Source organism: Bradyrhizobium sp. BR 1432, assembly GCF_051547705.1.
GTDB classification, from domain to species: Bacteria; Pseudomonadota; Alphaproteobacteria; order Rhizobiales; family Xanthobacteraceae; genus Bradyrhizobium; species Bradyrhizobium zhanjiangense.
The window spans coordinates 1-55,367 of record NZ_JBPUGF010000005.1 but is presented as its reverse complement, the minus strand read 5'-3'; the positions used below and the strand labels follow the sequence as shown (position 1 = coordinate 55,367).

General features: G+C 58.1%; 58 protein-coding genes and 16 pseudogenes (1 of these 74 running past the window's edge). 54 read left to right on the top strand and 20 right to left on the bottom strand.

Features of this window, described 5'->3' with window-relative positions:
- From ACSKB8_RS45045 to ACSKB8_RS44950, 20 genes and pseudogenes are all read left to right on the top strand, one after another.
- Nucleotides 1–820, top strand: the 3' portion of a protein-coding gene (locus ACSKB8_RS45045) for a cobalamin-independent methionine synthase II family protein (RefSeq protein ID WP_438111887.1). It extends 338 nt beyond the left edge of the window; 820 of the gene's 1,158 nt are visible here — the last part of the coding sequence; its start codon lies beyond the left edge, outside the window; the stop codon is at nt 818–820.
- Between the two features lie 24 nt (nt 821–844).
- A complete protein-coding gene (locus ACSKB8_RS45040) occupies nt 845–1,507 on the top strand; it encodes a metallophosphoesterase (protein ID WP_438111854.1) in 663 nt (220 codons plus the stop codon).
- 303 nt (nt 1,508–1,810) lie between these two features.
- Nucleotides 1,811–2,005, top strand: a complete 195-nt coding sequence (locus ACSKB8_RS45035) for a twin-arginine translocation signal domain-containing protein (protein ID WP_438111886.1) — start codon at nt 1,811–1,813, stop codon at nt 2,003–2,005.
- Nucleotides 1,918–2,115: an ABC transporter substrate-binding protein gene (locus tag ACSKB8_RS45030; RefSeq protein ID WP_438111885.1), complete on the top strand. Its 198-nt coding sequence runs from the start codon at nt 1,918–1,920 to the stop codon at nt 2,113–2,115. The genes ACSKB8_RS45035 and ACSKB8_RS45030 overlap by 88 nt, the downstream gene beginning before the upstream one ends.
- Before the next feature lie 32 nt (nt 2,116–2,147).
- Nucleotides 2,148–2,402: a transporter substrate-binding protein gene (locus tag ACSKB8_RS45025; RefSeq protein ID WP_438111884.1), complete on the top strand. Its 255-nt coding sequence runs from the start codon at nt 2,148–2,150 to the stop codon at nt 2,400–2,402.
- Nucleotides 2,380–2,622, top strand: coding sequence for an ABC transporter substrate-binding protein (locus ACSKB8_RS45020; protein ID WP_438111853.1), 243 nt, complete (start codon nt 2,380–2,382; stop codon nt 2,620–2,622). The genes ACSKB8_RS45025 and ACSKB8_RS45020 overlap by 23 nt, the downstream gene beginning before the upstream one ends.
- 13 nt (nt 2,623–2,635) lie before the next feature.
- A pseudogene (locus tag ACSKB8_RS45015) lies at nt 2,636–2,857 on the top strand (ABC transporter substrate-binding protein); the annotation flags it as partial.
- A gap of 56 nt (nt 2,858–2,913) precedes the next feature.
- The gene (locus ACSKB8_RS45010) at nt 2,914–3,051 is read left to right on the top strand and encodes a hypothetical protein (RefSeq protein ID WP_438111852.1); all 138 of its coding nucleotides are present in this window, start codon (nt 2,914–2,916) and stop codon (nt 3,049–3,051) included.
- 121 nt (nt 3,052–3,172) lie between these two features.
- Complete coding sequence (locus tag ACSKB8_RS45005) at nt 3,173–4,450, top strand: urea ABC transporter substrate-binding protein (RefSeq protein WP_438111851.1); 1,278 nt, start codon at nt 3,173–3,175, stop codon at nt 4,448–4,450.
- Between the two features lie 40 nt (nt 4,451–4,490).
- A pseudogene (locus ACSKB8_RS45000) lies at nt 4,491–4,628 on the top strand (ABC transporter permease subunit); the annotation flags it as partial.
- A gap of 25 nt (nt 4,629–4,653) precedes the next feature.
- Nucleotides 4,654–5,298 carry a branched-chain amino acid ABC transporter permease gene (locus ACSKB8_RS44995; RefSeq protein WP_438111850.1) on the top strand — a complete coding sequence of 215 codons (645 nt, stop codon included), beginning with the start codon at nt 4,654–4,656 and terminating at the stop codon, nt 5,296–5,298.
- Between the two features lie 60 nt (nt 5,299–5,358).
- On the top strand, nt 5,359–6,375 hold the full coding sequence (locus ACSKB8_RS44990; protein ID WP_438111849.1) for a branched-chain amino acid ABC transporter permease: 1,017 nt from the start codon (nt 5,359–5,361) through the stop codon (nt 6,373–6,375).
- Complete coding sequence (locus tag ACSKB8_RS44985; RefSeq protein ID WP_438111848.1) at nt 6,372–6,965, top strand: ATP-binding cassette domain-containing protein; 594 nt, start codon at nt 6,372–6,374, stop codon at nt 6,963–6,965. The genes ACSKB8_RS44990 and ACSKB8_RS44985 overlap by 4 nt, the downstream gene beginning before the upstream one ends.
- Complete coding sequence (locus tag ACSKB8_RS44980) at nt 6,898–7,119, top strand: hypothetical protein (protein ID WP_438111847.1); 222 nt, start codon at nt 6,898–6,900, stop codon at nt 7,117–7,119. Before ACSKB8_RS44985 ends, ACSKB8_RS44980 begins: the two co-directional genes overlap by 68 nt.
- A complete protein-coding gene (locus ACSKB8_RS44975; protein WP_438111846.1) occupies nt 7,106–7,516 on the top strand; it encodes an ATP-binding cassette domain-containing protein in 411 nt (136 codons plus the stop codon). The genes ACSKB8_RS44980 and ACSKB8_RS44975 overlap by 14 nt, the downstream gene beginning before the upstream one ends.
- Nucleotides 7,503–7,796: an ATP-binding cassette domain-containing protein gene (locus ACSKB8_RS44970; protein ID WP_438111845.1), complete on the top strand. Its 294-nt coding sequence runs from the start codon at nt 7,503–7,505 to the stop codon at nt 7,794–7,796. Before ACSKB8_RS44975 ends, ACSKB8_RS44970 begins: the two co-directional genes overlap by 14 nt.
- Nucleotides 7,797–7,927: 131 nt before the next feature.
- Nucleotides 7,928–8,636 (top strand): annotated as a pseudogene (locus ACSKB8_RS44965) (chloramphenicol acetyltransferase).
- Between the two features lie 52 nt (nt 8,637–8,688).
- Nucleotides 8,689–9,836 (top strand): annotated as a pseudogene (locus ACSKB8_RS44960) (hypothetical protein); the annotation flags it as partial.
- Between the two features lie 130 nt (nt 9,837–9,966).
- Nucleotides 9,967–10,749 carry a hypothetical protein gene (locus ACSKB8_RS44955; protein ID WP_438111844.1) on the top strand — a complete coding sequence of 261 codons (783 nt, stop codon included), beginning with the start codon at nt 9,967–9,969 and terminating at the stop codon, nt 10,747–10,749.
- A gap of 188 nt (nt 10,750–10,937) precedes the next feature.
- Nucleotides 10,938–11,066: pseudogene (locus tag ACSKB8_RS44950) on the top strand (HEAT repeat domain-containing protein); the annotation flags it as partial.
- Here the strand turns inward: ACSKB8_RS44950 and ACSKB8_RS44945 are convergent.
- The gene (locus ACSKB8_RS44945) at nt 11,067–11,822 is read right to left on the bottom strand and encodes a Crp/Fnr family transcriptional regulator (RefSeq protein ID WP_438111883.1); all 756 of its coding nucleotides are present in this window, start codon (nt 11,820–11,822) and stop codon (nt 11,067–11,069) included. It lies immediately after the preceding pseudogene.
- 423 nt (nt 11,823–12,245) lie between these two features.
- Here ACSKB8_RS44945 and ACSKB8_RS44940 point away from each other — a divergent pair.
- Nucleotides 12,246–12,401 (top strand): annotated as a pseudogene (locus ACSKB8_RS44940) (ABC transporter substrate-binding protein); the annotation flags it as partial.
- 141 nt (nt 12,402–12,542) lie between these two features.
- Here ACSKB8_RS44940 and ACSKB8_RS44935 read toward each other — a convergent pair.
- A pseudogene (locus ACSKB8_RS44935) lies at nt 12,543–13,017 on the bottom strand (Lrp/AsnC family transcriptional regulator); the annotation flags it as partial.
- Nucleotides 13,018–13,416: 399 nt separating this feature from the next.
- Between ACSKB8_RS44935 and ACSKB8_RS44930 the strand changes: the two are divergent.
- From ACSKB8_RS44930 to groL, 4 genes and pseudogenes are all read left to right on the top strand, one after another.
- Nucleotides 13,417–13,665 carry a helix-turn-helix domain-containing protein gene (locus tag ACSKB8_RS44930; protein ID WP_438111843.1) on the top strand — a complete coding sequence of 83 codons (249 nt, stop codon included), beginning with the start codon at nt 13,417–13,419 and terminating at the stop codon, nt 13,663–13,665.
- Between the two features lie 132 nt (nt 13,666–13,797).
- Nucleotides 13,798–13,993: pseudogene (locus tag ACSKB8_RS44925) on the top strand (transposase); the annotation flags it as partial.
- Between the two features lie 252 nt (nt 13,994–14,245).
- A complete protein-coding gene (locus ACSKB8_RS44920; RefSeq protein WP_438111882.1) occupies nt 14,246–14,554 on the top strand; it encodes a co-chaperone GroES in 309 nt (102 codons plus the stop codon).
- Nucleotides 14,555–14,637: 83 nt separating this feature from the next.
- Entirely contained in the window at nt 14,638–16,269 is a 1,632-nt protein-coding gene (gene groL, locus ACSKB8_RS44915; RefSeq protein WP_438111842.1) for a chaperonin GroEL, read from the top strand.
- Nucleotides 16,270–16,597: 328 nt separating this feature from the next.
- Here the strand turns inward: groL and ACSKB8_RS44910 are convergent, their stop codons facing one another.
- On the bottom strand, nt 16,598–16,957 hold the full coding sequence (locus ACSKB8_RS44910; protein ID WP_438111841.1) for a diguanylate cyclase: 360 nt from the start codon (nt 16,955–16,957) through the stop codon (nt 16,598–16,600).
- The gene (locus ACSKB8_RS44905) at nt 16,939–17,190 is read right to left on the bottom strand and encodes a GGDEF domain-containing protein (protein ID WP_438111840.1); all 252 of its coding nucleotides are present in this window, start codon (nt 17,188–17,190) and stop codon (nt 16,939–16,941) included. The genes ACSKB8_RS44910 and ACSKB8_RS44905 overlap by 19 nt, the downstream gene beginning before the upstream one ends.
- Nucleotides 17,191–17,668: 478 nt before the next feature.
- On the opposite strand from ACSKB8_RS44905, the gene ACSKB8_RS44900 reads away from it, so the two are divergent.
- The 13 genes and pseudogenes from ACSKB8_RS44900 to ACSKB8_RS44840 all read left to right on the top strand — a co-directional run bounded on the left by ACSKB8_RS44900 (nt 17,669) and on the right by ACSKB8_RS44840 (nt 29,784).
- Entirely contained in the window at nt 17,669–18,679 is a 1,011-nt protein-coding gene (locus ACSKB8_RS44900; protein ID WP_438111839.1) for a glycosyltransferase, read from the top strand.
- Nucleotides 18,680–18,789: 110 nt separating this feature from the next.
- Nucleotides 18,790–19,792, top strand: a pseudogene (locus ACSKB8_RS44895) (GDP-mannose 4,6-dehydratase).
- Nucleotides 19,793–19,806: 14 nt separating this feature from the next.
- Nucleotides 19,807–20,505, top strand: a complete 699-nt coding sequence (locus tag ACSKB8_RS44890; protein WP_438111838.1) for a sugar phosphate nucleotidyltransferase — start codon at nt 19,807–19,809, stop codon at nt 20,503–20,505.
- Between the two features lie 21 nt (nt 20,506–20,526).
- A complete protein-coding gene (locus ACSKB8_RS44885) occupies nt 20,527–21,465 on the top strand; it encodes an NAD-dependent epimerase/dehydratase family protein (RefSeq protein ID WP_438111837.1) in 939 nt (312 codons plus the stop codon).
- The gene (locus ACSKB8_RS44880) at nt 21,462–22,283 is read left to right on the top strand and encodes a glycosyltransferase family 2 protein (protein WP_438111836.1); all 822 of its coding nucleotides are present in this window, start codon (nt 21,462–21,464) and stop codon (nt 22,281–22,283) included. The genes ACSKB8_RS44885 and ACSKB8_RS44880 overlap by 4 nt, the downstream gene beginning before the upstream one ends.
- Nucleotides 22,284–22,663: 380 nt before the next feature.
- Nucleotides 22,664–23,251, top strand: a complete 588-nt coding sequence (locus ACSKB8_RS44875; RefSeq protein WP_438111835.1) for an ABC transporter permease — start codon at nt 22,664–22,666, stop codon at nt 23,249–23,251.
- A 1-nt stretch (nt 23,252) separates the two neighbouring features.
- Nucleotides 23,253–24,032, top strand: coding sequence for an ABC transporter ATP-binding protein (locus tag ACSKB8_RS44870; protein ID WP_438111834.1), 780 nt, complete (start codon nt 23,253–23,255; stop codon nt 24,030–24,032).
- Nucleotides 24,033–24,046: 14 nt separating this feature from the next.
- Nucleotides 24,047–24,445 carry a hypothetical protein gene (locus tag ACSKB8_RS44865; protein ID WP_438111833.1) on the top strand — a complete coding sequence of 133 codons (399 nt, stop codon included), beginning with the start codon at nt 24,047–24,049 and terminating at the stop codon, nt 24,443–24,445.
- A 24-nt stretch (nt 24,446–24,469) separates the two neighbouring features.
- Nucleotides 24,470–24,874 (top strand): annotated as a pseudogene (locus ACSKB8_RS44860) (class I SAM-dependent methyltransferase); the annotation flags it as partial.
- A 97-nt stretch (nt 24,875–24,971) separates the two neighbouring features.
- Nucleotides 24,972–25,466, top strand: coding sequence for a hypothetical protein (locus ACSKB8_RS44855; protein WP_438111832.1), 495 nt, complete (start codon nt 24,972–24,974; stop codon nt 25,464–25,466).
- A 100-nt stretch (nt 25,467–25,566) separates the two neighbouring features.
- Nucleotides 25,567–26,937 carry a glycosyltransferase family 2 protein gene (locus ACSKB8_RS44850; protein ID WP_438111831.1) on the top strand — a complete coding sequence of 457 codons (1,371 nt, stop codon included), beginning with the start codon at nt 25,567–25,569 and terminating at the stop codon, nt 26,935–26,937.
- A gap of 248 nt (nt 26,938–27,185) precedes the next feature.
- A pseudogene (locus ACSKB8_RS44845) lies at nt 27,186–28,002 on the top strand (glycosyltransferase).
- A gap of 756 nt (nt 28,003–28,758) precedes the next feature.
- Entirely contained in the window at nt 28,759–29,784 is a 1,026-nt protein-coding gene (locus ACSKB8_RS44840) for an O-antigen ligase family protein (protein ID WP_438111830.1), read from the top strand.
- 172 nt (nt 29,785–29,956) lie between these two features.
- Here ACSKB8_RS44840 and ACSKB8_RS44835 read toward each other — a convergent pair whose 3' ends face one another.
- The 5 genes from ACSKB8_RS44835 to ACSKB8_RS44815 all read right to left on the bottom strand — a co-directional run bounded on the left by ACSKB8_RS44835 (nt 29,957) and on the right by ACSKB8_RS44815 (nt 32,469).
- Nucleotides 29,957–30,115 carry a hypothetical protein gene (locus ACSKB8_RS44835; protein ID WP_438111829.1) on the bottom strand — a complete coding sequence of 53 codons (159 nt, stop codon included), beginning with the start codon at nt 30,113–30,115 and terminating at the stop codon, nt 29,957–29,959.
- Nucleotides 30,116–30,502: 387 nt separating this feature from the next.
- Nucleotides 30,503–30,961, bottom strand: coding sequence for a hypothetical protein (locus ACSKB8_RS44830; protein WP_438111828.1), 459 nt, complete (start codon nt 30,959–30,961; stop codon nt 30,503–30,505).
- Nucleotides 30,962–31,008: 47 nt separating this feature from the next.
- Complete coding sequence (locus tag ACSKB8_RS44825) at nt 31,009–31,290, bottom strand: hypothetical protein (RefSeq protein ID WP_438111827.1); 282 nt, start codon at nt 31,288–31,290, stop codon at nt 31,009–31,011.
- 248 nt (nt 31,291–31,538) lie between these two features.
- Nucleotides 31,539–31,676: a hypothetical protein gene (locus tag ACSKB8_RS44820; RefSeq protein ID WP_438111826.1), complete on the bottom strand. Its 138-nt coding sequence runs from the start codon at nt 31,674–31,676 to the stop codon at nt 31,539–31,541.
- A 589-nt stretch (nt 31,677–32,265) separates the two neighbouring features.
- Nucleotides 32,266–32,469 (bottom strand): LuxR C-terminal-related transcriptional regulator, encoded by a 204-nt coding sequence (locus tag ACSKB8_RS44815; RefSeq protein WP_438111825.1) that lies wholly within the window; start codon nt 32,467–32,469, stop codon nt 32,266–32,268.
- A gap of 767 nt (nt 32,470–33,236) precedes the next feature.
- On the opposite strand from ACSKB8_RS44815, the gene ACSKB8_RS44810 reads away from it, so the two are divergent.
- The 4 genes and pseudogenes from ACSKB8_RS44810 to ACSKB8_RS44795 all read left to right on the top strand — a co-directional run bounded on the left by ACSKB8_RS44810 (nt 33,237) and on the right by ACSKB8_RS44795 (nt 36,768).
- The gene (locus ACSKB8_RS44810) at nt 33,237–33,986 is read left to right on the top strand and encodes a Crp/Fnr family transcriptional regulator (protein ID WP_438111824.1); all 750 of its coding nucleotides are present in this window, start codon (nt 33,237–33,239) and stop codon (nt 33,984–33,986) included.
- Between the two features lie 416 nt (nt 33,987–34,402).
- A pseudogene (gene pabB, locus ACSKB8_RS44805) lies at nt 34,403–35,194 on the top strand (aminodeoxychorismate synthase component I); the annotation flags it as partial.
- A 205-nt stretch (nt 35,195–35,399) separates the two neighbouring features.
- Entirely contained in the window at nt 35,400–35,582 is a 183-nt protein-coding gene (locus ACSKB8_RS44800) for a hypothetical protein (protein WP_438111823.1), read from the top strand.
- A gap of 565 nt (nt 35,583–36,147) precedes the next feature.
- Complete coding sequence (locus ACSKB8_RS44795) at nt 36,148–36,768, top strand: LabA-like NYN domain-containing protein (RefSeq protein ID WP_438111822.1); 621 nt, start codon at nt 36,148–36,150, stop codon at nt 36,766–36,768.
- Nucleotides 36,769–36,858: 90 nt separating this feature from the next.
- Here ACSKB8_RS44795 and ACSKB8_RS44790 read toward each other — a convergent pair whose 3' ends face one another.
- The 4 genes from ACSKB8_RS44790 to ACSKB8_RS44775 all read right to left on the bottom strand — a co-directional run bounded on the left by ACSKB8_RS44790 (nt 36,859) and on the right by ACSKB8_RS44775 (nt 39,661).
- On the bottom strand, nt 36,859–37,038 hold the full coding sequence (locus tag ACSKB8_RS44790; protein WP_438111821.1) for a hypothetical protein: 180 nt from the start codon (nt 37,036–37,038) through the stop codon (nt 36,859–36,861).
- 420 nt (nt 37,039–37,458) lie between these two features.
- Complete coding sequence (locus ACSKB8_RS44785; protein ID WP_438111881.1) at nt 37,459–37,935, bottom strand: Lrp/AsnC family transcriptional regulator; 477 nt, start codon at nt 37,933–37,935, stop codon at nt 37,459–37,461.
- A gap of 697 nt (nt 37,936–38,632) precedes the next feature.
- Nucleotides 38,633–39,004 (bottom strand): transposase, encoded by a 372-nt coding sequence (locus ACSKB8_RS44780; RefSeq protein ID WP_438111820.1) that lies wholly within the window; start codon nt 39,002–39,004, stop codon nt 38,633–38,635.
- A 153-nt stretch (nt 39,005–39,157) separates the two neighbouring features.
- A complete protein-coding gene (locus ACSKB8_RS44775; RefSeq protein WP_438111819.1) occupies nt 39,158–39,661 on the bottom strand; it encodes a hypothetical protein in 504 nt (167 codons plus the stop codon).
- Between the two features lie 589 nt (nt 39,662–40,250).
- Between ACSKB8_RS44775 and ACSKB8_RS44770 the strand changes: the two genes are divergently transcribed.
- The gene (locus tag ACSKB8_RS44770) at nt 40,251–42,641 is read left to right on the top strand and encodes a bifunctional diguanylate cyclase/phosphodiesterase (protein ID WP_438111818.1); all 2,391 of its coding nucleotides are present in this window, start codon (nt 40,251–40,253) and stop codon (nt 42,639–42,641) included.
- Nucleotides 42,529–42,882 (top strand): EAL domain-containing protein, encoded by a 354-nt coding sequence (locus ACSKB8_RS44765; protein ID WP_438111817.1) that lies wholly within the window; start codon nt 42,529–42,531, stop codon nt 42,880–42,882. Before ACSKB8_RS44770 ends, ACSKB8_RS44765 begins: the two co-directional genes overlap by 113 nt.
- 60 nt (nt 42,883–42,942) lie before the next feature.
- Here ACSKB8_RS44765 and ACSKB8_RS44760 read toward each other — a convergent pair whose 3' ends face one another.
- The 7 genes from ACSKB8_RS44760 to ACSKB8_RS44730 form a co-directional block, all read right to left on the bottom strand.
- Entirely contained in the window at nt 42,943–43,884 is a 942-nt protein-coding gene (locus ACSKB8_RS44760; protein ID WP_438111816.1) for a DMT family transporter, read from the bottom strand.
- Between the two features lie 729 nt (nt 43,885–44,613).
- Nucleotides 44,614–44,844 carry an EAL domain-containing protein gene (locus ACSKB8_RS44755; protein ID WP_438111815.1) on the bottom strand — a complete coding sequence of 77 codons (231 nt, stop codon included), beginning with the start codon at nt 44,842–44,844 and terminating at the stop codon, nt 44,614–44,616.
- Nucleotides 44,825–45,010, bottom strand: coding sequence for an EAL domain-containing protein (locus ACSKB8_RS44750; RefSeq protein WP_438111814.1), 186 nt, complete (start codon nt 45,008–45,010; stop codon nt 44,825–44,827). The genes ACSKB8_RS44755 and ACSKB8_RS44750 overlap by 20 nt, the downstream gene beginning before the upstream one ends.
- Before the next feature lie 226 nt (nt 45,011–45,236).
- Nucleotides 45,237–45,362 (bottom strand): EAL domain-containing protein, encoded by a 126-nt coding sequence (locus tag ACSKB8_RS44745; protein ID WP_438111880.1) that lies wholly within the window; start codon nt 45,360–45,362, stop codon nt 45,237–45,239.
- 41 nt (nt 45,363–45,403) lie between these two features.
- Nucleotides 45,404–45,556, bottom strand: coding sequence for a diguanylate cyclase domain-containing protein (locus ACSKB8_RS44740; RefSeq protein ID WP_438111879.1), 153 nt, complete (start codon nt 45,554–45,556; stop codon nt 45,404–45,406).
- 100 nt (nt 45,557–45,656) lie between these two features.
- Nucleotides 45,657–45,722 (bottom strand): hypothetical protein, encoded by a 66-nt coding sequence (locus ACSKB8_RS44735; RefSeq protein ID WP_438111878.1) that lies wholly within the window; start codon nt 45,720–45,722, stop codon nt 45,657–45,659.
- 65 nt (nt 45,723–45,787) lie between these two features.
- Nucleotides 45,788–46,111, bottom strand: a complete 324-nt coding sequence (locus ACSKB8_RS44730; protein ID WP_438111877.1) for a diguanylate cyclase domain-containing protein — start codon at nt 46,109–46,111, stop codon at nt 45,788–45,790.
- 1,354 nt (nt 46,112–47,465) lie between these two features.
- Here ACSKB8_RS44730 and ACSKB8_RS44725 point away from each other — a divergent pair.
- The 10 genes and pseudogenes from ACSKB8_RS44725 to ACSKB8_RS44680 all read left to right on the top strand — a co-directional run.
- Nucleotides 47,466–47,736 (top strand): annotated as a pseudogene (locus ACSKB8_RS44725) (ferredoxin--NADP reductase); the annotation flags it as partial.
- Between the two features lie 386 nt (nt 47,737–48,122).
- A complete protein-coding gene (locus ACSKB8_RS44720; RefSeq protein ID WP_438111892.1) occupies nt 48,123–48,464 on the top strand; it encodes a hypothetical protein in 342 nt (113 codons plus the stop codon).
- A gap of 35 nt (nt 48,465–48,499) precedes the next feature.
- Nucleotides 48,500–48,784, top strand: a complete 285-nt coding sequence (locus tag ACSKB8_RS44715; RefSeq protein WP_438111813.1) for a hypothetical protein — start codon at nt 48,500–48,502, stop codon at nt 48,782–48,784.
- Nucleotides 48,785–48,904: 120 nt separating this feature from the next.
- Nucleotides 48,905–49,351, top strand: a complete 447-nt coding sequence (locus ACSKB8_RS44710) for a hypothetical protein (protein ID WP_438111812.1) — start codon at nt 48,905–48,907, stop codon at nt 49,349–49,351.
- A gap of 785 nt (nt 49,352–50,136) precedes the next feature.
- On the top strand, nt 50,137–51,087 hold the full coding sequence (locus ACSKB8_RS44705) for a sulfonate ABC transporter substrate-binding protein (RefSeq protein WP_438111811.1): 951 nt from the start codon (nt 50,137–50,139) through the stop codon (nt 51,085–51,087).
- A gap of 38 nt (nt 51,088–51,125) precedes the next feature.
- Nucleotides 51,126–52,079 (top strand): sulfonate ABC transporter substrate-binding protein, encoded by a 954-nt coding sequence (locus tag ACSKB8_RS44700; protein WP_438111810.1) that lies wholly within the window; start codon nt 51,126–51,128, stop codon nt 52,077–52,079.
- Nucleotides 52,080–52,087: 8 nt separating this feature from the next.
- A pseudogene (gene ssuD, locus ACSKB8_RS44695) lies at nt 52,088–53,226 on the top strand (FMNH2-dependent alkanesulfonate monooxygenase); the annotation flags it as partial.
- Between the two features lie 25 nt (nt 53,227–53,251).
- A pseudogene (locus tag ACSKB8_RS44690) lies at nt 53,252–54,061 on the top strand (ABC transporter permease subunit).
- A gap of 43 nt (nt 54,062–54,104) precedes the next feature.
- A pseudogene (locus tag ACSKB8_RS44685) lies at nt 54,105–54,984 on the top strand (ATP-binding cassette domain-containing protein); the annotation flags it as partial.
- The coding region (locus tag ACSKB8_RS44680; RefSeq protein ID WP_438111809.1) for a flavin reductase family protein at nt 54,953–55,367 on the top strand (415 nt) is incomplete at its 3' end. The pseudogene ACSKB8_RS44685 and the gene ACSKB8_RS44680, both read left to right, overlap by 32 nt.

Sequence of the window (55,367 nt, the reverse complement as noted above, 5' to 3'; positions counted from 1 at the left end):
GGGCCCATTGGAATATCAGGGAAAAGCGGCCCTGGCGACGGACATCGCCAACCTTAAGACGTCGCTTGAGGCGGTCTCCGTCGAGGAGGCGTTCATGAACGCATCCTCTCCCGGGATCATGGCCCACTACATGCCAAACAAATACTATTCGTCGCAGGAGGCCTACCTCCACGCCTTGGGCGATGCGATGAAGCACGAATACGACGCCATTGCAGCCTCAGGCCTGCTCCTGCAGATCGACTGTCCCGATCTGGCGCTCGGCCGCCACTTCCGCGAGAAACCAATGGATGTTGCGGATTTCCGCAAGGAAATCGCGCTTCACGTCGAAGTGCTCAATCATGCACTGCGCGACATTCCCGCCGACCGGATGCGACTGCATCTATGCTGGGGCAATTACGAGTCGCCCCATCACCATGACATTGATCTTCACGAGATCTTCGACATCATCATCAAGGCGCGGCCGATGGCGCTTCTGCTCGAGGCCGCCAATCCGCGGCACTCGCATGAATGGAGCCTCTTCAAGGAAACACGGCTTCCCGAAGACAAGGTCATCGTGCCCGGCGTTATCGACACATGCACGAATTACATTGAGCATCCCGAAGTGGTGGCTCAGCGCATCGAGCAATACGCCAATCTCGTCGGGCGGGAGCGCGTGATCGCCGGCACCGACTGCGGATTTGCCAGCTTCGCAACATTCCACACCGTCGATCCCGACATCGCCTGGCGCAAGCTTGAGGCGCTTGTGCAAGGTGCCGAGATTGCATCTCGCCGGCTCTGGAAGACGAACTCCAGGCCGTCCGCTCAAGCCGCCGCTTCCTGACGCCTAGCCAGTGCAATACCTGAAATGAAAATCATCCAAATCACCGACCTCCATTTGGTTCCGCCGGGCGATCGCCTGTTCGACAATGACCCGGGCGAGCGCCTGAAGACGTGCCTCGCCGATGTCGCCAAGCAACATGCTGATGCTGAGCTTTGCGTCATCACGGGCGATCTGGCTCATCACGGCGAACAGAGCGCTTACGTTCGACTTCGCGAAGCGCTTAAGGTGCTGCCGATGCCCGTGCGGCTTCTCATGGGCAACCATGACGATCGCGCCAATTTCCGCAGCGTGTTTCCCGAAGCTCTGGTCGATGAGCACGGCTTCGTTCAATCCATGCTCGACACGACGGCGGGACGCTTTCTCTTCCTTGATACCAAGCGCTCCGACAGCCATGCGGGCCTTTATTGTGAGCACCGCCAGGCGTGGCTGCGTGCGCGCCTAGAGGAGACACAAGGCAAGCCGGTCTATTTGTTCATGCATCATCCGCCGCTGTCGGTTCACTTCCCGCCCGCCGACGACATCATGCTCGATGATGGCGCGGCCTTTGGACGCGATTCTCGACGGTCACGCCATCCGTCATCTGTTCTTCGGTCATGTGCATCGCCCTATCACCGGAAGCTGGCAGAAGATTCCATTTTCCACCCTGCGCGGGCTCAATCATCAATTGTGGCTCGACTTCAGTCATAAGCACGGCATTCCCTGCAGCATGGAGCCGCCGGCCTACGCGATTGCATTCCTGAACCCGGACGCGGTCGTGATCCACACCCACGACTTTCTCGATACAAGCGCAAAGTATCTGTACGAGCCCGACCTGCCGGTCGAGCGTCAAGTCGTCCCAATGGCACGGCGAGCCCAACCCCGACTTCCGCCTCCGGCGAGGGTCGCGCCTCGCCGAAAAGCATCAAGCCTGCCCGTCCGTCGTCTGGCCCCGGCGGAAGCGGTCTTTCGCACCATTGGGCTCTTATTTTCAGGACTCGAAGGAGCATTCTCATGCCTTTGTCGCGCCGTACGTTTCTGAAGTCGTCCGCAGCGGTTTCGGCTGCGTCCGTGGTCGGCTCACTGCCGGCTCCGCCTCCGCGTCATCCGACACCGTCACCATCGCCTCAGTTTACGATCTGTCTGGGCCATTCGACGTGTACGGCGCTCCGTCCAACATGTGCACTGAGTTCGCCGTCAAGGAATTGAACAAGGCGGGGGGGCTGCTCGGCAAGCAGATCGTTCTGAAGGCGTATGACTGCCAGTCGGACATCAACAAGGGACCGCAATACGCGCAGGCAGGCGGCGCTCAAGGATAAGGCCGTCATGGCCGTGGGCGCCCTGACGGGGGCTGCCCGCGAGGCAACCCGGCCGGTCCTGCGCAAATACAAGGCGCCCTACTTCTGATGGTTCGATCTATGAGGGCGGCGCCTGCGAGCAGAACATCTTTTGCTGCAACACCGAAGGCAACCAGCAGGTTGTGCCGCTGCTCGAATGGTCGTTCAAAAATCTCGGCAAGAAGCTCTATTACATCGCCTCCGACTATAACGCGCCGCGCACCTTCGGCGCCTGGGAATCACGTGATGGCCAAGCGCGAAGGCGGTGAGGTGCTGGCGGACGACTATTATCCGCTCGATGTGACGGACTTCACGGCAGCGATCGCCAAGATCCAGGCGGCAAAGCCGGATTTCATTCATTCCTGTCTGGTCGGTGGCCCCTCGATGTCGTTCTACAGGCAATGGGCCGCAGCGGGGATGCTGAAGAAGACTCCGATCGTCTCGATCATTTTCGGGGGCGGGCGGGAGCACGAGATCCTGCCGACCTGAAGCGACGGACGGCATCTATGCTGCCTACAACTACTTCCAGGAGCTCGACACGCCGCAAAACAAGGCATTCCTGGCGCGCTTTGCCGAAGCGATGGGCCCGAACCACACCTACATCAATGGCGAGGCGATCGGTGGCTACAATACGGTCATGTTGTGGGCCGAGGCCGTCAAGCGCGCGAACAGCTTTGAGCGCGATGCGGTCATGAAGGCTTGGGAAAGCGGCATCACCTGGGAAGGCCCCGGCGGAAAGATCATCACCGACGGAAAGACGGCACCACACCGACCCAGGACGTGCGCATCATCAGGGTCGAGAACCGCGTCTGGAGCTCGATTGCAACCAAGGAGCAGATCCAGCCCGACAGCTATGGCGGCAGGTGCGACGTGTTCGCCCATCCGAACCAGACGGATTTCCTGATGCCGCAAATCTAAGCGGTCGAGCTCGCGGCGCCGCACTCAATGGCGCCGCGGTCTCATTTCCTTGCGTTTCAATTTCATCACTCGAGAGAAGAGAGCGTGGCTCTGCTTTCGAGCAGTCGAAGGAGAATTCGTCGTGAAATCGTCCCGTCGCAGATTTCTCGGCTCGTCTGCAGCGCTCTCCGCTGCATCCATCGCTGGCTCATTTGCCGGCCGCGCTTGGGCCGCAGCAGACACCGTCGCTATTGCCTCGCTGCATGATTTATCCGGATCTTTTGACATTTATGGTGCACCGTCGCACCTGTGCATGAAGGTCGCCGTGGAGGAGATCAATGCGACCGGCGGTCTCCTCGGTAAAAAGATCGACCTTAAGATCTACGATACCCAGTCTGACATCAACAAAAACCCGCAATACGCGCAAAAGGCCGTATTGAACGATCGGTGCGTTATGTTGCAGGGCGCTATGGTCGGCGCCGCACGAGAGGCGACGCGACCGGTCATGCGTCGTTACAAGGTGCCGTTCTTCTATGGCTCACTCTACGAAGGCGGCCTCTGCGAGAAGAATTCCTTCTGCGTCAACACGGGTGGCAACCAGCAGGTGGTCCCGCTGCTCGAATGGTCGTTCAAGAATCTCGGCAAGAAGCTCTACTATATCGCGTCGGATTATAACGCGCCCCGCAACTTCGGCATCTGGAATCATGTGGTTGCCAAACGCGAAGGCGGCGAGGTAGTGGCGGACGACTACTACCCCCTGGATGTCACGGATTTCACTTCGGCCATCGCAAAAATCCAGGCGGCAAAACCGGACGTCGTGCATTCCTGTCTCGTCGGAGGCCCGGCCATGGCCTTCTATCGCCAGTGGGCAGCCGCCGGAATGCTGAAGAAGATCCCGATCATCTCAATCGTATTCGGCGCGGGCAATGAGCATGAAGTTCTTGCACCGGAGGAAAGCGATGGCGTGATCGTCGCCTACAACTACTTCCAGGAACTCGACACGCCAAAAAACAAGGAATTCCTGGCCAGGCTCGACGCCTCCGTCGGCAAGTCCCGTCCCTACATCAATGGCGATGCTTTCGGTGGCTATAGCGGTGTCATGCTCTGGGCGGAAGCCGTCAAGCGCGCCGGCAGCTTCGAGCGGGACGCTGTTACGGCGGCTTTCGAAAGCGGCATCCGCTGGGAGGGGCCGGCGGGTGTCATGATCACGGATGGTCCCACGCACAACACCACGCAAGACGTTCACATCATCACCGTCAAGAACCGTGTGTGGAGTTCTCATCGAGAAGAAGGAGCAGATTCCGCCGGACACCTATGGCGGCAAATGCAACGTCTTCACCAATCCAAACCAGACCGATTTCCTGATGCCGCAGATCTAGCGGGCCCTGCTTGGAGCGCCGCACCTCATGCGGCGCCCTAACTGCTGATGCCTGTTTGCCTTCGCGAGCTCGAGACAGACCATGGACCAGTTCGTCATATTGTGCTTCGCGGTGGTGAATTCCATTGCGCTTCTCGCCCTTATCAGCCTGGGGCTCGCCATCATTTTCGGAATGATGCGCGTCATCAACTTCGCGCATGGCGAGTTCATCATGCTTGGCGGCTACGCAACCGTGATTTCCAATCATGCTGGGGGCAATCTTTGGTTCTCGATGCTGGTTGTCGCACCCCATCTTCGTTGCCTTGATTGGCGCTGTCGTCGAGCGCCTCATCATTCGCCGGCTCTACGGTCATCTGGTGACGACGATGCTGGCGACGTGGGGTCTGAGCCTGTTCCTGATTGGCGCGGTGACGGCCATCTTCGGCAACACGACGATGGGGGTGAGCGCTCCGCTCGGCAATATTCCTATCGGGGCCTATTCCATCGGCGCTTACCAGCTGTTCCTGATCGTCATCACAGCCCTGCTGGTCGTCGGCTCCCTGTGGGCGCTCTACTGGACGAAATACGGGCTGATCGCGCGGGCGGCGATGCAGAACTCCGACATGGCGGCAACCCTCGGGGTCGATTGCGATCGCGTGTATGCAGCCACGTTTGTCATAGGCGCGGCCATCAGTGGCTTGGCCGGCGCGTTGCTTGCGCCGATATCCGGTGTGCTTCCTCATATGGGGGCGGCCTATGTCGCTCGCGCCTTCGTCACCGTGATCAGCGGTGGCGGCGCCCTGATTACGGGTTTCCTTTCGGCCGCAACGATCCTGGGCCCGTTGAGGCGTTGCTGTCCTATTTCGCAACCCCAGTCGTCGGCCAAGCCTCGCTGTTGCTTTTGGCCGTGATCATCCTGCGCCTGATTCCGACGGGCGTCTCCAGCTTGTGGACCGGAGGGCGATAAAATCATGCTGCGCCAACTCAAACATACCTTGTTTCCAGCCGCTCTCGTGCTGTTCGCGGTCCTCGGGCCGTTTGTTCTGGAGCCATTCGATCTTGTCAATCTGTCGGCCTTTTCGGCCATGGCGATCGCAGCGCTCGGACTCGCCTTCGTCTGGGGGATGCTCGGGATCCTGAACCTCGGACATTCGGTCTTTTTTGGTCTCGGTGCCTATGCCTATGCCATCGCGGTTTCCAATCTCAGTGATAGTTCGATTGCCGTGCTGATCGGGACCGTATTGCCAGTCGTGTTCTCGCTCGTCCTTGGCTACTTCCTGTTCTTCAGCCGCCTGGGTGACGTTTATCTTGGCGTCATTACGCTCTGCGTGACGCTGATCTTCTATTCCTTCATGACCTCGACTGCCGACCCCTGGTTTCACATCGGTCCGGTGCCCCTCGGTGGCTTCAATGGCATCACGGCGGTCCCCTCGCTCAATATGCCCAGTGATCCGCAAGGATTCCTATCCACCGAAGCAACTTTCTCGCTCTGCCTGGTGGCGCTGGCCGGCATTTACATTCTGCTCTCGGTCCTGCGCGCCAGCGATGCCGGACGGATCATGACGGCGATCCGCGAGAGCGAGTTGCGGAGCGAGCTCCTTGGTTACGACATCCGATTCTACAAGCTCGTCGGCTTTGCCGTAAGTGCTGCGATTGCCGGGTTCAGCGGAGCGCTCTACACGGCAGTGATGGGTTTCGTCAGCCCGAACGTCTTCGACCTTCCGCAGGCCTCCCAATTTGTCCTATGGGTGATTGCCGGCGGACTTGGGACCTTTGTCGGGCCGGTGGTGGCAAGCTTTGGCTTCCAGCTTCTTAGCAGCCATCTCGGCGCCAACACGGTTTTCAACACTGAGCTTATTTTCGGCGCGACGACCATCCTGTTCGTCCTTCTTGCGCCGCAAGGCCTGCTGCCGATGATTCTCAAGTTATCGAACCTGAGATTTCCGAACCGTTTCGGCGTGTTGCGGCGGAAGGAGAAACCGGCATGAGCGGCTCATCGATTCTCTCAACGAAAGGTCTTGTTAAGCGTTTCGGCGGCGTTGCTGCGGTTGACGGCGTCGATCTCGATGTGGCAACCGGCGAAATCCGCTGCCTTATCGGCCCGAACGGGGCCGGTAAAAGCACGCTCTTCAAATGCCTTACCCATCAACACCAGCCAACCAGCGGGCACGTCCTGTTCGATGGCCGGGATCTGCAAGGCTTGCCGACCCATCGTATTGCCCGCCTGGGTATCGCCATCAAGAACCAGATCCCCAGCATCTACGCGAACCTCGACGTCCGCGAGAATATCCACCTAGCCGCCCTGCGGAGAAACCTGGCAAAGCGGAAGCTGGACAGGGTCGTTGACCTCGTGCTGGACGAGATCGGCTTCGACGCGCGTCTTGCCAGGCAGCCGGCGGCGACGCTTTCGCATGCGCATCGCCAATGGTGCGAGCTCGGCATGCTGCTCGCGAGCGAACCGCGTCTTGCCTTGCTCGATGAACGCAACCGCCGGCATGACGCGGGACGAGATGTTGAAGACCGTCGATATCATCAAGCGTCTCAATACCCGCGCCACGGTGATCGTGGTCGAGCATGACCTCGAGTTCATCGCGCGCCTCGCGCAACGCGTGACCGTCCTGCACAGAGGGAAAGTGCTGATCGAGGATACCATGGACAAGATCGAGACGAACGAGGCCGTTCGAGACATCTATCTCGGCCGCAAGAAGGAGGCCGTTCATGCTGAAGGTTGAACGGTTGTCCTCAGGCTATGGCCAGACGCGGGTTCTGCGGGGCCTGAGTTTCGATCTCGGTGCGCATGAAATCTTAGGGATCATTGGCCTCAACGGCATGGGCAAGACCACCTTGCTCAAGACCATCATGGGGGTGCTGCCGGTCGAGGGTGGCCGGATCACGCTCGACGGTATTGCCATCGAGGCTTTGCCGGCCCATCGGCGCAGCCGTCTGGGCTTCAGCTACACGCCGCAAGGCGGAGCGGGCTTTCCCGGCCTCACCGTCAAGGAAAACCTGTTGCTTGCCGGCATGATGCCTGGATCTGGCAACGCCAAGCCGATCGCGGAGATCATGAGCCTCTTTCCGAGGCCTCGAAAGGCTGCTTGCGCGTCAGAGCGGAGCGTTGAGCGGCGGTGAGCGGCAGTTGCTGGCGTTGGCGCGCGCCATGATTTGCTCGCCTAGGCTGCTCCTGCTCGACGAATTGACCGAGGGCATTCAGCCCTCGGTCACCGACGAGATCGCTGAATGCCTGTTGTCGATCCACCGACTGGAGAAGACGGCAATGATCATTGCCGATCAGGATCTCAGCTTTGTTGCCTCGCTGGCCGGCCGGGCGCTGGTCGTTCAGAAGGGAGAAATCGTGGCGCAGCGCGGTCCGGCCGAACTCCTCGCCGACAGCGTCTTCGAGGCGAGCTGAGCCCACGGAGCGCGTGGCTTCGGTCCTACTTGCTGAAAAGTGAGTTCGGAACCACACCGCCGGGAGCATGCCGATCCGCATCTTGTCAACCTGCTTGAACCAATAACCCACGGTTCAATTTGTGAAGTCCCATGGCCGCCAAAACCCTCTTGCTCGAACCAATCGTCAATCCCACGGCGCAGCTGCGCGATTGTCGCTTCGGCACATATTGCGAGGTCGGCGCGCGCACGATCCTGCACGAGGTGAGCCTGGGCGATTATTCCTACGTCGAGAACGATTTCCAGGTCACCTACACGACGATTGGAAAATTCTGCTCCATCGCGGCAATGACCCGCATCAATCCGGGCAATCATCCCATGCACCGGGTGAGCCAGTCGCATTTCACCTATCGGGCGAACGCCTATTTCCCCGGCGAATGTGATGAGACGGACTTCTTCGATTGGCGGCAGCAGCACCACGTCCACATCGGCCATGACGTCTGGCTCGGCCACGGCGCAATCGTGCTTCCCGGCCGCAATATCGGCACCGGTGCCGTGGTCGCAAGCGGAGCGATCGTGACCAAGGACGTGCCGGCCTACACCATCGTCGCCGGCAATCCGGCCCGTCCCGTCAGGCGGCGGTTCTCGGACGAGGCTGCCGGGCGGCTTGTCAGGCTTGCGTGGTGGGACTGGGATCACGAAAGGCTTCGTATGGCACTACCGGATTTCCGGGAAGCTCTCGATTGAAGAGTTTCTGAGCAAATACGAGGCCAGTGATCGGGACCGGCCGGGATCCGAGAACTGGATTCCGATTGTCACAGGGCTCGGGGCTCGCTCCCAACAACTTGAAGAAAGAGGCTGACGTGTCATCCGTTGCACGATCTGAGTTTGGGCACGCTGAGGTTCAGTTGATCAAGGAAGCTGAACCTGAAAAGAACTTTCGATTTTATGACAATCGGCAAAAGTACCTGATGTTCGTCAATACGTGCAGCGAAAAACGCGTCGTATCGGAGCGAATAGCGCTGGAGTTCGACAACATTCATCCGCGCCCGCCTGCGCTCCGGGTCTTTGATGCCGGGGTTGGTGATGGGACGGTGCTGGCCCGCGTGCTGCGCTCGATGCATCAGCGCTACGAGCATTTGCCATTCTACGTCGTAGGGAAAGAGGTCAGCCTCGAAGACATTCGCCTGACGCTTGAGAAGCTGCCCGATCGGTTTCATGAGCACCCGGCCACGGTCGATCGTCCTGACCAATCTCGATTACCACGAAGCTCCATACCTCACACCCAGCTCGGCAGCATCGGCATCTCGGCTCGTCTGGCATGAGGTTGCCCTGAGCGGACGCACCGCGGCCGAATACGAGCGCCAGATCAATGATCTTGAGCCGTTTTTGGCGCAACACTGGAAGGCCAGTGTCAGCAAGAAATCCGGCAACCCGATCTACGAACGGCCGGTCGTTCCTTGCTCGATCTGCAGAGCCGCCAGTTCCTGCTGGACCGGGTCATCCCCAAGGCAAGGCGCGACCAAAGCTGATTACGATCTTGTCATCGCCTCGCAGCCTTATCGGGCGCGAGCGTCGGCGGAGTTCAAGGCGAAAAAGGTCGTTGCGCCCTTGGCGCTTGCCCTTGCTCCGGGAGGTCGACTGGTCGGCATTCATTCGGTGCGGCGACGATCCAGGTCTGGAAATCATTCAAAGCGTATGGCCCGGCGAGAAGCCATTCGCAAACGATCGTCAAGATATATTGCGAGAAACTGAGATGGTGATGGAAGACACGGCACGTCAGTACAATTTCAATGCGCAGAGCGATGAGCAGTCAAAATTCAAATACGTAATGTATACCCTGCCCAACGAAATTGACGCGGACGCAACCTCCATTGGAACGTCAACGCTGTTCGCAGCCTGGAACAATGCAACCTACGTCGCGCAGATCGAGGACGAGCGGCTGGCCCGGGCGATGACGGGTGATGGGTACCTGGCATGCACAAAGGAGATCTTGCGCAAGCACAACGGCCTCTGGTTCTGGGACGAATCCTACGTCATCTCCCGAAACCACAAACCGTGATCAGTTGCGCTTCCCTGAGGCGCCGGACCGTCCCGCCCCACTTCCAACCCCAACAAAACCTGGCGGGTGTGTCGACCCCCGGCCGAGGATTTGCTTTGCGCTCGCGTCGCGGGCCAAAAGGGAATACGTCATGACCAAACCAAAGGAGCAAGCCTGCAGCGAGAGGGAAGCGTGCCAGCAATTCCTTGGTCAGTATTCCATCGAGATCACGCCGCGCGATATGCACGCGGTTGAGATGGCAAGGGGAGCCCTTCCGTCCGGGACAGAGGTATATCTTGCGAGCATATCAGGAGAGCCGCTGGAGAGGGTGATTGCCAAATCGCTGGAGCTGAGAATTTCGGGCTTCGTTCCGGTGCCCCACATCGTTGCACGCAGATGCGAAAGCCATGATCAGCTTGAAATGACGTTGGCCCGCCTTCAAGAGGTCGGCGTTGACCGAGCTTTGGTGCTGGGCGGCGACGTTGCGGACGCTGTCGGGCCGTTTCCTTCTAGTCGAGCAGCACTCGATACGCGTCTGTTTGCGCGGTATGGGTTCAAACGTCTTGGCTTTGCGACCTATCCGCAAGGCCATCCGCACATCCCAACCCACGTGCTTGATGCCGAGCTCGATCAAAAGGTATCATCGACCGTCCGGCAAGGGATGAAGCCATGGCTGGTGAGTCAGTTATGCTTCGAGCCAGATGCTGTCACCGCCCATATCGGACGCTTGCACGCCCGGGGAATAGCAGACGACGTTCGCGCCGGATTGGCAGGGCCTGCCACGCTCAAGAGCGTTATGCGTTTGGCGCTCATATGCGGCGTGGCAAGCTCTGCCCGGGCTTTACGCTCGCAGGGCGGGAGACTCGGCCGGCTTGTCGCCGGCTATGAGCCGCAAGGGCTGGTTGACGGAATTCTTGCACCAGATGAAAGCTAGGCCCGAATTGCGGTCGTTGCGAGCGCACTTCTTCGCCTTCGGCAGACTTGAGCAGACCGCGAAATGGATCCGCGAATATAGAAGTGAGGGGAGGGTACCTGATGCTGCAACCGAGCCATGATCTTGTCCGCGCTGCCGGCACCGCCACCCGGCAAGGCAATTTGTATTTTGTCGGCGGCGTGTGGCCCGCCGCGGCGGCGCTTGGTGAGATTGCCGATCTGCGCGCGCGCGACGCGCTCGCCGTGCGAGCGTGCGACGAGGATCCGGACGTTCGCAAGACGGTGAAGTGGGCGCTCGGACGGCTCGGGGCCGCTTGATCAATCTTTGAACAAGATCTGCTCGAGCAAATCGACTCGCCTGATGCGGATGACGCTGCCCTTGATGGCGATGATGCGCTTGGCCTGGAACCGCTTGAGCATCATCGTAACCCATTGGCGGGTCGAGCCGACCATGGCCGCGATCTGGTCGTGGGTGACCTTGCGGTTGATGATGATCGTATCGCCTTCGGGAAGGCCGCAAAGCTCGGACAGATTCAGGAGATACTGCGCCAGCCGTTCGATCACGGAGCGCGTTCCCAGCATCTGGGCCATGGAAGAGTAGCATTTGCCCTTGGCGATCAGCCCTTCGATCAGCGCGAGCGCGAAGGCGGGCATCTCGACCAGAAGCTTCTGCAGCATCGGGCCAGGCAGCGCCGTAATCGCGCAGTCCTCGATGGCAACGCCGGACCACATATGCATTCCGCCGCCGGATATCTCCGGTCCGCCGACGAAGTGACCGGGCGTCCAGTAGGCGAGGGTGATCTCCCGACCTGACGGCGCGCTGTAATAGACCCGCACCTGTCCGCGCCGGATAATGAACACACCGTCATGGGCATCACCCTGGCTGAACACCATGCCGCCTTCCGGGACCAGGAGAGTGCGTCCGGCCGCGTACACCTGGGTCCTTTGCTCGACCGACAGGCGGTCAAGAAAGTGCGCGCCCACATCCAGCCCTTCGATGGACTCGCTCAGAAAAAGCGCGGACGTGCTGGCCGCCGCGAGCGGGGGCGGGTTCAATCGTTGGACCCTTGCCAGTGCGCCAACCGAGGTGGGCGGCAGCCGGTGTTCGGCTTACCAGCATCGCAGACTCGACCTCGGAGACCTCTTTGAGTGTGGTCATTCTTATGCTTCGCTGTCCCATTTCCATGGGAGCTAAGGATGACGAAGACGCAAAGTCCACTTCTTTGATCAGGTCAAGATTTACATAGCAAAAGCTGATACGCAACGTGTCGCGCTCTGGAAAGGAATTCTCTGCCGATCCTGGCGTGACGAGAAAATCATTTGGTTTGCTCGGTCTGGGATTGCGTCGGAATCACGACAAGCTCGGATGAGCGCACTTATGCAAGTAATTGCTTCGGCCCATTTGCCTTCGCAACAACAGTGCGAGCTCCGTGCTGGCAGTAGGCTGCCGGCGACTAACGGGCGAGGATCGTGGATGATCTTTTCAAGCTTGCGAGAATGGCCGCCGTTGCAGTTGCGTCTCTTTGTTTAGCAGGCGCGTCACAGGCCGAAACCATTCGCGTTGCGGTCGGCACTCAGGATACCACGATCAATTGCGCGACCGACGGACTTCTGATCCGAGAGCTGAGGCTATTGGAGAAACGAGAACCCCGGCCGATGCACATCGGCTGGGGAGTGCTAGTGCTTGTTGTAGACTCGAGGTCGTGGCGTTACATCCCCCAAAGACTTCCGGATCGTATGGCGAACTGTCGCTCCCTTATGCCGGTCTTCACAAGTGCGGGGCTCGCTACTCCGATCCTCGGATGGGGATTCAATTGGAACCGCAAACCCCGCCTTTACGCGGTCCATTACGACCGTCGTCTTGAAGCCCTTAATATCCGGATTCTCATAGAAGAATTGGCGGGCGAACTGCTCATAATCTTCCATGGTAGGCGCGGTAACGTATAGGACAAAGTCAGCGTCGCCGGTGACGTAGAATCCGTTGACGACTTCAGCTGACGATTTGATGGCCTTCTTGAACCTATCGATGATGTCTGAACGCTCCCGCTCCATGGTGACCAGCACAAGCATTTGAATAGGTCTTCCAACCCTCTTCGGAGAAACTATCGAGACATCAGCCTCGATGATGCCTTCCGAGCGGAGCCTCTTCAGTCGTCGTTGACACGCGGTCGCAGAGAGTCCCGCCAGTTCGCCGATCACTTCGGAAGTTAGGCGGTTGTTCTTTTGCACGATCCTCGAGAATGCGAGCATCTATTTTATCATACGTCATTGTCGGCTCTTAGCCCGAGGTGAATTTCACCGCGATACGGCCGGGCGGTGCAGAAAACGGCACGAACAGCAGTGAAATTCGATGTAAACCTGTTTGCGGCATGCAGTACTCCTCAAATAATCCCTTATTCCATCCGGATTCCTACGGAAATCCCAGCTATTCAGCGTGCCCGCGTGGGAGTCGGACCATGCCTTGGTTGACCATCGAGAGCGCACCGTCTGGCGTTCCGGTATGGACCAGGGTTGCCGACGAGCATGGTCAGCGGAACGTTCAGATTCTAACCCGCAAGGGCTGGACTTGGTTCGCTGAGGCAGACGGCAGCGGGTACGTCTACTACACGCCAACACACTGGAAGCCGTGTCGTTGGGCTCCATAGCAAGCAGGGAAGCGGCAAAAGCGATGGCCATGGGTGAGATGCCGCCTCAGCTCGGCTGTCAAATCGGCAACCAGCTTCGGATGGCTCGCGAGGCCGCGAAAATGGACCGAGTCAAGCTGGCTGGCTTGAGCGGTTTCAGCCAAGAGCAGATCGAAGCGTGGGAGTCGGACGATGACGTGGCTTTTGCCGGCGACATTGCGGTCCTGTGCCGGGTGCTGAAGATGTCACCTGAGTGGATCCTCGATGTCGGCAATTGCAATGTCGGCCACTGACGAAGATGTCGGACCAGGGCGCGCCTTTGACCTCCGGAGATGTAGACGCAGAAATGAGCGTGGGAAGTGACCTTGTCCCGCAGGCTTAATCCAGTCTGAAGTTCGTTGTGGCCCAAGACAAACGACCAGAGCATTGAAGCGCAATCCCTTTCGGAGGAGGAAATCATCGGGAATTTGAAGGAGCATGAGGCCGACGTTTCGGTCGCCGATCTTTAGCCGCAAGCATGGCGTCAGCGACGCCAGTCTAAAAATGGAAAGGCAAATTCGGCCGGCTTGAGGTCTCGGAGGCCTGAAGACGCTGGAGGACGAGAACATGCGGCGAGGACGTTCCGGGTCCTCGGCGAGGCCTGGTCTCCGCAAGTCGGGTGATTGTCGGCGCCTCCGGTTGACCCTGATGCAGCAATCCGGCGGAAGTGACTTGTGATCAGCCTCCGAGTGCTGAATTTTCTGCCACTCACCCTTGCTCCGGCAAAATTCCTGTCCTATCTCAGCCTCGGCCCGAGGTTAGCACTCGCGGGCATCGACTGCTAACAATTTGAAATCTCCCAACTCGTGCAAATGCTTAGGAGGACTGCATGAAATTCCGTCGCTTCACGACCGCGTCGTGGTCAAGCGCATCGACGCAGAAGAGAAGACCGCTGGAGGCATCATCATTCCGGATATGGCCAAGGAAAAGCCCTCGCAGGGCGAAGTCATCGCCGTTGGCCCCGGCGGCCGCGACGAAGCCGGCAAGCTGATCCCGATCGATCTCCAGGTCGGCGACCGCGTGCTGTTCGGCAAGTGGTCGGGCACCGAGGTGAAGATCGACGGCCAGGAGCTGTTGATCATGAAGGAGAGCGACATCATGGGCGTTCTCACCCACCTCGGCGCCAAGAAGAAGGCCGCCTAATCCACCTCTTGCAACGCTCGCCCTGAGGAGCGCCTGCAAGGGCCTCCGACACGGGTGAAAAATTTCAACTCAGGGAAACCAATATGTCAGCCAAAGAAGTCAAATTCGGCGTCGATGCGCGCGACCGCATGCTGCGCGGTGTCGACATTCTCGCGAACGCCGTGAAGGTCACGCTCGGTCCGAAGGGCCGCAACGTCGTGCTCGACAAGTCGTTCGGCGCTCCCCGCATCACCAAGGACGGCGTCACCGTCGCCAAGGAGATCGAGCTCGACGACAAGTTCGAGAACATGGGCGCCCAGATGGTGCGCGAAGTCGCCTCCAAGTCCGCTGACGCCGCCGGCGACGGCACCACGACCGCGACCGTTCTCGCCGCCGCGATCGTCCGCGAAGGTGCCAAGGCGGTTGCCGCCGGCATGAACCCGATGGACCTCAAGCGCGGTATCGACCTCGCGGTCGAAGCCGTGGTGGCCGACCTCGAGAAGAACTCGAAGAAGGTCACCTCGAACGACGAGATCGCCCAGGTCGGCACCATCTCCGCCAACGGCGACGCCGAGATCGGCAAGTTCCTCTCCGACGCCATGAAGAAGGTCGGCAACGAGGGTGTCATCACCGTCGAGGAAGCCAAGTCGCTCGAGACCGAGCTCGACGTCGTCGAGGGCATGCAGTTCGACCGCGGCTACATCTCGCCCTACTTCGTCACCAACGCCGACAAGATGCGCGTTGAGATGGAGGATGCCTACATCCTCATCAACGAGAAGAAGCTCTCCTCGCTGAACGAGCTGCTGCCGCTGCTCGAGGCCGTGGTGCAGAGCGGCAAGCCGCTGGTCATCATCGCCGAGGACGTCGAAGGCGAGGCGTTGGCCACGCTCGTCGTGAACCGCCTCCGTGGCGGCCTCAAGGTCGCGGCCGTCAAGGCGCCAGGCTTCGGCGATCGCCGCAAGGCCATGCTGCAGGACATCGCGATCCTGACCGGCGGCCAGGCGATCTCGGAAGATCTCGGCATCAAGCTCGAGAACGTCACGCTCAACATGCTCGGTCGCGCCAAGAAGGTCATGATCGACAAGGAGAACACCACGATCGTCAACGGCGCCGGCAAGAAGGCTGACATCGAGGCACGCGTGGCCCAGATCAAGGCGCAGATCGAGGAGACCACCTCGGACTACGACCGTGAGAAGCTCCAGGAGCGTCTGGCCAAGCTCGCCGGCGGCGTCGCAGTGATCCGCGTCGGCGGCGCGACCGAGGTCGAGGTGAAGGAGCGCAAGGATCGCGTTGATGACGCGATGCATGCGACCCGCGCAGCCGTGGAAGAAGGCATCGTCCCGGGCGGCGGCGTCGCCCTGCTCCGTGCCTCCGAGCAGCTCAAGGGCCTGCGCACCAAGAACGACGACCAGAAGACCGGCGTCGAAATCGTGCGCAAGGCGCTGTCCTGGCCGGCTCGCCAGATCGCGATCAACGCCGGTGAAGACGGCTCGGTGATCGTCGGCAAGATCCTGGAGAAGGATCAGTACGCCTACGGCTTCGACTCGCAGACTGGCGAGTACGGCAACCTGGTGAGCAAGGGCATCATCGACCCGACCAAGGTCGTGCGCACGGCGATCCAGAACGCCTCCTCCGTGGCGGCGCTGCTGATCACCACCGAAGCCATGGTCGCCGAGCTGCCGAAGAAGGCCGCTGCCGGTCCCGCCATGCCTCCGGGCGGCGGCATGGACTTCTAAGTCCGACCGCGCTCCACGAATGCGAAACCCCGGCAGCGATGCCGGGGTTTTTGTTGTGCGGCCTCTCTCCCTTACCTCACCGACGCCCATAAGCTTGATCTGGCATGATCAATCAACGCCGTGTCCACAAATCTCCTCGCGAATAGCGCCTTGTCGGCGTCCAATCTCCATGCCGGATCTTGCTGTGCTGGGCAGCGTCGTACACGGGGCGAAGATGATGTTGGCGACCGAATGCGTCAGTCCTTGACCGCACTACGGACTTGCTTGACGTTGGTAACCACGGAGTGACTGGCGCCGGTGTAACCAGCTCTATTTCCTTGATTGCTTTTCAAGCTCGTATCGAGGCGGGCCAGGCGATCACTTGTCCAGACATCACAAGCCGGTCGCGTCCGCTTTCTTTGGCAGCACAGAGCGCCTTATCTGCGGCCTCTAGCAACGACGTGCATTGCACCTTGTCGCCCGTTGGCAGGTGTGTTGCCCCGCCAACACTCAGCGTGATCAGCTTGGAAGGCGGGTTGAGTGCGTGGAGTATGCCAAGGTCGCGAATAGCTTGCCGGAGTCGCTCGCCGACCTGCGCGCAGCCCGTTGCGTCGGTGTTCGGCAAGAGTAAAGCGAACTCCTCGCCACCATATCGAGCCGCGAGGTCCGCGGATCGCTTGGCCTGCTCGATCAGCCTGAACGAAGACACGCATCGCCAGCTTGGTGCCCATACTGGTCGTTGAACTTCTTGAAGTGATCGACGTCAACCAGCAGCAGAGACAAGGGCGTGCTCTCGCGCCTGGCTCGCTCCCACTCGGCCATTAGCTGCTCATCGAAATGTCTGCGGTTCGCCAAGCCCGTCAGGCCGTCCGAAATGGCGAGAACAGCGAGCCTGTCTTCCAGATCCTTATGCTCTGTCATGTCGCGCGAGATGGCCACCACGCCGTCTATCTCGCCGCTCTTGGGATTGCGAGTAACGCGTAGAGCGGTTTTCCATCCAGATCTCGCCTTTCTCGAGATGCCGATTGCGATAGATGATTCTGCGCCTCTTCGGCTTCGCCGCCCCGCAATGCGGAGACCGTTTGCTCAACCCGCGGCAGGTCGGATGTATGAACATGGACAACGCCACTGCTGCGTGGCGGATTTCCCAACCTGAATTGGCCAGACTGCTCGGCTCCGCAAAGCCCCAAAGTCGGACGGGCGCCGCTAGTCACGGTACGAAACGTACCGTTATGTCGCGATTTGAGCACGCTTGCGGTGAATCTCAGCGTGTCAGTTCAATTCGCGCATGGACGATGAGACACGCGGCGATATAGGTGGCGGCAACTTACACTATTGAACGCTGAATTTTTATTTGGTTGGCAACTGGGGGCTTGACGTGGGGCGGTCGTGCCGAGCCAAACCTCGGCTTTTATACGTCGTGTCTGAAGATTGGGTGTTCACGACGCACTTTCTGGAACTAGCTCGCGCGGTACGTGCCGCCGGCTTTGAGGTTGTGGTCGCCACCAGCGTGCGACAACGCCGAAGCGCCATCGAGCGAGAAGGGTTCCGTGTTCTGGAGATGCCGACCGATCGCGCGTCTCTATCAATCGTCTCATTGGTTCGCTCTGTCTCTCGTCTCCGTACAATTCTGTCGGAAGAGAAACCCGACCTCGTTCATGCTCTCATGATCAGGTCTGTAATCCTATTCGGCTTAGCGACACTAATCGGCCCACGATATCCTCTTCTCGCGTCATTTGCAGGTCTCGGGCGTTTGTGGGGCCGGGCGGGATGGGTTGGAGACATCATCCGCCACTTGGTTCGACTACTGACGAGCTGGATCGCGAGAAGTCCGATTGCCCTTGTTTCTTTTGAGAACGCAGACGATCGTTTGGAGTTTCCAAGTCTGCGGAATGGGATCGTTATTGGAGGATGGGGTATCGAAATCGCGCCCCATCAGTCCGGAAAACGACCTGATGGTCGTATACGCGTCGCCTTCTTAGGACGGATGCTTAAGGCAAAGGGGATCGAAGACACCATAGAAGCTGTGCGACTTGCGCGGGAGCAGGAGCGGCAGGTTGAGCTGGAGCTTTGGGGCAGTCCTGACCTGGCTAATCCAACAAGCTATACCGCCGAGGAGCTGAGCCAGCTTTCTGAGATTGACGGCGTCAAGTGGATGGGTGAGGCGCCCGACGTCGCGACGGTTTGGGAGCGCGCCGATATTGCGATCCTTCTGTCCGAACGTGAAGGAATGCCCCGAGCGCTCATGGAGGCCGCGGGTCATGGCGTTCCGATGATCGCGACGAATGTACCAGGCTGTCGCTCTGTCGTCCGGGATGGCGTCGATGGTTTGCTGGTGCCGCAGAGCGACCCTGTAGCCGCAGCAGAGGCAATTGTCTGCCTCGTACCGAGACCCGGCTACTCGCGAACGCATGGGCCAGATGGCTCGTGAACGGTTCAAGAAGAGATTTTCGAGAGACGTGGTCGTACCAAAGATTCTCGAGATCTATTCGCGCCTCACCCCGCATCGTGAGGGGGCAATTCCAGAAGTGTTGCGAGATCATGGATATCAGTAAGTTTTATCGAAAACGAAAAGTATTGGTCACGGGTGCCGGCGGATTTATCGGAAGCCACCTTACGGACGCCCTCGCGAAGGCAGGCGCCGATGTAACCGCGATGCTCAGGTACAGCTCTTCTCCGGGCTGGGGCAATCTCGAGTATTGCGCGCCCGACGTGAAGAGTTCAATTAGGGTGATAGCTGGGAATATCGAAGATCCGGAGTTTGTCGCTGAGGCGGTTCGCGACCATGAGATCGTATTTCATCTCGCGGCTCTGATCGCGATTCCGTATTCATATACTGCTCCACGGAGTTACGTCCGCACGAATATCGAAGGGACGTTGAATATCCTGGAGGCTGCTCGGCGAATGGGAGTTGCACGGGTAGTCCACACCTCGACATCTGAGGTCTACGGAACGGCACTCACCGAGGCAATTGACGAGAGCCATCCGCTCCAGGGGCAGTCACCTTATTCCGCGTCGAAGATTGGCGCCGACAAGATCAGCGGAAAGCTACTTTCTATCTTTCTCGACACCGGTGGTGACCGTTAGGCCATTCAACACCTTTGGTCCGAGGCAATCCGCTCGGGCTTTTATTCCGACGATCATTTCACAAGCTGCAACACGCGAGGTCATCGAGCTCGGCGCTCTGGATACGTTGCGGGATATGACCTTTGTGGGAGATACGGTTGCCGGCTTCCTTGCGGCAGGCGCGACGTCAGGCGTCGAAGGTGAAACGATCAACCTCGGCACCGGCCAGACATTCCCTGTGAGCCACTTCGTCGAGCGAATTCTGTCGTTGATGAACGTGAGCAAACGAATAGTTCAAGACCAGAAGCGCATTCGTCCTGCAAAGAGCGAGGTGCTTCGGCTTGTCTCAAATAATGAAAAAGCTCGAGGTCTGTTGCGCTGGGCGCCGGCAACCTCCATCGACGACGGCCTGAAGCACACCATCAGTTTCGTCGAAGCCAACATCGGCTCATACCGCACAGACATTTACAACATTTAGCGAAGACTCATAATATGATCAAAGCCCTCATCATGGCGGGCGGCAAAGGTACGCGCCTGAGGCCGTTCACTGCATCTTTTCCGAAGCCTCTTGTTCCGCTCGGCGATTTGCCCGTGCTCGAATTGTTGCTTCGCCAATTGAAAGGTGCGGGCGTTAAGGAGGTTCTTCTTTCCGTCAACCACTTGCATCATCTGATCCGCGCGTTTTGCGAGGATGGATCCAAATTTGGTCTCAAGATCGAATACGTACTGGAAGACGAGCCCCTGGGGACCGCAGGGTCATTAGCCTACGCGCTCGACAAGCTCAGTGACGACTTCATCGTCGCGAACGGGGATCTGCTCACCAACTTCAACATAGCGAAAATGGTCGAAGAGCATCGCAGGCAGCCAATAGCCGCTTCGATAGCTGTATTCGAGCGGAGCACGAGGATTGAGTTCGGCTTGATTGACGTCGACGAGAGCATGCGGCTCACCGGCTATCGGGAAAAGCCGACCTACTCACATTTGGTCAGCATGGGACTGTACGTGCTCAATCGCGCATCGGTCGCACCCCACCTCGTGCCAGGGGCGTTCCTCGACATGCCGCAGCTCATGCAAATCCTAATGAAGGCCGGAAAGCCCGTGATCTGCCGATCGCAGGATTGCTTATGGCTCGATATCGGCCGTCCGGAGGACTACGCTGCAGCGCAGCAGCTACTTCGAGCAGAAGCGTGAATTGTTCTTACAGGCGCAGCCATGACAGTCGCACTGGTCACGGGCGCCAATGGCTTCCTTGGACGCCACGTCCGGCACGAATTAACGAAGCGAGGCATCCCAGCAGTCGGTCTGTACAGATCATCAGCCAGTGCCGACCGACACTCGATCTTGCTTTCTGAGCCTCCGACCCAAGACAATCTGCGCGCAATTTTGGACGGGGTGGCCCCGTCGACGATCTTTCATTTAGCTGGTGCAACACGCTCCAACACGCCCGAGGAGCTTTATCAAGCCAACGTGTTCTTCGCCGCCCATCTTCTTGAAGCCGCCTTGAACACCAGACGTCCGCCAACCGTCGTTTTGGTTGGAAGTGCGGCAGAATACGGACACCCGATGCATGCGGATTTCGCTGTGCGGGAGACGGATCCGTGTGCTCCGCTGAGTCCCTACGGTATTTCGAAATTGGCGCAAACGCTCCACGGCCTGTCCCACTTTTCTCGTGGTCTCCCGGTGGTTGTCGCGAGGCTATTCAATCCGATAGGAGTTGGCGCACCGATGACAACAGCCCTGGGAAGTTTTGTGGCTCAACTCGCGGCTACGCCTTCGAGTGGACGCACACTGACAACTGGACCGCTCGATGCCGTGCGGGATTTTGTGGACGTCTTGGATGCGGCGCGTGCGCTGGTCGATTTGGCCGAAAATCGCACGGCATTTGGGCAAATTGTCAACGTTTGCACAGGGGTAGGCACCAGCGTTCAAAATCTCGTCGATCGGCTCATCGCTCTCGTTGGAGCGCCGATCGTTCACGAGATCGACACCAGACGGGGCGGCGCGAGTGACATCCAGGCGGTTGTCGGCGATACGGAGCGCCATCAGCAGCTTGGTATCGCGATCCCTCCGCCGGATATCGACGCGATTTTGCGCAACATGCTTGCCGCCGCCCGGGCGGGAAACACACATCTAGAACGGTTCGCGTCTTGACACCTGCACCAGTTAGCGTCGTCGTTCCTACATATCGCGATGGCGATGCGTTGCGCCGAGCGCTGGAGTCGGTGGCCAACCAGACGTTTCAACCGCGCGAAGTCGTCGTGGTCGATGATGCGACTGGAGATGACTCTTCAGAGAAGACCTGCGCCGCAGCACGAACTCTAAACATCAGGCTAGTCAAGCTGCCAACGAATGCGGGCCCAGGTGCGGCTCGGAATGCTGGCATAGCGGAAAGCACAGAGCCATTTTTGGCCTTCCTGGATGCGGACGATGAGTGGCACCCGGACAAGCTAAGGCGTCAGATGGAGATAATGCTCGGGCCAAGGGCGCCGCTGCTCAGTTCGCATCGAAAGGGCTTCAAGGGCGCTGCCTGGCGATGCCTCGAAGCGCGGCCGCAAGCGACTTCCATTACCCGGCTCTCGATTTTGATCTCAAACGTGGCACCAATCTCGACAGTCGTAATCCGGCGAGACGCGCTTAGACATCACTTTCCAGCAACCTATGCATGTGAAGACTATTGGTTTGTTGCAGCCAACGTACTCTCTGGGGTTCAGGCGGCCAGAATAGACGAGACCCTTGCGCGGGCCGATAAGCCCGCGTTCGGCGGTGAAGGTCTCAGCGGCCGGCTGCATGCAATGCAGCTAGGTGAAATGCACGCTCACTTCGCCTTGTGGAGACAAGGGCTAATTAGTGCGTGGGAGTACGCACCTCTCCTCATCTGGACGTTGCTCAAGTATCTGAGGCGCATCGCCGTGGTCACATTGCGCAATTGTGCTGTTTTCTCTGCCGAAGTGAAGCCGCAAGAGCAATAGGCAGTTCGACTCATGACCCAAGAAAACAGGCATATCTTCAGCGACATTGGCCTCGCCGAACATTTACTGTCGGCGCTCGGATTGTCGGCTACAAACCGTCGAAAGTGAGCCACGCATGATAACTAGGATCACCGAGAATCATCTAGCGGTCTCTTCACGCGTCAACCTCGTCTCCGCAAGGACCAGGCGTAGCTCCCTTGCCATCGGCGATGTGCTGTCGGCCGCTCAACAGCGGCAGCTTTGGCTTCGACTTGGATGGAATGATATTCTGCAGCGATATCGCCGTTCGGTTCTTGGGCCCCTTTGGCTGACGGTCAGTATGGCGATTATGATCGTGTCGCTCGGAGTTCTTTATGCGCAGATCTTCCACAGCCCAATAGATGACTTTCTCCCATATCTCTGTGTTGGCTTTCTGGTCTGGGCTGCTTCTCAGCTTCCTGGTCGACTCCGGTTCGCTATTTGTGGCCTCCGAAACTTACATCAAGCAGATCAAGCTGCCCTATTTCTCGTATGTCTGTCGGGCAACCTGGAGCAAGATCATCATCCTCACGCACAACTTCGTCATCTACCTGGGCGTGATTGCGTATTTCCACCTCTGGCCAGGCTTGCCTGGTTTGCTGGCAGTTCTTGGCTTCCTATTCCTCACGGTGAATGGAGCGTTGGCAGCACTGTTCATCGGGATGATTTCGGCGCGCTTCCGCGATATTCCGCAGGTGATCAGTTCCTTCGTCCAAATCCTGTTCTTCGTCACGCCAATCATGTGGAAGTCCGACGTTCTCAAGGATCACATGCTTATTGTGGATTGGAATCCGTTTTATCACTTGGTCCAGATCGTTAGAGCTCCGCTGTTGGGCGACATCCCCTCGACCTCGACGTATGTGGTGGTCGCCACGATAACCATGATCAATCTTGTCGTGGTCGGGCTGTTCTTTGGCAGATACCGCGAACGAATCTCCTATTGGGTCTAAAATGTCGAGTCTGATGGACGCAAATGGCGAGCGATTGACGCTGGACGGCGTCAGTGTTTCATTTCCGATCTACAGCGGCGGATCACGCTCGCTTAAGAAAGGTCTTTTGTACCGCGGCTCGAGAGGCCGCATTGCGAGCGATGCGAACGACCGGCTCGTGGTGGAGGCGTTGCGAAATGTATCGCTGCAGTTCTCGATTGGCGATCGCGTCGCGCTGATCGGCGCAAACGGTGCCGGCAAGACGACGCTCTTGCGCGTAATGGCCGGAATATATGAGCCTGTCTCCGGCGTGGTCCGCGTTTCTGGACGAATTTCACCGATGTTTGACATTGGACTCGGCATCGATCCAGAACTCAGTGGGCTGGAAAATATCAGGCTCCGTGGACTGCTGTTGGGACTAAGTCCCGACGAAATCGAGCGACTAGTGCCCGACATTGGAGCCTTCACCGAGCTCGGTGACTATCTTGACTTGCCGGCACGCACCTACTCGTCCGGGATGCTGACACGACTTACATTCGCTGTAGCAACGTGCTTTGCGCCAGAAATCCTCCTGATGGACGAATGGATCCTCGCGGGTGACGCGGGGTTTCTCGCTAAAGCCGAGCGTCGCATAGAATCATTCGTGGAGAATGCGAGCGTGCTCGTCCTGGCCTCTCACAATGAACAGATTTGCAGGACGTGGTGCACGAAGGCCGTATGGCTCGACAGTGGCGAGGTCAAGGCAGTCGGGCGTATCGACGAAATATTGTCGGCCTATCGCGATGAACTGAGTGCTCCCTGAGCAATGGGATCTCGGTGCGTGATGAGCTTCAGTTCCGGCATTTTGAAAACATACATTGCCCACAGATCGCGATGCGAGGACACGTTGATCGCATGAATGTTCAGACCTCATTAGCCTCTTTCACGTGCAATGCGTGTCAAGGTCAGAGATTTACTCTGATGGCAAGACGCAAGGATGACGTTGCAGTCTTACGATGCGAAGACTGTGGGCTTGGTGTCATCGAGGCAATTCCAGACGATCTTGGGGCATATTACGATGATGCCTACTACGGCTCGGTCGATCGGGCCGTCGGCTACAATGACTATCAATTGATGGCTGAGCATGGCTTATCGTGGGCCGCCGAACTGGTTAGCCGCCTAAAGGATGGCGGAAAGATTTTCGATATCGGCTGCGCAGACGGAAGTCTTCTTTAGCGACTCCCAAGCACGTTTGACCTCTACGGTATCGAAGTCAATGAACGCATGATACGGCGTTCCGAACAGGCCAACATAACTATTCTTGGCCGGGATCTATTGGATCCAAGGATCCAAGACGAGTACGCACAGCAATTCGACTGTGTAACTGCAATAGCAGTGTTCGAGCATCTGCGCGACCTTCGTAGAGGGGTTCAAACCGCGCTAAGCCTGCTCAAGCCAGATGGCATCCTGCTGTTCGAAGTGCCCTACATCTCAGAAATTCACGAAAACAAAGTGTGGTATGAGAGCTCGTTGGAGCACGTCTTCTATCCATCCGAGAGACTCGCTAAATCTGCTGATAGAGAAGCTCGGATTTCGTCTGGTTGGGAGCGAGCTTTATATCCGAGAGTTCGCTTCCAATTTCATCGGGATCGTATTTCGCGATGAAACACGCGCTGACCACATTAAGGAAGTATTCGAACTCGTAACGGGGAACGAAGGACCTATCGCGGATAGACAGCTCCGGGCTACGCGTCAAAAGCTGATGCTTGTCCACGCGGCACAGAGTACGCCCGATCTGCTCGTGGGCTTGCCGGACCTGTTGCAGTCTTCTCTGGATGGGCCTTTGCTGCATCGAATTGAAAGGCTCTGGACCCGTGATCTGACGAGATTGAGCGCGGCACGCAGTGAGTATGACGCGATAGCTGCAAGCTATTCGACGTTGGTTAACGAAAGTAAGTCCAAAGCGCAGGCGATGGAAGCGCGGATAACGCGTCTTTCAGAGCAGCTGGACGAAGAAGCCAAAAACTATGCCGCGCTGGCACGGGAAAGTCGAGACCAGGTGAGCGCCATGGAAGCGCAGGTGAGAGAGCTTTCGGATCAACTCAGTGAGGAAGGTGCACGGTATGCGACATTAGAGCGGGACAGTCGCGACAAGTCCGTGGTGATGGAAGCACAACTAGGGCGGCTTTCCGAACGGCTTAACGACGAGGTCGCGAAGTATGCCACTCTTGTACGGGACAGCAAAACTCAGATCTGAGGAATTCGAGGCGCGCGTAAGAACACTATGTAGCCAACTGGAGAAAGCTGCAGCGGACTATTCCTCGCTCGATCGAGGCGCAAAGGAAGAGATACAAGGATTGGCCATTCAGGTGAATTCTCTTTCAAGTCGACTTGCGCATTCTTCTGAGGAAAATGTCGCCGGCGCAAATGAACGCGCCCGCCTCGCGGCTCACGTAGCGCTTCTGGAAGCGACTAACGCGGAGCTCAATCGAGTTGCTCAAGATGACAAGAGAGTAAGAGAGCTCGAAGTGGCAAACTTGAAAGAGAACGTCAGAGCCTTAGCCGATCAAGTTTCGGCCAAGACTATCGAGATTGACCTCATGCTGCGCAGCACAATCTGGAAATCAACTTCGGTGTTGCGCCGGGTGGGCCATCGATCGCCGCGCGTATCCCGCGCGGGACGTCAAGCGCTAAAGCTTCTCAAATGGTCTGCGAATTTCGAACTGCGGCAGAAGTTGTCCGAAGCGATTGCGACTCGACGAAAATATCGCGCGGAGGAACTGGCGGCGCGCGATATCCAGCTTCCAACGCTCGCGTTCGACGAGCGAACTTGTCTTGACGGGGACGGATACGCGGAGATGGGCGAGGACGAGGCCGTCGAATGGCCGATCGACCGCCCACTCGTGACAATCGTTATTACCTCATTTAACTACGGTCATTTCGTTGCAGACGCGGTCGATTCGGTGCTCGCGCAGACGTTGGACGACATCGAAGTGATCGTCGTCGAAGGAGGGTCAACAGACCCGGCGTCTCGAGAGCAGACACTAACTCTGAAGCGCCCGAAGACGAGGGTCATTGCACAGGCGGAGGCACATCAGGTTGGAGCGAACCGAAACTTCGGTATCAGTCAGGCTCGGGGCAAGTACATCTGCTGTCTCGACGCGGACGATTTGCTCAAACCGACTTACATCGAGAAGGCAGTGTTTCTGCTGGAGACCTACGGATATGACGTCGTCTCTTGCGCGATGCAGCAGTTCGGCGGCGCCGACGAGAAAGTCGGCATTCTTGATGAGCCGTTACTGGCCGACATGCTCGAGGGCAATCATGTCTTGACCTGCGCGGTGTTTCGCCGAAGCCTATGGCGTAAGGCTGGGGGCTACCGCGATACTGATCGCGCAATTACCGGACACATCTACGAAGATTGGCTCTTTTGGGCGCGGCTCGCGGCAATGGGTGCGCGAATCCATAACATGTCAAAAGAGCATCTCTTCTTGTATCGCAGACATGGCCCAAGCATGAGCACGCAATCCGATCTGCATTCCATGGCCATTCATCGTAAATTGATCTCGCAGGCTCTGGGTGAGCTCATCACACCAGCCGCTTACCGCAACTCGCGTGTCGCCGCTGCAGCCGATAGGCGACCGGACAATGCAGTTGTTAATTTCTTGGGAGAGCTTCAAGTGTCCGGGGAAAACCTGCGATCCTGCTGGCTCTCCCTTTTACCATAATTGGAGGAGCAGAGCGCTTGCTCAGTAGTGTTCTCGCCCACCTTGCAAACGAAGGTTGGCGAGTAACGGTTCTGACCTCCATTGACCCGGGAAACGAACACGGCGATTCCACCAGCTGGTTTGAAGGCGCTACGACCGAGATTTTTCATTTACCCCGTTTCCTGGCCACGGATCGCTGGCCGGATTTCGTGTCCTACCTAATTGCCTCGCGTGAGATCGACGTCATCTGGATCGCGGGAAGCTCCTTTATGTACAACCTTCTACCCGTGATACGCGCGAAGTTTCCGAAAATCAGGGTGGCTGACTTGCTGTTCAACACGGTTGGTCATACGAAAAACAACAGGAAATATGCCAAGCTTATCGACATTAATTTCGTAGAAAATCGGGAAGTCCTGCAGTTCATTTTGGACGCTGGAGAGTCACGAGATCGCGTCCTGCAGATCTCCAGCGGGATTGATTTGCAAAAGTATCTGCCGGGTCAACGCCACGCTTCAGTAGTCAGTTTGTTGAGCGCGACCCCTGAGGAGCTGATCGTCGGCTTTTCAGGTCGATGGTCAGACGAGAAGGATCCTCTGGCCTTTATCGAAATCGCGCGGAGGTTATCGCACCTGCCGATACACTTTGTGATGACCGGGGCCGGAGCACTTCGCTCGAAGATCGAGCGCGCAATCGCGACCGCGGACCTCAAAAATCGCTTTCATCTCATCGGCGAAGTAGAAGACGTCCGTCCCTGGATAGGATCATATGATGTGCTTGCACTGCCTTCTCGGTCTCGACGGCCGACCGGTTGTCGTCTTGGAGGCGCTTGCGCTCGGCGTTCCAGTTGTGGCGTCTGCCGTCGGGGGGCTACCTGATCTGATCCAGGATGGAATCAACGGTTATCTTTGCCAGCCAGGAGCAATCGACGAGTTTTCGGATAGAATTGCGAACCTTGCACTCGATCGCGAATTGCTCGAAGAAATGAGAAAAGCAGCGAGACGCAGCGCTGAGCGGAGCCTCGACGCACGCAGTATGCTTTCTCGCTACGAGAAGGGATTGAGGGCGTTAATTCGAGATGCGAATTGATGCCAGCCTTGTTCGTCACCGAGTGCGGCGAGGGGCCTCGACGCACTCCATTGGCCGATTAGCCAACCTGTTATGCGATGAACTGGATCGGAATCGTTGTGACCATGGCCATCGGCACGATCATCATCGGGGTCGTTGTGGACGCCGAGGTGACGAAGTGTCATGATGGTTCGCTGTATGCAACGTTGCGCTTATGCAAACCGAGTTAGTCGGCGCGACAGGGTGGAAGATCCTCATGCGGCGCTCTGTGCTCCAGTGCTAAGCCAGTCAACATGGAAGAGGCTCGCCAGCGACGCTAAGACGACGTCCATAATGATCGAACGGGACACTCGCGACGGAGTCGCCCTGAGGAGCGAAAGTCGCAGAGGGAGACATCAATTTGTTTGATAAGTTGAATGTGAAATCCACGCAGATGTTGGAGCGGCCACAGGTTTTGAACGGTGCTCCGAGTGAACCGCGCTGGGCGCGGCTGCCCGACTGGGCACGGAGTTTCTTCCGAGTTCGGAATACCCGCGATGGGCTTCGGGTGTGGGGCCTCAGGGTCGGTCTTATCGATTGCTTAGCAGTGACCTTGGCTGTCGTGTTTCCGTGGTCAACCTCGCTGACGACTGGCCTTGTGCTCCTCATTCTTCCCCTGATGCTGGCCACATACTCGCCGCGAGACGTGGCCGAGGAGCTCAAGCGCCCGGCCTGCGCACTTCCGATGGCGCTCGTTGGACTAGCTCTCATCGGGACTACGTGGGCCAACGGTGTGCCATGGTCAGACCGGTTGCACGCGCTCGAAAGGTACTGAAGTTTATCTGGATGCTGCCGCTTTTTCTTTATTTCCGGAAGACATCTCACGCGACGTCGGTGTTCGTCGCGTTTGTCTGTTCCAATCTGGTGTTGCTTGGGTTTTCATTTCTCGTGTTTACGTCACCAGAGGTCAGAGACATCGTAGACGCAAAGGAGCCAGGAGTACCGTTAAAAAACTACATCGATCAGAGTCAAGCTTTTGCACTGGTCGCGGTGATATTCTTAGGACTCGCGGCAGAATCCCTCCGTAAAAAGCTTCTAGGTAGAGCGATTGCGTTCGTTGCAGTTTCGGCTGCCTTCTTCGCAAATCTCGCCTTTATAAATATCGCACGAACGGCCATTCTTTATATACCTGTAATGCTATCGCTGCTTGTGTTGCGGTATGTACGCGGATGGCTTTCCTTGGTCACGTTTGCAGGATTTGCTTGTCTAGCCGTTGGACTATGGGCGGTATCTCCCAATCTTCAATCGAAGATGTCACGGCTGTACAAGGAGGTCGACGCCTATCAGGCGAACGCGACGACAGTTGACGGACATCCGGCGGGCGGTGCGGAGCGCCTCGAATTCTGGCGCAAGTCGATCGGCTTTGTTCGCTCTGCGCCGATCATCGGTCATGGCACAGGTTCGACCAAGGGATTGTTCTCCGCGGAAGCGACCGGAAAGTCCGGTATAATGGCCATGGTTGTCGACAACCCGCATAATCAGACCTTTGCCGTAGCGATCCAATGGGGCGTAGTGGGATGCCTTGTGCTCTATGCGATGTGGGGAGCACATTTGTGGCTATTCCGGAGTGGCTTCGGTGGGCCGAACCAAAGTTTGCTTGCGTGGATAGGCCTTGTAGCTGTCGTACAGAATATCGTGAGCTCCGTGTTTAACTCGCACTTGTTTGATTTCTATCAGGGATGGCTATACCTTTTCGTGGTCTGCATCGCAGGTGGTCAGCTCGAGCGCAATAAAGCCAACCCATCATCCGCGAGCCCACAATGAAATACCATAGGCGTTGGGCTATTTTGCCTCGAACTGAGCACTGACAGCAAGATGGGCGCTCTCCCCACAAGCAAGCAATAGCAATCCACGACGCAATTGCGTGCGGCGCGGCAATCAGAGTGAGAATGCTCTCTCCCCGATCGTCGCGCTACACCCGGCGCAATTACTCATGTCACCCTGACCTGCTCCGGATCCAGGGCCGGCTTACGCCGACAGCCTCGAGCTCCTTCTTGCCGACGGCAAGCGTGATCAGGGAGACGAATTCCCGTTCGAACCGCTCGATGTCTTCGGTCGGCACGATCGCGACCTGGCAGCGGTTAACGGGGTTCATTGCGGTGACGGTGCGCAGGTATCCGGCCGCCCGAACAACTAGAGAACTTGGAAGATGCGGCCGACGATGGCCTGCGCTTCCTTGGGAGTTGGGGCGCGAGTACCGGTAGGACGCCTTTGGAGATCTTGCATCGACGCCCGGCTTGTCGTCGACAACGATGTCGAACCCGGTCGCGCCGGCCTGGCATCCTCTTCCTCGGTGAGTGTTTTGAGCATGCGCTCGAATGAGGCGACGGCGCCGAACAACTCGCAGGCAGTGACGGCGACATGGAGGGGCAGGGGTCGGGGTCGAGCGTCCTACGCCTTCTGTCTACCGCTTCCAGAAGGCCAATAGCGGCCAATGGGGCCAGAACGTCATCATGGTCTAGGATACCGGTTGAGCGCCGAACTAGCGTCGGCCGTTGTTTAAAGTGTCGGCTTTGCAAACATGAATATCGACCCACCCCGGCGCGAGATTCTCGTCCCGTGCCTTGAGCTCTCTCCATCGGAGATACACGTCTCTGATCTCGTACACCGAGCGCCATTTTTCACGTGGAAGCTCCAGCCCAAACAGACCGCTCATTTCTCCGGTAAATTGGCGTTCAAAGTAGCTTCCCTCTGTCGGAGGATGCGGAGCCTTCGTAAAGGGATGCATCCATTGATTGACGATTTGGGCACGATCGTACCCGGCCTTTCCGAGCACTTCGATATCGATTTCGCTATTTACCTCGAGAGAGACAAATGTCGGTCTGCGATTATCCCTTTCCAGTTGATCGCGAAAGAGTTCGTCGGCTCCTTCAAGGTCGCATTTGACATAGTACGGGACGCCATACTGGTCGAAAAGCTGATGAAGATCTGTTGTTGGCACAATGATTTCGACGGACTCGTATATCCCCTTTTCTGCGGCAAGCTTGATCAGACTTCCCCAATCATCTTTTCCGGGAACGCTGTAGATGTGGCCATCTCTCCAGCCCTGTGCGACAGGGCTTTGTTGATGGGCACAAATCTAGTCCCAAACGGTGCCAGGCGCTTGCACGTACTGTCGCAAATTTCTGGAACGGCCTCCAATCCGACAACCTGAAAGCCCTTGGAGAGATAGAACTCCGCATCATAACCGCGATGTAGTCCCAAGTCGAAAATGAGATCGCGCTGAGGAAGTGACGGATTGGATTCTGCGCGCCGCTCGATAAGGCTCATTTGAAGATATGCTCCTCGCCTCAAAAGCTGCATTGCACAGGAGTCTCAACCAGAAGTCAAGCCGCTGTGGTCGAGCTCTGCAAGGCCGATCCGAAGATCCAGCCCGTGCCGTGGTGGTTCATCGCGATCGTGTCGGAGCGGAAATACGGTGGGCCGCCACATTGGCGTAGCCCGGCCGCGGAATATCGGCGCTGTTGTTTTGCTGTGGCGCTATTTTGCCGCTGGGCCTGCTCGCGCTGCAACGCTCTCTACTCGGGACGCAGGCTGAACGCCTGCTCGGTATCGCTGTCGTCCTGAGCGTAATCGGCACAGGTTTTACGCTGCCGTTCTACGGCGGCGAAGCCTATGGCCTTCACGCGCTGGGGCAGGAAGCGCTGCAGCAGCACTCTGCGTCCTTGCTCGGCCCGGTCTCGGCTATCCGCTCCGGCCCCGGCCTCTCATGTTCCTTGCCGGCCTGCTGCTCCTTGCCGCGTCCGCAATAGCGACCGCAACGGCGCTTTGGCGCTCCGGTCGCTATCCGAAGGCAAGTGGTGTTCCCTCCGCCGTCGGAATGTCCTTGTACATTCCGCAGTTCTTGGCATGCAGCCGCTCCGCGTTGCCCATGGACTGCTGGTCGCAGCCGGCTGCGTTTGGATGGCCGCGTGTCTTTGGTGGCGAGCGCAGCTGAACACGAACCGTTGATCGTCATAGCGTGCGGAAGTGCGTCTGCGAGCTCGTGTATGGTACTCCTGGATGGATTGAGGCACTCGACGATCTGATGTGTAGACTCTCCCTTCGAGCACGCAGCGACCATGCACCCGAAGTAGGCTACGTCTTCAGGTGGACAGTCGCCGCATGCTCTTGCCGGGAAGGGAAATTTCTCTCGCGATTTCCCGCTTTCGATCGAAAGTGAGCGACGTTTGATTGGACGAGGCTTGGGCGCGCCGTCCGAACATCGGTTCTGATGCTGTCAACGAGCCTTGCGACTTCTACGGGTCAACGAAGCTCTAGCTTTCTCATCATCCGCGCACGAGTGACCCTCACCGTAACCTCGCTGACATTCAACCTGACCGTAATCTGCTTGGCGATCAATCCGTCCGCCACCAACGGCAAGATGTCGAGTTCCCGTGGCGTGAGGTTATCGACGCGTAGTTGCGCTTCACGCGCGACGTGCTCGCGCTCTTTATGCAATGAAGTCACGCACCGCCCAGACAGGCCATCGTGCCGAGCGACGATCGTCGCCGGGAGCAAGCTTCAACGAAACTGACCATCCTCCTGTAAGGCAAGCACACTCCGTACCGCGATAGCCGAAAAGCCGGAAACACCGAAGATCTGGTGCAGACGCCGCTAAAGCCGCTGTTTAACGCCTGCCAAATAATACTGCCGCTTGGACGCCCTCTCGCGCCTGCTCGCGACGTCCAGAGGGAGGACGATCGTGTCAAAAAGCTGCGCGTTCTGCCAATCACACGCAGATTTTCGGAACCGAAGAGAAGTAAATCAGGGAACATATGCTTTGAGATCCGGTAGACCTATCTCACGGCAGGGGGCGGGCTCGCGTCTCTTGCCGACGGGCACTTGTGGTCGCTCCGACCGAACTTTGCATCGAGGAAGTCCGTGATCCGGTTGGCGCCTGTTTAAGCGCAACTTGCAGCGCTGTTGGTGAACAGTAAATCGCTGGAGGAAATCGTTCGCGAAACGAACATCTCCTCAGGAGCCGCACGCTGGTGTCTTAAAGCTGTCTTCGTCTGGACCGCGACCAGGAGGCGGGCCGAGCTCGCTTTGCTGTCGTCCCGAATTCGACACGATGGTGCGAATCTCAACTGAACGAGCGGCCTCAGGACTGCTCCCTGCATTTTGACGTAGGTGATGAAGGGCAAGAATGATCCGTTTTGATTTTGCCCCCGATACCACTTGCGTCGCGCAGGAGCCTCCTAAAGGACCTCTCGGCGCCCCGGATCAATCGGGCCATGCGTCCTAAGCCGCGTTCAGCAAGCAAAAACGCGATTCTGGCGAGCCTTTCCATTCAGGATCTCGCGGCGATAGGACGGTTCCTAGAGCCTGTCGCCCTGCGAGAACGTATGGTTCTTCAAGAGTCAAAAAGGCATCTCGATTACGTCTATTTTATAGAATCGGGCCTCGTCTCGCTCAGGATAGTCGGGACGGAAAGCATGCTCGAAACCGCGGTGATAGGACATCGTGGGGCGGTGGGCGCTTTGCTCCTGGTGGGCGGACATCTTTCGGTACATGAATCCGTCGTGATTTTTCCAGGAAGTGCGCACAGGATCCGCGTCGAGGATTTGCGTCGGTTGATCGACGAGCGCCCGGAGATTCGAAAACATCTTTCTCGATACGTTCAAGCTGTGACTTTGCATTGCGCTTACTCCGGACTGTGTGGCGTTCGTCACGACCGTGAACGACGGCTCGCCAGCTGGCTTTGTTTAGCAAGTGATGCTGTTGACGCTCATGTGCTCCCGGTTACGCATGGCTACCTTTCGTCCGCCTTGGGATTGCGCCGTGCCGGCGTGACGCAGACGTTGGCCCGTTTCGAAGAGCTAGGGTTGATACGCAAGATGCGAGGCGTCCTGCAGATCGATGAACGCAAGTGCCTCGAGCAAAGGGCATGTAGCTGCTACAATGTCATCTCAGATGCTTACGCTTTGCCTGGATCTATGACGTCCAGCAAAGGGCGCCCCACTGACACGGTCGCCGCAGTCTGATTTGCGCTTTCCGTCGATCAAGCGACGATTGTCGACAGCGGATCCTGCAAATCTCGTGCGCTTTAGAATATCTCCAGCATTCAACAAGCTTAGATCCGTGCGCCAGAAATACGGGAATCCGCCGGAGAACCAAGAACATTTTGAGCGATCACGGCGAGCCCGAACCAAGGCGCCGCATACACCCACTAAACATTCTCGCGTTTGCAACCAAAAGGGACAAACGTCTCGCCGACAAGCGAGCCTTGGTACGAAACGCTCAAATCTGAAACTGAAACGCCACACTCGAGTAGCTAATGAGAGCTGCTGCATTTCGTGGTTTATCGTGAGTTCGACAGCCTCGCGCACCGACCGCACCTCACGTTTCTCGATAGCGCAGCAAGGCATGAGTCGCTCGGACGCCGCTCCTATCTGACCTGCGATCCGTTCGGCGCATCCTGGCTGGAGACGTCTTCCAAGCGAATATTGCGCAGCGCTTCAGCGCCAGGCTATCCACCTTGTTCGATCCTCTCACCTTCTACTGCCGGCTGTGCTCAATGAAGCCGGTCCCCTTCGCGGCTCTATTGCGCTACGGCAAGCTCACCATTGCGTCGAGCTCGGCGGAACGGTTCCTAAAGCTTGACGGACGACAGGTCGAAACGCGCCCCATCAAAGGGACAATTGCGCGCTCCGCTGATGCCAAGGAAGACCAGCGCCGCGCTGAAATGCTCGTTTCGTCCGAAAAGGACCGTCCCGAGAACACGATGATCGTCGACCTCCTGCGTAACGATCTTTCACGCGTTTGTACGCCGCCTTCGGTGGAGGTTCCAGCGCTGTGCAATCTCGAATCTTACGCCTCAGTGCACCACCTCGTGTCGATCGTTACCGGTGAACTGGCAAGAGACCAGGACGCCGTCACTCTTCTTCGAGCTTGCTTTCCCGGCGGCTCCATTACCGGGGCGCCAAAGGTACGATCGATGGAAATCATTACGGAAATCGAGCGCGTGGCGCGAGAGGTCTATTGCGGGGCGATCGGTTTCATCGGCTTCAACGGGCAGATGGACACGAACATTGCGATCCGCACGGTTACGATCGACGGCGATCAGGCCGTGTTTCATGCGGGTAGCGGCATAACGGCGATGTCGGATCCAGAGGCCGAATACGAGGAAACACTCGCCAAGGCGCAGCGAATCTTTGAGATATTTCGAGCTGAGCCATCCAGCGCAGTTTGATTTTAATCTCGGCTACTTTAGCTCGTCGTACGCATGCCGTGTTTGAAAATCAAAGAGCTTCAGGAGCGGTGCGTCAGCCGCAATGCAGGCATTGCGGCCCGCGCTGGCTCACCGCTGGTGGCTGAGCCAAAACAGGGCGTGGCCGGCGAGCGCTTAGCGCTGATAAAAGGACCAGATCCGGCGTTGGGTGGCATGGAGGAGACGAATGACCGTCAGCAAATATCAGTTCAGGCAGGCGCTGCGGCAGCTGATCGAGAAGCACATCAACTTGTCGAGCAGGTTCGAAGACTACGTCCTCATTACCGGGGAGCTGGAAGAGGCACGGTACAGGTTGGACCTGAAGGCCGAGAAGTTTCCGGACGAGGAGGTCGACGCCTTCGAATTGTAGCCAGCGCTTCGCGCTAGCGAGTAGGGACAATACCCACAGCGAACCTAGGCATGGCCCCGCCGCCGTCATCGTCTTTGGCTGGAGATGCTGAAATACACTGGAGAAGCCAGCCAAATGCAGGATTTTGGCGTGAATTTGCGACTCGTTGCATTAATCGGTTGAACGAAACGCTCCAATGTGAAGCCGAGACGACACACCCGGGTGAGAAAGGAGATTGTGCGTTCGTTGCGTACAGTGTTGGTCCGAGCTCAGGCGCCCAAAGCGCTGGCAAAGTCAGCGTGCTGGCCCAGCCCGAACAGGGTAACGCGGATGGGAGATATAATGTTCGAACGTGATGGTGACTTGATCTCTCAACTTCTGCTCTACGTTATTCTGTTGCTTATTCTTGCGTCTCTGATGATTGCTGCATGGCAGACTGCAGGATGACCGAAACCGATCGCCGCGAGTTGCTGGAGGCTTTGATCGAGCGCTGTCGTGGCGGGCGAATCGGGTTCGGGCCGGCAGCAGTGGCCGCTGCGTCGTAATCAGTCCATTGCCTAGATCCAATTTTGAGGCCCGTGCTCGAATGTCCTCCCCGAACAAGGTCGCGCTATTCATCGACGGCGCCAATCTCCATGCAACCGCCAAGACACTCAGCTTCGACATCGACTACAAGCGCCTGCTCAAGGAATTTCAGAGCCGCGGCAATCTGGTGCGCGCCTTTTATTACACCGCCATCATCGAAGATCAGGAGTATTCCTCGATCCGTCCCCTGATCGACTGGCTAGACTACAATGGCTACACCGTGGTCACCAAGGCAACGAAAGAGTTCATCGACGCCTCGGGCCGTCGCAAGGTCAAGGGCAACATGGATATCGAACTCGCGGTCGATGCCATGGAGCTTGCCGAGCACATCGACCAAATGGTGCTGTTCTCCGGCGACGGCGACTTCCGCTCGCTGGTGGAAGCGGTGCAGCGCCGCGGCGTGCGGGTGACCGTGGTCTCGACCCTTTCAAGTCAACAGCCGATGATCGCGGACGAGTTGCGACGTCAGGCTGACGTCTTTACCGATTTGGCGGAGCTGCAGTCGAAGGTCGGCCGCGATCCGTTGGAACGATCGACACCGCGCGATCGCGAGCCGCGTCTCAATGCCCGGCAAGTCCCGCTGCGCGACAATGGTTCCAGGGACTCGGTTTCGAGCGATTAAACGCTATTCAAAATACATCGTACGCAGTCGCCCCAGTGCGTGGGTAGCGAGCGCTTCACGCTGATCTTCAGCCAGTCCCGTCGCCGCCGCTCAGCGCTGGTGGCCGAGCCCGATGCCAAGCTGGTGCGCCTTGGCCCGCAGCGCAGGGATAGACCGCTTCATCTGCTTCGAGATCTTGGCGATGGGCGTCCTGGCCTTGGAGTGCGCCTTCAGCGCCTTCACGTCGTCCTTGGAATATTCGCGCCGAACACTCTTCTTCGCCTTCGCCATGTCTGTCCTTGTTTGCTTTAGGTGAAGCCTAGCTAGCGCCAACGAGGGGCAAATCGTCCGCGGCGGCGAGCGCTTCGCGCTGATCTAAAAGGACAGCCGCGGAATAGCAACCCCTTAAGGAGGCCTGACCTACTCACATCGAGTGGCTGCTAGGTCGCTCGGGAAGTGCTCCAAACTGAAGCCGTGAGGGGGCAGTGAGATTGTTCGTTCGTTACACGTCGTCTCCGTCGGAGCAACGAGCAAAGGCAGCAAATTTGCCGCCGCAAATTTGCCAGTGTGTCTGCGCGAGGGGCGCCACTGTTCTCGGCCGCGAGGCTCCACCCTCGTGGGACAGGGGAGCGGCCCCGCCCTTGTCTCCATGGGGGCCGGGCTTTTAATTTCTAGTCGGAACTCTTGAAGGTTCGAGGGCCAACAGTCGCGTCAATCCTCGGACGGCGCCTCAATTGGAATGGCAAAGCCCGCCTTTACGCGGTCCACTATGACCATCGTCTTGAAGCCCTTAATGTCCGGGTTCGCATAGAAGAAGAGCCGAGTGAACTGCTCATAGTCTTCCATGCTATTCGCGGTGACGTATAGGACAAAGTCAGCGTCGCCAGTCACATAAAATCCATTGACGACTTCAGCTGACGATTTGATGGCCTTCTTGAACCTATCTATTATATCTGAACGCTCCCGCTCCAAGGTGACCAGAACAAGCATTTGAATAGGTCTTCCAACCGCCTTCGGCGAGACGATTGAGACGTCGGCTTCGATGATGCCCTCCGAGCGGAGCCTCTTCAGTCGTCGTTGACACGCCGTAGCAGAAAGCCCGGCCATTTCGCCAAGCACCTCGGAAGTTAGACGGTTGTTCTTTTGCACGATCTCAAGGATGCGGGCGTCTATTCGATCGTATCGCATAATCGGCTCCACCGGCTGAGGTGAATCTCGCCGCCAAATGCCGTACGATGCGGAAAATCCTCCGAATGACAGGAAAATGCAACGAAATACCTTTTGCCACCATTCAGAGCAGCGACAAATCCGTAAATCAAGAAAGCCCTTTTGGGATACTCCGACTGCGCGATTCGCCAAAACCATCACAAAGAAAAACACGCTCCTGGCGGGCAGCATGGCAGCGACCGGGTTTGGGCGATTATCGCCATACTGCTGCTGGAGCACGATCGAGCAGTAACCCCAAAGCACGACAGGGCAGCGACCATGTCGTCCGTCTCGTTTCCCCGAAGCGGTAGTCGAGAAACGCTGCGCCGCGAGCGCTCTGGGTCCGGTGAGGAACGCTGCGCCTATGCCGGTGAGGGCCGTTCTTCCTAGCGTGCGTCCGACGCGCAGCTTCGTTACGGCGACGAGTTTCGCGGCGCATCTGACTTGGGTGCCGGCGTTGTAGCGCACCGGGGGCCGGGCAGTTCAGCTGGCGATCGCCGGAAGGCTGAAGGTTGGATCATCGCTCAATGGCGCAGCGTCATGTAACGGGCGCGCTGGACAGCTCATTCATCATTCTGCTCGATCAGGATTGCACCGATAAGCCGGACTTTGATCTTGCCATTGAGGGCCTCGATCGGGCTGGTCGAGTGCGGCTTGGTTCGGTGCTGGGGCGGGAACGTCATATAGGAGTATAGGAGAGAGCCTCAGTCTCGGCTTCATCGAAGAAGCCAGCAAGCTTGGGCAACCTGGGGTAGAGCTGGTGGGCGACCTTCCGCCAATGCGCTCGTGCGGCCTCGACATGTCCTGGGCAAAGGCCCTGGTGATGAAGGCAGGAGACACACCGTCCGCTCTTGCCGGTATGCGCAAGTGCGTTGGGCATGAAGTGCACACGCGGCAGCGCTGCCAGGTGGCGTTGAGCACCTTTGCTGACGGCGGCCTTGATGCCCTCGTGCGCGTCGGATACGACCAGCTTGACGCCGAGCAGCGCGGCGGGCGACCTTGCGCAGGAACGCCGTCCAGGCGTCTCGGCTTGGGAAGGGCCAATTTTCATGCAAAGAACTTCACGCCAGGCCGTCACTGTTGACGCCGCCCGCTATCAACAACTTCAAGCCGAGTGGCAGGAGGACCGTCAGTAAGGATATCTATAAGGACTGTCAGCTAGACCCGGGCAATATCCGCAAGGCGGCCGTCCTCGGAAGACATTTCAACCGACTAGCGCGGCATTTCCAATACGCGAGCCTAACTTGCTACCTGTTCGCAGGCGGCCGTCTCCGGGAAGAGGAACCAGGGTTTGATGCTGATCCCTTTGCGAAGCGAATACATGTAGAAGATTCGGAAGGTTTTTGGGAAAAGTCCTCGAAATTCGCTCCCATTGAAGGTGATGAAAATTGAGTTCAGGAAATGCATGTTCGACCGCGCGTTTTTCGACCATGTTCATCCGGTAATATTCTAATGCACCCTCTTCACAACTTCCATTCCCACGATACCATTTCATCGCGCTAGCAAGCAGCCGCTGGAACGTCGGCTCCGGTACGGTCTCATCAATCAAAGGACTTGTGTTATCCGTTTCCGCAGCCTTTGTGAGGTCGCCCAACCAACAGCTCTCAAAACCGCGTTCGCAGGCGCCATCCGCAACCTCATCAAAATATTGGCGTATGTTCTGTGATGAATGTCCGTTCAATTCCGCATGGGTATCGGTGAAAATCAACGTTAGGGCCGCCCCGGCGCGTATGTTTTACCTGATTCGGCCTGTGAGGGCGGCCAAATAGTTCAGACATTCGAAATCCGGCTTGTCGATGCTGGACCGCGGACCTTTGCCCCAATAGAGCACACAACTGAACGGGATTTCTGGCCGTCATGGATTTGGAAATGCTCTGCAACATTGCAACAGAGTTATCAGGCTGCTCACGCTTAAAGGCCCACGTATTAAAGGCTTGCAGAACCTTTTCTGGCGCGATGTCCTTGGCTCGAGCAGTGACAGGCATCGCTATTTCGAGTGATCCTTCAAATCCTCCGTCAACAGCTTTGTTGCCAAGGCGTTGCGGACAAGCCGTTATTTCAGTGTTGGTTGATGCGTCTTCTTTCGAAACAACCGTATCGCAACCCGACATATGAACTCCGAAAGAAGATCTTTTTATCGCGGGTTAATAATCGGTTATTTTTCTCAACGTCAACTCGCAAGAGTGGTGACCCATCTATTAAGGTTAACCTCCCACGATCCGGTGGCCGATCAATGAAGTTAAGTCGCCCTAAATATCCGACGAGTAAGCCCTGCCGATAGGGGGCCTGTTCTCGGCATGAATTTACAAATCCTAGAGCTGCCAAAGCTGATTGCTGAGCGTCGAAGCTCGGCAATTTTCGGCCTGGTGATCATCACCATGATGTGGGCAGGAGTTGCGGTAAAATACTTCGGCGATGTTCGGGGGGACGAAAGAGAGGCGCATCGGGACGCTCATAACTTTGCGCTGGTATTCGAAGAGAATGTTCTTCGATCAATCGGAGAAATCGATAAGGCGCTCTTATACTTGCGACGGAGCATTGAGACCCGGAAAAGTTCGGTTAGTTTTAGCGCCATTGCCAACACGACCAACGTGCTCAGCGATATCATCGTCCAAGTCGCCATTATTGATGACAAGGGCATTATGCGCGCGTCGAACAGCGGCCCTCAACCCGCGCCTGCCCTGGATCTGAGCGATCGGGAGCACTTTAAGTTTCATCTGAACAACATCGCGGATCAGCTCTTTATCAGCAAACCGGTGGTTGGCCGTGCCAGCGGAAAATGGTCCGTGCAATTCACACGGCGCTTCTTGAACAGTGACCAGACGTTCGGCGGCGTCGTAGTCGCCTCGCTCAATCCGGACCATTTGACGAAATTTTACAACAATATCAATTTTGGATCGGCGGCGGCGATCGCCCTGATCGGAAGTGATGGCGTGGTTCGTTCGAGTGGCGGAAGCGCGGTCGGTTACGCACTTGGAGACGATCTTAGCGGAACAGAACTGCTCGACCAAATGCGAGCCGGGGTCGAAACGACATTTGAGAGCGTCGATCCTGCCAACAACGAGACGCGTTTGATTACTGTCCGCAACGTCAAGGGCTATCCGTTGTGGGTCAGCGTTAGCTTGAACAAAAGCCAGATCTTGGAAAGTTCTCGGAACGCGCTCAAGTTGAATTTGTTGGTGGGCATCGTACTTACTTTGCTGGTTCTCATTGCTCTTGAGCAGCTTCTACGGATAGACGCGAAGGCAAGACAAAAAGCAAATCAGCTTGACCTTACGCTCGAGTATATGAACCAAGGAATTATGCTGGTTACCTATGATCAGCAGATTCCTATTATCAATCGTCGCTGCGGCGAATTGCTCGATTTGCCCGTGGAGTTCATACAGAACCCACCAAGAGTCGATCAACTCTGCGAATACGAGACACCTACAGGCAAATTGACCGAGGCCTCTGTTCGGATCTTGGCAGATCTTGTCGCAGGAGAACTCGGCGTTAGCGAACGAACGATGCCGGATGGATCAATCGTCGAGATCCGCAGGGAAAGTCTCCCCGATGGTGGGTTCGTCCAAACCTTCACCGACGTCACGAAAAGATCGCGCGCTGAAGCAGATGCAGTCCGCCTTAGTTCCGAGGATTCACTCACTGGTCTCCCAAACCGGCGGATATTCCGCTCCATGCTCGACCAGATGAGCCGCCGGCAACCACCGGCAGTAGACAACGGGCAGCCAGCGGAGCAATTCGCCGTCCTATTTCTTGATCTTGATCGTTTTAAAAGTATCAACGATACGCTCGGCCATCAGACCGGTGACTTGCTCCTGCAGGAGATGTCCCAGCGCTTAAAGAGTACGCTCAGTGCAAACCAAGTGCTGGCACGCCTCGGTGGCGATGAATTCGCAGTTGTCGTGCCAACGATCGAGTCTCGACCAGCGCTTGAGTCCCTAGCGAGAAATATGATCGAGGCAGCTCGGAAGCCCTTTGAGATTGGCGGCCACCGCATCCGTTCTGGAATCAGTATCGGTATCGCTGTTGGACCGTGCGATGGAGTAAATTGCGACGACCTTTTGATTGCCGCCGATCTGGCGCTATACGCGGTCAAAGCCCAAGGTCGGGGCAGCTATAGATTCTATCATGCTGCAATGAACAGGGAGCTTAGGGAGCGACGGCAGCTTGAGATCGATCTGCGCGAGGCAATCGAACAAAATGAGATGGAACTATATTATCAGCCCATCCTCAATTTGCGGCGCAACATCATCACCGGGTTCGAAGCTCTGGTGCGATGGCGCCATCCGGTCAATGGCATGGTACCGCCGACAACATTCATCCCGATAGCGGAGGATACCGGCCTGATTCAACCGCTTGGCGAATGGGTGCTGAAAGAGGCGTGCCGCTGCGCCGTCCATTGGCCGAACAATCTTAATATAGCGGTCAATCTTTCTCCGATTCAGTTTTCAGCTTCCAATCTCTCCGAGGTAGTGGGGCGCGCCCTGGCGGAATCTGGGCTTCAGCCGCATCGCCTTGAGCTTGAAATTACTGAAGGAGTATTCATGACCAAGAATGAATCCACCTTCAGGTACCTTGAGTCAGTTGAAGCAACTCGGCGTACGTATTTCCCTGGACGACTTCGGTACCGGATATTCCTCTCTCAGTTATCTCCGCAGCTTCCCATTCGACAAAATCAAGATAGATAGGTCGTTTGTTTCTGACCTTGCTGAAGGCACCGAGCACGTTGTGATTGTGCAAGCCGTTGTTAGTATTGCTCGCGCTCTGGGAATGACAACTTTGGCAGAAGGCATCGAAACCGCCGGACAGTACGAATTTCTGACGGCGCTCGATTGTGACGAAGGGCAAGGCTATCTGTTCAGTCCGCCTGTTCCAATAGCAAAAGTTCCTGAAATGATTGCCAAATGGTCGCCGGGCGAAAATTTCTAGAATATGGGAATTCGCGCGTTTAGCTACGCGACTTTCTGAAGGCTGAATTCTCCAGTTTGTTCACCGGAGATCGGCTTCTTGGTCGGTCGCCGAGCCTCGTGCACGAGCAGGAACAGGCCCGATGCAACAACAACACCGGACCCAATCAGAAGCCAAAGCGTCGGTACGTCGCCCCAAACGAAAAATCCGATCGCAAGTGCCCAGACGAGCGTCAGGTAATAGAACGGCGAGACGGCGGCGGCGGGCGCTGAGGTGGAGCGCTTGCGTCCAAAAATATTGTGCCGCGGCGTTTGTAACACCGCTCAAGATCAACATGATTGCGTCAGCCGGCGACGGCATCCGGAATCCGAACAGCAGTAAGAAGGAGTGAAAGAAGGTTACCGTAACCATCTGCCACATCAACAGCGTTTTTGCAAACTCAGTTGCGGTCATTCCGCGAACCGCAACAGTGACGCTGCCGTACATAACCGCGTTTGCGAGCGCAAATAATGCGCCAATCTGCAACGTATCTGCGCCGGGGTTTACCACAACGAGAACACCGACGAACCCCATCACCAGCGCGCTCCAGCGCGCGATCCCGGCCCGCTCCTTAAGCCACATAAAAGACAGCAACGCCGCCCACAACGACGCAGAAAAATTGATTGCGATCGCTCCTGCAAGGGGCATCAGACTAACGGCGATAACAGTGAACGTCTGCGAGATCGACTGCGACAGCCCGCGCGCAAGGTGGGCGTAGGGCCGCCGAGTTTTAAAGACTGACATGCCGGTTGCCGGAAGGATCAATGCGGCGCAGAGGGCAAACGCCGAAGCGGAGCGAAAGAACATAACCTCGCCAACGGGATAAAGAGCGACCTGCCATTTCGATAGTGCGCTCGACAATGCGAACATCACGCTCGCGACGATCATGCAATATATTCCTGGAACAACGTCATTCTTCCGTAAGCCGGGAATGACCAATGGATCCTGCGGATGGCCGGCGGTGGTCGTGAGATTGCTCGTCATGCGTTTCCATGAAATTTGAAGATTGCCTCAGCGTTTGCCCCGCCACTATCGCTTGCGAGCCGCGAGCAAAATTTAGTCTCGCTGACCTTAAGTCTTAGGGAAGTGTTACGGGTAATAGAAACAATTCTTGGTTAATTTTCGCGATACATGGTGGCGTCTGTGTGCGAAACGGCCGAGCCAAATATTCCCTTGCCGGCTGCCTGTCCGGTAATTGCCGAGGAGATGTCTAAAAGTGTTCATTTTGTTCGAAGGAAATCTGGAGCCCTTCGGGATAGGTTCCGACACTGAGATCTGAATTCGGTGGGAGCGGAAATCGTGAAAGTTGAGTCGAACGACGCGCGTTCGGGCAATGCATGTAAAAGTCCCGCCGCTTCACGCTTATGCTTGGACGGAACGTGGTGGGTAATCGATATCAACGATCCAGATCTCGAAGCTCATTTGAAGCAGTCGGCTCGCTGCCCCGATGGCGGGGCTCACAGCGCCGATACGAAAATTGAGGCGCGGCGAGCGAAACGGTACCGAAGGTCATCTCCAAGTCGGATCCGGCCGGGCAATGGGCCGGCACTCACTAACGACATGCCTTCGCCTACGCCAACAACTCGCTCATTGACCTGAAGGCCGCGATCATCCTCGATGTCGAGGCAACCGAGCCATCTTGGGATGATTCCGTTAGCAAGGCCAGCGCCGCACGCTGGCGTCGCGCGGCATGATGGTTGGTCGCAAGGCGTTTCAAGCGGCAGGCGTTGACCATTGCTTATTTTGATCGAGCAGGGCGAAGATGCGGTCGGCTGATACCGGCCGACCGATGAGATATCCTTGGACTTCATCGCAGCTGGTTTGGCGCAAACGCCCGAGCTGCTCGGTGGTCTCGACGCCTTCCGCAACCACGCCAATGTGCAAATCCTGCGCCAGCGTGATGATTGATCTTACGATCGCCGCGCTATCCGGCCGTGTCAGCATGTTCGCGTATAAAGGACTGATCGATTTTGATGCGGGTGTAAGGCAATTTTAGCAAATAGGTCAGCGACGAAAATCCCGTTCCGAAATCGTCAAGCGCCACCGTCACCCCCAGTTGCAGGAGTGAATTCAGGATCGATGATGCCGGCCCGTACTTTGAAATCAGCATCGACTCCGTTATTTCGATTTCGAGACAGGCTCCGGACAACTTTGGCCTGCGCCAGGGCCTGCACGATTGTTTGGAGTATGCTGGTGTTATGGAATTGAGCTGCAGAAAAATTCACGGCGACCCGCGAGATCAGAGGGCCAGATTGGACGGCGTCGAGCAGGCGCGTTGGACGACCCACTCACCGATCGGGTGGATCAATCCGGTTTCCTCAGCAATTGGAACGAACTCAGCCGGCGAACATGACTCCCCGGACTGGGCGTTGCCAGCGCAGCAAGGCTTCAAAGCCGGTTACTCGGTTCTCGCGAATATCAAAGAACGGTTCGTAGACGAGAAAAAGCTCGTCCCTCGCGATCGCCTCCTCCAGATCCCGTCCCAGCGCCCTGCGATCGCGCGCTAATTTGTCGTCGCTGACCTCGAAGAAGCGAACCGTTCCGGGCCCCGCTTTTTTGCGCGATAGAGCGCCAGGTCAGCATGTTTCAGGAGCTCGTCAGGCGTATTGCCGTCGCGCGGCGCCAACACGATTCCGACGCTCGTCGCGCCCGCGATCTCGCATCTTTCGATCAGGAATGGCTCGGCGAAAGCGCCGACGAAGCGCTCGCGCGATTTCTAACGCAATCTTCTACGTCTACAGCCAGATTGGTCACGATCAGCGCGGGAACCCGTCACCGCCGATCCGCGCGACGGTATCGGTCTCACGCGCGCATCGCTGCAGTCTCGCCGCGGCCTGAATGAGAAACTCATCTCCTGCGGGGTGGCCCAGATTTGTCGTTCACTTCCTTAAAACGAATCGAGATCAAGGAGAAAAACCGCGCATTCCTCGCCCGAACGAGCCAAACGGTTGAGGGCAGCTTCGAGGCTTTCGTTGAAGGCGAAACGGTTCGGCAACTGGGTGAGCGGGTCCCGCCTGACCCTCCTTCGGCCTCCAATTGAGCAATGGTGCGTTTCGTGAATTCGAAAGAATGGGCGAAAACGCCCCGCAGAAGCACGGAGCCATAGGCCACAACGAGGATAGCGACGAGCAGATAGACGAAATCGCCGTTTCTGGCGAGGCAGATTGCCGTACCCACGAAAATCGGAGCCGTGAATCCGACCGCCAGCCACCGGAATCGTAGCGAAGGCCAATGCTCTGCACCGCGAGCGTCCCGGAGCAAAGACATGTGATCACAAGTTGGCCACCCATTCGAGGCGTCGGCGAAGAAAGCCACCGGAACGACCGCCCAGGCGGTTCCAAGAACGAGTGCATTTCGCACCAGCCGATGCATGGACTGTCGGGAGACGAACTGCGGCTTCGTAACTCGTCGTGATAAACGCGCCTTCAAGCCTATCGATAACGCGCCGCAGACCACGGCAGCTGCCCAGATCAGGGCATAGTTTCTGCTGGGCGAGTGCCAGAGAGCAATCGCAAGCACCGTCGCATTGCTGGCGTTGGCCAACATTATGCCAGGGAATAACCAAGCACGAGGGAGATCTGCTCCGCGCGAATGTGCCCTGCGACCGCTTCATCGGTCGCAGGGCCGCCGAAAGCCGCCAGATCCCCGCGAGTAGCTTGCGAGATACGAGCTCAGATATGTCCTCATCTGGGACCCCCGCAGGACTGGCTCTAACGTTGCCGCCAGTGCTGGAAGGTCGCGGCAAACATTTGAGAAAAGATAAATTCTTGAAGTTCGACACGTCCGGCGCGGCATGGGGCGGCCGAACTCATTATTTAGCGGTGGCGAAGGCGGCGCAGAGAGCTGGGCCGACCCCAGAGTCCTCTATCACCGCAAACGCGGGGGTACGGTTCTGTACGTTGCGTACTGACCTATGCTTTTAATCGATCGCCGAATTCAGCTCACCAGCCATGATGGCAGCTTGTGCGCTACCCTGAATTAGACGGTGGGCGGCATGAGATCGACCGTGCTCTACGAAAGATGAGGTGCGCGGACGTCCGCATGCGCCGACGACTTTCTCTATCGATGCCGCCCGATATCTCGCCGCTTTCCCGCGCGATATCCCGATAGAACGAAGTTATGCTGCGGGTTCGCCGCAAGAAACGCACGATGCGAACGCAAGGGTAGGTCTAATGTCGCCAAGGCCAATAGAGGTGATGTATGGACAGGATGATCTCCACAGTCCTCTAACCGGTGTCCCATTCCCGAGACCTAAGTACGAGCGCTGGCGGGCAAGGCGCTTGAGGCGATGGCCGGCTCTTTTCTCGTCGAGCCAATGCGGGACTGCTGCCCTCGCTCCTACGGAGCAATCGTGGGTGTTTTATGCGCAATCGTGACCTTGTCTCCGACAGCTTCCTGACACTGACCGCGGTCAGTCTGGTGGTGCTCTGCTCGAGCCTGCTCGCATTTGCGTTCACTTAAAGCGACCGCGCTCGTTAGTTTCGCCTTGACCATGATCTTTTCGGGAAAACCGGTGCCCGGATCCTTCCCGGGGGCGGTGAGATGAGCAATTTCAGCAGGAAAGCGTGCTCAGCGTCCATCACTGGACCGACAATCTCTTCAGCTTCACCACCACGCGGAATCGATCGTTCCGCTTCCGCATCGGCGAATTCACTATGATCGGCTCAGTTCGACGAAAAGCCGCCGCCGTGTGCCTACGGCCTCGCCAGCGCCCATTACGAGGACCGGCTGGAATTCTTCTCGACCAGTAAGTCGAATGATCCCTTAACCTCGCGTCTGCAGCATTTGAAGGAGGGTGACAAGATCACCGTGAGCGGCAAGGCGACCGGGAAGCTAGGAAATTGGTCCGCCGACAGGCGTCGCAAGAGATGCTACGTTCTCCGTCGGACAGTCACGCAATTCATCCAGCGTGTGCACGCGTGCCCCGCCGCGAATCGGCCCAAATCGCGCGGCGCCACACCTGCCCGGGTCAAATCGGCGAACAGAGCCCTGCGGAATCACAGTGCCTGTTATGGGTTTTTCGACTGCTTGTTCCATCCGGTGGTTGCGGCTGGATTAACACCACCCATTCCAGAATTGTCGCGCGCCATGGAAAACTGCCCCCTCGGCGTCACGAGGAATTGTCCCCTCCTTGGAAAGCCGAAATACTCCAAGGGGACGAAGCTACGCGCCATGGCTGTATCGCGCTTGCATCAAACAGGGCGGGGGCGGCTGTTCGGACGATGCACCGCCGTAACGCGGGCGGTTGCAGGCTTGCCCGTAAAGATACGGAAAAATGCAGCGGCAAGGGCCAGCCAAATGGCTTGCTCTCGCGCGACGGTTGCAACACAATCTTCCCGATTTTAGAGGAGGTTATCTTGGTTTCTTTTCGAGTGCTTTTTGGAATTTTGGAAATAGTCGGCGGATTCTTTGTCTTTGCAGGAGCCAAGAGCGCAATCCACGAAATACTTGGCACATTGGCAATGGGTTTCGCTGTGATGACTTTTGGGATTGCGGCTTTACTCAATGAGTTTAGGTCAGTTCGCCAACTGCTCGAAAAGAGCAAATTGCCGCCGCCGCTGTGAACAGGTGAATGGAAGGTTCGGACTCTATGAGACGTATGTTTCTTGAGCTTAGTGCCGTTGCCGCTCTGCTGCTGTTTGTGACCGGAACTGCTACCGCGATGACGGCGCTTGAATTCCTCCGAGCCGAGGCAGACAACAATGAGGCACCAACGATGAAGGAGGTCGTCATTAAGCTCGTGGCTAAAGGCTACAAAAATGTCCCCGATTGGGCGCGGCTGTCGAGCGTGACGAAGAAGAAGATCTTGGAAAAGGGCTATACAAATCGAGACATCGATGGAATTGCCGAGGAGGCAGCGCTCGCTGCAGGCATGACGAAGTAACTCTGCGGCGGATCGAGTAGAAAACTTCTTTTTTTAATTGAGACTAGTGAGGAGCTGTTACTGCACGCTCAGTGCGCAGGTTGGCAGGTTTCAATTCACAGCGGTCGTTTTTTGGCCGTCATGATGTGGGTCGCCCTTACGTCGCTTGGCTTGCCTTTTCCGTCGGCAACAGCGGGTGGACTGCCAGACTATCCCGTTGAACAATGGTGCGATCAGGTAGCTCGGGCAGCAGGGACGCGTTCCGAGCTCCTCTATGGCGGCTGCATAGGTCAGGAGCAGACGGCTTATGACCATCTTAAAGGAACGTGGGGTGATGCATCTGCTCAAACTCAAAATTGGTGTGATCAGGTCGCCAGAGCGGGCGGACGCAGCTCGTACTTGCTGCTCAACGGATGCGTTGATCAAGAGCATGCTTGCACGCCAACAAAACTCGACTCGGCGGTTTCAGAGATGACCTTAATAGCGGGGATACCGCGCCAGGTCGACGGCGAGGTGGCCGAGGTCTGGCACAGCCAGACCAAGGCGGCTCAAGCAACTCCAAGGCTGCGAGCCTTCTGTCTGGAATGAGCCTTCGGAGCGCTTCATCAACTTCGAGAGTTTGGCCACGGGGGTGCGGGCCTTGGAAGACGTCCGGGAAGGGAAAGCGCCGATCCAGAGTCACCTCGGCTCCAACTCAAAAGACTCGTGGCCGTCCTTCCAATTCGCGCCGTCAGTCCACCATCTTGATCTTGGATAGCTCAGGAAGATCGCCGGTCGCAATCTTCGTCTGCGCAATGGTCAGAGGTCCGCGATCATAATAGGACGCAGCCTCGAGGCGTGCCGTGAGCAGCTTGTGCTCGTGCAGGAAGTCGCGGATCCTTTTGGCTTTCCGGCTTTCCGAGATTTCAGCGTCTGAGGTGGTAAAACGGGCGATTTGACGTTCTTGACTAGCGCGCGCAGATAGTGATCGGTATTAGTGGCGGCGCCCGCAACAGGCTGACATCCCATCAGGCAACCGCTGGCCAAACCGAGAGCTGACGCTCTACAAGCAGCATCAGGCTGTTCGAGATAAAGCCAAATCGGGCCGCGCGCGATACATCGTGCTGAAAACACGAATTCATTCTCGAACTTCAACTTTGGTTCGATCTTGTCAGAAGATGACATTGAGATCCGTTCAGCCATCTTATTCGCCTCTGGCAAGTGGCAAGAATTCGCCTCCCGGCTATCTCACCAACGAACACAAATGGCGTGCGATTGACCTGTGCGACAGCAGGTGCGTTGTTATTTTTCCTGGATACTCGACACTTCGCAGAAGTCACACCATCATTACTGCATCGCAATGACCTTGCAGCCCTGAGCATGCGGTGTTGGTGATGAGGCGTCGTGAGTTTATTAAGTTCTCTGTTGCAGCAACAGCGGCCGTTTCAATTGCGTCACCCGCCATTGCGCTAGCCGAACTGAAGGAAATTCGTATCGGCTACCAGAAGACCGGCGTGCTGGTCATCACACGTCAGCAAGCGGCATTGGAAGAACATTTCGCTCCACGAGGCATCGAGGTGAAATGGGTCGAGTTCTCCTCGGGGCCTCCGATGATGGAGGCGATGAATGTCGGCAGCGTCGATTTCGGCGCGGTCGGCGATTCCCCGCCGGTGTTCGCCCAGGCTGCGGGCGCCGCGATCGTCTATGCTGCGGGCCAACCCATCACCAACGGCCAGGGCATCCTGGTGCCGAGGGATTCGCCGATCCGCTCCATCGTTGATCTCAAGGGCAAGCGTATCGGCTTCACCAAGGGCTCCAGCGCGCACAACATCGTGGTGCAGACCCTGGAGAAGGCAGGCCTCACCTATGCCGACATCACGCCGGTCTATCTGACGCCGCCGGATGCGGGCCCCGCCTTTGCCAATGGCAGCATCGAGGCCTGGGCGATCTGGGATCCTTACTTTGCGATCGGCGAGACCAAGCAGGGCGGCCGCATCCTGATCAATTCGCGCGACGTCACCAGGACCAACTCCTTCTACATCGCCAATCGCGAATTCGCGAAGAACCACGGGGCGGTCCTGCAACAGATCGTCGATGTGACGACCGCGGCGGGTAAATGGGCCGAACAGCACCGCGATGAGGTCGCCAAATCGCTCGCCGCGATCACCGGCGTCCCGCTGGACATTCAGACCGTCGCGGCTAATCGCGCGAACTTCGTGGTCGGCCCCGTCACCGACGACATCGTCGCGACCCAGCAGGGCGTTGCCGACCGCTTCTACAAGCTCGGCCTGATCCCGAAGCCGATCGTCATCCGCGACATCGTCTGGCGCAACCCGGCAGCCTGATCGTGCCGACCAGCCTTCCTATCCAAAAGGGTTTGAACATGAGGCGTATCATTCAGCGTCTGATCGCAGCCATCGTGCTGTCGATCGGCATCGTCGCCGCCGCGGTCGGCACCTCCTACGGACAGGATAAGGTGGTCCGCATCGGCTACCAGAAATACGGCAAGCTGGTGCTGCTCAAGAGCAAGGGCACGCTGGAGCCGAAGCTCGCCGCCGACGGCTACAAGGTGGTGTGGACCGAATTCCCGTCGGGTCCGCCGCTGCTCGAAGCGCTCAATGTCGGCGCCATCGATTTCGGCAACACCGGCGAAGCCCCGCCGATCTTTGCGCAAGCCGCCGGCGCGCCGATCCAGTATGTCGCCTATGAGCCGCCGGCGCCGAAGGGCGAGGCGATCCTGGTGCCGAAGGACAGCACGCTGAAATCGGTCACCGACCTCAAGGGCAAGAAGGTCGCGCTCAACAAGGGCTCCAACGTCCACTACCTCCTGGTCAAGGCGCTGGAGAAGGCGGGCGTGAAATATTCCGAGATCGAGCCGGTGTTCCTGGCGCCGGCCGACGCGCGGGCCGCCTTCGAGCGCGGCGCGGTCGATGCCTGGGTGATCTGGGATCCGTTCCAGGCCGCGGCGGAGGCGGCCACGGGCGCGCGCACGCTCGCCGACGGCACCGGCATCGTCGCCAACTACCAGTTCTATTTCTCCTCCAGGAAATTTCTCGAAGCCGATCCGAAGATCGTCGACGCCGTGCTCGCCGAGCTCAGCACTGTCGACGATTGGGCCAAGGGCGACATCCATGCGGTGGCCGAGCAGCTGGCGCCATCGATCGGCCTCTCGGTCCCCGTGGTCGAGGTGGCGCTAAAGCGGCAGGCCTACGGCATCAAGCCGATCACGGATGCCGTCATCGCCGACCAGCAGCAGGTCGCCGACGCGTTCTTCGCGCTGGGGCTGATCCCGAAGGCAATCAAGATTTCCGACGTGGCGCGCAAACCAGGAGCATGAGCAGCACGATGAGCAAGCAAGCGAACGCCAACATCCTCTGGTTCCTGCCGACCCACGGCGACGGCCGTATCTCGGCACCGGCATCGGCGGCCGCGAGGTCAATTTCAACTATCTGCGCCAGATCGCACAGGCCGCCGATCAGCTCGGCTATTTCGGCGTGCTGCTGCCGACCGGGCGATCTTGCGAGGATTCCTGGATCGTTGCCTCCAGCGTCGCGCCGTTCACCGAGCGGCTGCGCTACCTCGTCGCTGTCCGCCCCGGCCTGCAATCGCCGAGCGTGGCGGCGCGCATGACGGCGACGCTCGATCGCATCTCGAATGGCCGGCTTCTCGTCAATGTCGTCACCGGCGGTGATCCCGACGAGAACAAGGGCGACGGCATCTTCCTCGGCCATGACGAGCGCTACGAGGTCACCCGCGAGTTCCTCAGCGTCTATAGCGACCTGCTCGCCGGCAAGACGGTCAAGGTCGACGGCAAACACATCCACGTCGAAGGCGGCAAGCTGCTGTTTCCTCCCGTGCAGTCGCCGCGCCCACCGCTCTATTTCGGCGGCTCCTCGGATGCCGGCATCGACGTCGCCGTCGACACCGTCGACAAATACCTCACCTGGGGTGAGCCGCCGGCGCTGGTGGCCGAGAAGATCGCGAAAGTGAGGGATGTCGCCGCCGCGCGCGGGCGAAAACTTTCCTTCGGCATCCGCCTTCACGTGATCGTCCGCGAGACCAATGAAGCGGCCTGGCGCGCCGCGAGCGAGCTGATCAAGCATGTCAGCGACGACACCATCGCGCTGGCGCAGAAGAATTTTGCCCGCATGGACTTCGTCGGTCAGCAGCGCATGGCGCAGCTCCATGGCGGCACGCGCGACCAGCTCGAGATCGCGCCGAACCTGTGGGCCGGTGTCGGCCTCGTGCGCGGCGGCACCGGCACCGCGCTGGTCGGCGACGCCCAGACCGTGGCGGCGCGCATCAGGGAGTATCAGGATCTCGGCATCGATACCTTCATCATGTCGGGCTATCCGCATCTGGAGGAGGCCTATCGCCTCGCCGAGCTGGTGTTCCCGCTGCTCGCGCTGGAGCAACCCTCAAACGTGACCAAGCTGCACTTCAACGGCGGTCCTTTCGGCGAAACGGTCGGCCGCGATTTCCTCGTCCGCAGTACCGGGTGTCGCAGTCATGAGCCTGATCGACAGCATTTCGCTCCCGCGCGGCATTCGTTTGCCGCGCGTCGAACGGCCTGATCCAGTGGATCGTGCCGCTCGCCATCATCGCGATCTGGCAGGTCGCGAGCGTCACCGGCTTCGTGCCGACCCGGGTGCTGCCGGCGCCGAGCGACGTCGTGCTCGCAGGCTGGAAACTGCTGCTCTCCGGCGAGCTCGTCCGCAACATCTGGGTGTCGTTCTGGCGCGCCTCGATCGGCTTCCTGATCGGCGGCAGCATCGGTTTCGCGTTTCGGGCTCGCCAACGGCCTGTCGCAGCTCTCGGCAAAGCTCACCGACACCACGCTCCAAATGGTACGCAACGTGCCGCATCTGGCGCTGATCCCGCTCGTCATCCTCTGGTTCGGCATCGACGAGAGCGCAAAGCTGTTCCTGGTGGCGCTGGGCGTGTTCTTCCCGATCTATCTCAACACGCTGCACGGCATCCGCACCGTCGATCCGCAGCTGATCGAGATGGCCGCATCTACGGCATGACCGATGGCGAATTGTTTCGCCGGGTGATCTTCCCGGGCGCGCTGCCCTCGATCTTCGTCGGCATCCGCTTCGCGCTCGGAATCATGTGGCTGACGCTGATCGTCGCCGAGACCATCGCGGCCTCGTCGGGCCTCGGCTACATGGCGATGCAGGCGCGCGAGTTCATGCTGATCGACGTCGTCGTGCTCTCGATCCTGATCTACGCCCTGCTCGGCAAGCTCGCCGACAGCGCCTCCCGCGTGCTGGAGCAGGGCGACGCTCGCCTGGCACACCCGCCTTCCAGAAACGTTGAGCGGAAATGCTCGAAATCCCATGCGGAGCAGCGCGGCGCACCTTCCCTTCCGGAAACCGAGCTCGCCAGCCGCGCCAATTTCGCGCCGCACGCCCGTGTGGTGCGCGAGGAGCGCCCGACGACTGCCGCCGGCTTGCCGCTCAGCATCCCGTCGGCTTTGCGCAAATCCTTCGGTGATGACGAGGTGCTGCGCGGCATCGATTTGCACATCCCCGCCCGCCAGTTCGTCGCCATCGTCGGCAAGAGCGGTTGCGGCAAGAGCACGCTGCTGCGCCTCATCGCCGGCCTGGAGAAGATCGACGCCGGCGGCGTCGGCTTCGGCCAGGATATCCAGCCCGAGGACATCCGCGTCATGTTCCAGGAGCCGCGGCTGCTGCCCTGGGCGCGGGTGCTCGCCGATGTCGAGGTCGGCCTTCGTCGCGATCGCGTCTCCGGCGATGCGCATGCGCGCGCCGAGAAAGCCCTGGGCGAGGTCGGGCTGGCTGACAAGCGCGACCAATGGCCCTCGGTGCTGTCGGGCGGCCAGAAGCAGCGCGTCGCGCTCGGCCGCGCGCTGGTCTCCCGCCCGCGCGTGCTCGCACTTCGACGAGCCGCTCGGCGCGCTGGACGCTTTGACCCAAATCTCGATGCAACGTCTCTTAGAGCGCGTTTGGCGCGACCAGGGCTTTACCGCGATCCTGGTGACCCACGACGTCGCCGAAGCCGTCGCCTTGGCCGACCGGGTGCTGGTGATCGAGGACGGTTGTATCGCACAGGACGTGACCGTCAACGTGCCACGGCCGCGCGAGCGCGGTTCGCCGGACCTTGCCAATCTCGAAGGCTCAATTCTACGCCTTCTTCTCTCGGGTGACGAGCGAGCCTCGATTCAGGGGCTATGGTCAGCGATCCGCCATGAATGTCATCTCCCGTCATATTTTGACTGACAAAAACGTCTCGTCTGCTGACTTTCGCGCCGCCATGAGGCACCTGACCGGCGGCGTCAGCGTTATCACAGCCGGGCAGGGCAGGGACATCACCGGCATGACGGTGACGTCGCTCTCAGTCGATCCGCCGGCGCTGATTGTCAGCATCAACCGGCACGCGTCCTCGTTTCCGCTCATCAAGCGCCTCGGCGCCTTCGGCGTGAATCTCCTCAATGCCGATCATCTCGATATCGCCGAGCGCTTTGCTGGCAAGGGCGGCCTGAAGGGCGTCGATCGCTTTGCGGGCAGCGACTGGGTGACGGCGGTCTCCGGCGTCCCGCTGCTGGCGGGCGCGTCGGCTGCACTCGATTGCGAGGTGGAAGAGATCATCGAGCGTCACTCGC

Bases quoted from the DNA above. Each gene is read 5' to 3' on its own strand.
- ACSKB8_RS44985 (WP_438111848.1), top strand. From the start codon at position 6,372: ATGAGCGGCTCATCGATTCTCTCAACGAAAGGTCTTGTTAAGCGTTTC.
- ACSKB8_RS44770 (WP_438111818.1), top strand. From the start codon at position 40,251: ATGAATTTACAAATCCTAGAGCTGCCAAAGCTGATTGCTGAGCGTCGA.
- ACSKB8_RS44760 (WP_438111816.1), bottom strand. From the start codon at position 43,884: ATGACGAGCAATCTCACGACCACCGCCGGCCATCCGCAGGATCCATTG.
- ACSKB8_RS45035 (WP_438111886.1), top strand. From the start codon at position 1,811: ATGCCTTTGTCGCGCCGTACGTTTCTGAAGTCGTCCGCAGCGGTTTCG.
- ACSKB8_RS44795 (WP_438111822.1), top strand. From the start codon at position 36,148: ATGTCCTCCCCGAACAAGGTCGCGCTATTCATCGACGGCGCCAATCTC.
- ACSKB8_RS45020 (WP_438111853.1), top strand. From the start codon at position 2,380: ATGGCCAAGCGCGAAGGCGGTGAGGTGCTGGCGGACGACTATTATCCG.
- ACSKB8_RS44785 (WP_438111881.1), bottom strand. From the start codon at position 37,935: ATGCGATACGATCGAATAGACGCCCGCATCCTTGAGATCGTGCAAAAG.
- ACSKB8_RS44800 (WP_438111823.1), top strand. From the start codon at position 35,400: ATGACCGTCAGCAAATATCAGTTCAGGCAGGCGCTGCGGCAGCTGATC.
- ACSKB8_RS44720 (WP_438111892.1), top strand. From the start codon at position 48,123: ATGCACCGCCGTAACGCGGGCGGTTGCAGGCTTGCCCGTAAAGATACG.
- ACSKB8_RS44750 (WP_438111814.1), bottom strand. From the start codon at position 45,010: ATGCTGATTTCAAAGTACGGGCCGGCATCATCGATCCTGAATTCACTC.
- ACSKB8_RS44930 (WP_438111843.1), top strand. From the start codon at position 13,417: ATGGCCATGGGTGAGATGCCGCCTCAGCTCGGCTGTCAAATCGGCAAC.
- ACSKB8_RS44975 (WP_438111846.1), top strand. From the start codon at position 7,106: ATGCTGAAGGTTGAACGGTTGTCCTCAGGCTATGGCCAGACGCGGGTT.
- ACSKB8_RS44890 (WP_438111838.1), top strand. From the start codon at position 19,807: ATGATCAAAGCCCTCATCATGGCGGGCGGCAAAGGTACGCGCCTGAGG.
- ACSKB8_RS44835 (WP_438111829.1), bottom strand. From the start codon at position 30,115: ATGAACCCCGTTAACCGCTGCCAGGTCGCGATCGTGCCGACCGAAGAC.
- ACSKB8_RS44995 (WP_438111850.1), top strand. From the start codon at position 4,654: ATGCTGGGGGCAATCTTTGGTTCTCGATGCTGGTTGTCGCACCCCATC.
- ACSKB8_RS44855 (WP_438111832.1), top strand. From the start codon at position 24,972: ATGCTTGTCCACGCGGCACAGAGTACGCCCGATCTGCTCGTGGGCTTG.
- ACSKB8_RS44710 (WP_438111812.1), top strand. From the start codon at position 48,905: ATGATGTGGGTCGCCCTTACGTCGCTTGGCTTGCCTTTTCCGTCGGCA.
- ACSKB8_RS44810 (WP_438111824.1), top strand. From the start codon at position 33,237: ATGCGTCCTAAGCCGCGTTCAGCAAGCAAAAACGCGATTCTGGCGAGC.
- ACSKB8_RS44980 (WP_438111847.1), top strand. From the start codon at position 6,898: ATGTTGAAGACCGTCGATATCATCAAGCGTCTCAATACCCGCGCCACG.
- ACSKB8_RS44790 (WP_438111821.1), bottom strand. From the start codon at position 37,038: ATGGCGAAGGCGAAGAAGAGTGTTCGGCGCGAATATTCCAAGGACGAC.
- ACSKB8_RS44875 (WP_438111835.1), top strand. From the start codon at position 22,664: ATGACTTTCTCCCATATCTCTGTGTTGGCTTTCTGGTCTGGGCTGCTT.
- ACSKB8_RS44840 (WP_438111830.1), top strand. From the start codon at position 28,759: ATGGTCAGACCGGTTGCACGCGCTCGAAAGGTACTGAAGTTTATCTGG.
- ACSKB8_RS44955 (WP_438111844.1), top strand. From the start codon at position 9,967: ATGACCAAACCAAAGGAGCAAGCCTGCAGCGAGAGGGAAGCGTGCCAG.
- ACSKB8_RS45040 (WP_438111854.1), top strand. From the start codon at position 845: ATGAAAATCATCCAAATCACCGACCTCCATTTGGTTCCGCCGGGCGAT.
- ACSKB8_RS44700 (WP_438111810.1), top strand. From the start codon at position 51,126: ATGAGGCGTATCATTCAGCGTCTGATCGCAGCCATCGTGCTGTCGATC.
- ACSKB8_RS44885 (WP_438111837.1), top strand. From the start codon at position 20,527: ATGACAGTCGCACTGGTCACGGGCGCCAATGGCTTCCTTGGACGCCAC.
- ACSKB8_RS44780 (WP_438111820.1), bottom strand. From the start codon at position 39,004: ATGAAAATTGGCCCTTCCCAAGCCGAGACGCCTGGACGGCGTTCCTGC.
- ACSKB8_RS44870 (WP_438111834.1), top strand. From the start codon at position 23,253: ATGTCGAGTCTGATGGACGCAAATGGCGAGCGATTGACGCTGGACGGC.
- ACSKB8_RS44825 (WP_438111827.1), bottom strand. From the start codon at position 31,290: ATGAGCCTTATCGAGCGGCGCGCAGAATCCAATCCGTCACTTCCTCAG.
- ACSKB8_RS44715 (WP_438111813.1), top strand. From the start codon at position 48,500: ATGTTTCTTGAGCTTAGTGCCGTTGCCGCTCTGCTGCTGTTTGTGACC.
- groL (WP_438111842.1), top strand. From the start codon at position 14,638: ATGTCAGCCAAAGAAGTCAAATTCGGCGTCGATGCGCGCGACCGCATG.
- ACSKB8_RS44755 (WP_438111815.1), bottom strand. From the start codon at position 44,844: ATGCTGACACGGCCGGATAGCGCGGCGATCGTAAGATCAATCATCACG.
- ACSKB8_RS44990 (WP_438111849.1), top strand. From the start codon at position 5,359: ATGCTGCGCCAACTCAAACATACCTTGTTTCCAGCCGCTCTCGTGCTG.
- ACSKB8_RS44705 (WP_438111811.1), top strand. From the start codon at position 50,137: ATGAGGCGTCGTGAGTTTATTAAGTTCTCTGTTGCAGCAACAGCGGCC.